General features: G+C 46.1%; 46 protein-coding genes, 1 tRNA gene and 2 pseudogenes (1 of these 49 running past the window's edge). 26 read left to right on the forward strand and 23 right to left on the reverse strand.

All coding sequences use genetic code 11. The annotated features are described in order from the left end of the window. Positions 1-109: 109 nt before the first annotated feature. Complete coding sequence (locus FTU69_RS02955) at positions 110-1,357, reverse strand: O-antigen ligase family protein (RefSeq protein ID WP_180103458.1); 1,248 nt, start codon at positions 1,355-1,357, stop codon at positions 110-112. Positions 1,358-1,574: 217 nt separating this feature from the next. On the opposite strand from FTU69_RS02955, the gene aspS reads away from it, so the two are divergent. From aspS to FTU69_RS02970, 3 genes are all read left to right on the forward strand, one after another. After that, entirely contained in the window at positions 1,575-3,359 is a 1,785-nt protein-coding gene (gene aspS, locus FTU69_RS02960) for an aspartate--tRNA ligase (RefSeq protein WP_104473612.1), read from the forward strand. A 111-nt stretch (positions 3,360-3,470) separates the two neighbouring features. Continuing rightward, a complete protein-coding gene (locus FTU69_RS02965) occupies positions 3,471-3,689 on the forward strand; it encodes a hypothetical protein (RefSeq protein WP_005180031.1) in 219 nt (72 codons plus the stop codon). Positions 3,690-3,712: 23 nt separating this feature from the next. Then, on the forward strand, positions 3,713-4,582 hold the full coding sequence (locus FTU69_RS02970; RefSeq protein ID WP_180103459.1) for a lysophospholipid acyltransferase family protein: 870 nt from the start codon (positions 3,713-3,715) through the stop codon (positions 4,580-4,582). A gap of 108 nt (positions 4,583-4,690) precedes the next feature. On the opposite strand, the gene FTU69_RS02975 is transcribed toward FTU69_RS02970, so the two are convergent. After that, positions 4,691-5,455 carry a glycosyltransferase family 25 protein gene (locus FTU69_RS02975; protein ID WP_180103460.1) on the reverse strand — a complete coding sequence of 255 codons (765 nt, stop codon included), beginning with the start codon at positions 5,453-5,455 and terminating at the stop codon, positions 4,691-4,693. Between the two features lie 140 nt (positions 5,456-5,595). On the opposite strand from FTU69_RS02975, the pseudogene FTU69_RS02980 reads away from it, so the two are divergent. Further along, positions 5,596-6,560, forward strand: a pseudogene (locus tag FTU69_RS02980) (glycosyltransferase family 4 protein). 26 nt (positions 6,561-6,586) lie between these two features. On the opposite strand, the gene FTU69_RS02985 reads toward FTU69_RS02980, so the two are convergent. The 3 genes from FTU69_RS02985 to FTU69_RS02995 are packed head-to-tail and all read right to left on the reverse strand — an operon-like array spanning position 6,587 to position 9,960. Next, on the reverse strand, positions 6,587-7,564 hold the full coding sequence (locus tag FTU69_RS02985) for a glycosyltransferase (protein WP_180103462.1): 978 nt from the start codon (positions 7,562-7,564) through the stop codon (positions 6,587-6,589). 2 nt (positions 7,565-7,566) lie between these two features. Further along, complete coding sequence (locus tag FTU69_RS02990; protein WP_180103526.1) at positions 7,567-9,132, reverse strand: glycosyltransferase family 2 protein; 1,566 nt, start codon at positions 9,130-9,132, stop codon at positions 7,567-7,569. A gap of 57 nt (positions 9,133-9,189) precedes the next feature. Beyond that, positions 9,190-9,960 (reverse strand): glycosyltransferase, encoded by a 771-nt coding sequence (locus FTU69_RS02995; protein ID WP_075174841.1) that lies wholly within the window; start codon positions 9,958-9,960, stop codon positions 9,190-9,192. A gap of 162 nt (positions 9,961-10,122) precedes the next feature. Here FTU69_RS02995 and FTU69_RS03000 point away from each other — a divergent pair, with 162 nt between their 5' ends. Further along, a complete protein-coding gene (locus FTU69_RS03000) occupies positions 10,123-11,292 on the forward strand; it encodes a nucleotide sugar dehydrogenase (protein WP_180103463.1) in 1,170 nt (389 codons plus the stop codon). A 58-nt stretch (positions 11,293-11,350) separates the two neighbouring features. Here the strand turns inward: FTU69_RS03000 and FTU69_RS03005 are convergent, their stop codons facing one another. From FTU69_RS03005 to FTU69_RS03015, 3 genes are all read right to left on the reverse strand, one after another. Beyond that, positions 11,351-12,277 carry a branched-chain amino acid transaminase gene (locus tag FTU69_RS03005; RefSeq protein WP_075174843.1) on the reverse strand — a complete coding sequence of 309 codons (927 nt, stop codon included), beginning with the start codon at positions 12,275-12,277 and terminating at the stop codon, positions 11,351-11,353. Between the two features lie 24 nt (positions 12,278-12,301). Next, a complete protein-coding gene (gene glnE / locus FTU69_RS03010) occupies positions 12,302-15,052 on the reverse strand; it encodes a bifunctional [glutamate--ammonia ligase]-adenylyl-L-tyrosine phosphorylase/[glutamate--ammonia-ligase] adenylyltransferase (protein WP_127800694.1) in 2,751 nt (916 codons plus the stop codon). A 75-nt stretch (positions 15,053-15,127) separates the two neighbouring features. Further along, a complete protein-coding gene (locus FTU69_RS03015; RefSeq protein WP_168383318.1) occupies positions 15,128-16,402 on the reverse strand; it encodes a GAF domain-containing sensor histidine kinase in 1,275 nt (424 codons plus the stop codon). A 781-nt stretch (positions 16,403-17,183) separates the two neighbouring features. Between FTU69_RS03015 and FTU69_RS03020 the strand changes: the two genes are divergently transcribed. Further along, positions 17,184-19,421: an NADP-dependent isocitrate dehydrogenase gene (locus FTU69_RS03020; RefSeq protein ID WP_180103464.1), complete on the forward strand. Its 2,238-nt coding sequence runs from the start codon at positions 17,184-17,186 to the stop codon at positions 19,419-19,421. A gap of 289 nt (positions 19,422-19,710) precedes the next feature. On the opposite strand, the gene FTU69_RS03025 is transcribed toward FTU69_RS03020, so the two are convergent. Next, positions 19,711-19,797, reverse strand: a tRNA-Leu gene (locus tag FTU69_RS03025). Positions 19,798-19,976: 179 nt separating this feature from the next. On the opposite strand from FTU69_RS03025, the gene queA reads away from it, so the two are divergent. From queA to secF, 8 genes are all read left to right on the forward strand, one after another. Beyond that, positions 19,977-21,014: a tRNA preQ1(34) S-adenosylmethionine ribosyltransferase-isomerase QueA gene (queA, locus tag FTU69_RS03030; RefSeq protein ID WP_180103465.1), complete on the forward strand. Its 1,038-nt coding sequence runs from the start codon at positions 19,977-19,979 to the stop codon at positions 21,012-21,014. A gap of 11 nt (positions 21,015-21,025) precedes the next feature. Continuing rightward, positions 21,026-22,051 (forward strand): hypothetical protein, encoded by a 1,026-nt coding sequence (locus FTU69_RS03035; protein WP_180103466.1) that lies wholly within the window; start codon positions 21,026-21,028, stop codon positions 22,049-22,051. A 22-nt stretch (positions 22,052-22,073) separates the two neighbouring features. Further along, positions 22,074-22,640, forward strand: coding sequence for a LemA family protein (locus tag FTU69_RS03040; RefSeq protein ID WP_104500079.1), 567 nt, complete (start codon positions 22,074-22,076; stop codon positions 22,638-22,640). 186 nt (positions 22,641-22,826) lie between these two features. Beyond that, positions 22,827-23,651: a DUF4303 domain-containing protein gene (locus tag FTU69_RS03045; RefSeq protein ID WP_180103467.1), complete on the forward strand. Its 825-nt coding sequence runs from the start codon at positions 22,827-22,829 to the stop codon at positions 23,649-23,651. Between the two features lie 137 nt (positions 23,652-23,788). Beyond that, entirely contained in the window at positions 23,789-24,919 is a 1,131-nt protein-coding gene (gene tgt, locus FTU69_RS03050) for a tRNA guanosine(34) transglycosylase Tgt (protein ID WP_045796613.1), read from the forward strand. Between the two features lie 102 nt (positions 24,920-25,021). Next, entirely contained in the window at positions 25,022-25,351 is a 330-nt protein-coding gene (yajC, locus tag FTU69_RS03055; RefSeq protein WP_005180065.1) for a preprotein translocase subunit YajC, read from the forward strand. Between the two features lie 53 nt (positions 25,352-25,404). Next, positions 25,405-27,306: a protein translocase subunit SecD gene (gene secD, locus FTU69_RS03060; RefSeq protein WP_016658621.1), complete on the forward strand. Its 1,902-nt coding sequence runs from the start codon at positions 25,405-25,407 to the stop codon at positions 27,304-27,306. An 8-nt stretch (positions 27,307-27,314) separates the two neighbouring features. Continuing rightward, the gene (secF, locus tag FTU69_RS03065; protein ID WP_180103468.1) at positions 27,315-28,286 is read left to right on the forward strand and encodes a protein translocase subunit SecF; all 972 of its coding nucleotides are present in this window, start codon (positions 27,315-27,317) and stop codon (positions 28,284-28,286) included. A 48-nt stretch (positions 28,287-28,334) separates the two neighbouring features. Here the strand turns inward: secF and FTU69_RS03070 are convergent, their stop codons facing one another. The 5 genes from FTU69_RS03070 to cysM all read right to left on the reverse strand — a co-directional run bounded on the left by FTU69_RS03070 (position 28,335) and on the right by cysM (position 34,568). Then, on the reverse strand, positions 28,335-28,979 hold the full coding sequence (locus tag FTU69_RS03070; protein ID WP_168383321.1) for a 4'-phosphopantetheinyl transferase superfamily protein: 645 nt from the start codon (positions 28,977-28,979) through the stop codon (positions 28,335-28,337). 75 nt (positions 28,980-29,054) lie between these two features. After that, complete coding sequence (locus FTU69_RS03075) at positions 29,055-31,361, reverse strand: bifunctional (p)ppGpp synthetase/guanosine-3',5'-bis(diphosphate) 3'-pyrophosphohydrolase (protein ID WP_045796610.1); 2,307 nt, start codon at positions 31,359-31,361, stop codon at positions 29,055-29,057. A gap of 31 nt (positions 31,362-31,392) precedes the next feature. Then, a complete protein-coding gene (rlmD, locus tag FTU69_RS03080; RefSeq protein WP_180103469.1) occupies positions 31,393-32,784 on the reverse strand; it encodes a 23S rRNA (uracil(1939)-C(5))-methyltransferase RlmD in 1,392 nt (463 codons plus the stop codon). 6 nt (positions 32,785-32,790) lie between these two features. Next, positions 32,791-33,612: a 3'-5' exonuclease gene (locus FTU69_RS03085; RefSeq protein WP_177156033.1), complete on the reverse strand. Its 822-nt coding sequence runs from the start codon at positions 33,610-33,612 to the stop codon at positions 32,791-32,793. A gap of 26 nt (positions 33,613-33,638) precedes the next feature. After that, the gene (gene cysM, locus FTU69_RS03090) at positions 33,639-34,568 is read right to left on the reverse strand and encodes a cysteine synthase CysM (protein ID WP_160240986.1); all 930 of its coding nucleotides are present in this window, start codon (positions 34,566-34,568) and stop codon (positions 33,639-33,641) included. A gap of 154 nt (positions 34,569-34,722) precedes the next feature. Between cysM and FTU69_RS03095 the strand changes: the two genes are divergently transcribed. The 5 genes from FTU69_RS03095 (at position 34,723) to rsfS (ending at position 40,639) form a co-directional block, all read left to right on the forward strand. After that, positions 34,723-37,533 carry an ATP-binding protein gene (locus FTU69_RS03095; RefSeq protein ID WP_180103470.1) on the forward strand — a complete coding sequence of 937 codons (2,811 nt, stop codon included), beginning with the start codon at positions 34,723-34,725 and terminating at the stop codon, positions 37,531-37,533. 108 nt (positions 37,534-37,641) lie between these two features. After that, positions 37,642-38,427, forward strand: a complete 786-nt coding sequence (locus FTU69_RS03100) for a crotonase/enoyl-CoA hydratase family protein (protein WP_180103471.1) — start codon at positions 37,642-37,644, stop codon at positions 38,425-38,427. Positions 38,428-38,457: 30 nt separating this feature from the next. Further along, positions 38,458-39,330, forward strand: a complete 873-nt coding sequence (locus FTU69_RS03105; protein WP_005180090.1) for an NAD(P)-dependent oxidoreductase — start codon at positions 38,458-38,460, stop codon at positions 39,328-39,330. A 36-nt stretch (positions 39,331-39,366) separates the two neighbouring features. Further along, entirely contained in the window at positions 39,367-40,155 is a 789-nt protein-coding gene (locus FTU69_RS03110) for a hydroxypyruvate isomerase family protein (RefSeq protein WP_180103472.1), read from the forward strand. Between the two features lie 82 nt (positions 40,156-40,237). After that, on the forward strand, positions 40,238-40,639 hold the full coding sequence (gene rsfS, locus FTU69_RS03115) for a ribosome silencing factor (protein ID WP_005180097.1): 402 nt from the start codon (positions 40,238-40,240) through the stop codon (positions 40,637-40,639). Positions 40,640-40,886: 247 nt separating this feature from the next. On the opposite strand, the gene FTU69_RS03120 is transcribed toward rsfS, so the two are convergent. The 3 genes from FTU69_RS03120 to FTU69_RS03130 are packed head-to-tail and all read right to left on the reverse strand — an operon-like array spanning position 40,887 to position 43,798. After that, positions 40,887-42,332 (reverse strand): NAD(P)(+) transhydrogenase (Re/Si-specific) subunit beta, encoded by a 1,446-nt coding sequence (locus FTU69_RS03120; protein ID WP_005180098.1) that lies wholly within the window; start codon positions 42,330-42,332, stop codon positions 40,887-40,889. A 3-nt stretch (positions 42,333-42,335) separates the two neighbouring features. Then, positions 42,336-42,659, reverse strand: coding sequence for a proton-translocating transhydrogenase family protein (locus tag FTU69_RS03125; protein WP_005180100.1), 324 nt, complete (start codon positions 42,657-42,659; stop codon positions 42,336-42,338). An 11-nt stretch (positions 42,660-42,670) separates the two neighbouring features. Next, positions 42,671-43,798 (reverse strand): Re/Si-specific NAD(P)(+) transhydrogenase subunit alpha, encoded by a 1,128-nt coding sequence (locus FTU69_RS03130; protein ID WP_180103473.1) that lies wholly within the window; start codon positions 43,796-43,798, stop codon positions 42,671-42,673. Between the two features lie 845 nt (positions 43,799-44,643). On the opposite strand from FTU69_RS03130, the gene FTU69_RS03135 reads away from it, so the two are divergent. Further along, positions 44,644-45,570 carry a DMT family transporter gene (locus tag FTU69_RS03135; RefSeq protein WP_180103474.1) on the forward strand — a complete coding sequence of 309 codons (927 nt, stop codon included), beginning with the start codon at positions 44,644-44,646 and terminating at the stop codon, positions 45,568-45,570. 147 nt (positions 45,571-45,717) lie between these two features. Further along, positions 45,718-46,905 (forward strand): annotated as a pseudogene (locus FTU69_RS03140) (MFS transporter). A 25-nt stretch (positions 46,906-46,930) separates the two neighbouring features. Here the strand turns inward: FTU69_RS03140 and FTU69_RS03145 are convergent. Beyond that, entirely contained in the window at positions 46,931-47,572 is a 642-nt protein-coding gene (locus tag FTU69_RS03145) for a hypothetical protein (RefSeq protein ID WP_160240983.1), read from the reverse strand. 456 nt (positions 47,573-48,028) lie between these two features. Between FTU69_RS03145 and FTU69_RS03150 the strand changes: the two genes are divergently transcribed. Both FTU69_RS03150 and FTU69_RS03155 read left to right on the forward strand, forming a co-directional pair. Then, positions 48,029-48,406, forward strand: coding sequence for a hypothetical protein (locus tag FTU69_RS03150; RefSeq protein WP_180103475.1), 378 nt, complete (start codon positions 48,029-48,031; stop codon positions 48,404-48,406). Between the two features lie 54 nt (positions 48,407-48,460). After that, positions 48,461-48,745, forward strand: coding sequence for a hypothetical protein (locus FTU69_RS03155; protein WP_005180111.1), 285 nt, complete (start codon positions 48,461-48,463; stop codon positions 48,743-48,745). A 130-nt stretch (positions 48,746-48,875) separates the two neighbouring features. Here the strand turns inward: FTU69_RS03155 and FTU69_RS03160 are convergent, their stop codons facing one another. Next, positions 48,876-49,343, reverse strand: coding sequence for a CinA family protein (locus FTU69_RS03160; RefSeq protein WP_177156039.1), 468 nt, complete (start codon positions 49,341-49,343; stop codon positions 48,876-48,878). A gap of 236 nt (positions 49,344-49,579) precedes the next feature. Here FTU69_RS03160 and FTU69_RS03165 point away from each other — a divergent pair, with 236 nt between their 5' ends. Both FTU69_RS03165 and katE read left to right on the forward strand, forming a co-directional pair. Beyond that, entirely contained in the window at positions 49,580-50,995 is a 1,416-nt protein-coding gene (locus tag FTU69_RS03165; RefSeq protein WP_180103476.1) for a hypothetical protein, read from the forward strand. 18 nt (positions 50,996-51,013) lie between these two features. Further along, complete coding sequence (katE, locus tag FTU69_RS03170) at positions 51,014-53,140, forward strand: catalase HPII (protein WP_180103477.1); 2,127 nt, start codon at positions 51,014-51,016, stop codon at positions 53,138-53,140. 118 nt (positions 53,141-53,258) lie between these two features. On the opposite strand, the gene FTU69_RS03175 is transcribed toward katE, so the two are convergent. Beyond that, positions 53,259-53,702: a hypothetical protein gene (locus tag FTU69_RS03175; RefSeq protein ID WP_257223582.1), complete on the reverse strand. Its 444-nt coding sequence runs from the start codon at positions 53,700-53,702 to the stop codon at positions 53,259-53,261. 536 nt (positions 53,703-54,238) lie between these two features. Between FTU69_RS03175 and dusA the strand changes: the two genes are divergently transcribed. After that, entirely contained in the window at positions 54,239-55,261 is a 1,023-nt protein-coding gene (gene dusA, locus FTU69_RS03180; protein WP_104470083.1) for a tRNA dihydrouridine(20/20a) synthase DusA, read from the forward strand. Between the two features lie 55 nt (positions 55,262-55,316). Here dusA and FTU69_RS03185 read toward each other — a convergent pair whose 3' ends face one another. The 3 genes from FTU69_RS03185 to FTU69_RS03195 form a co-directional block, all read right to left on the reverse strand. After that, a complete protein-coding gene (locus FTU69_RS03185) occupies positions 55,317-56,090 on the reverse strand; it encodes a ThiF family adenylyltransferase (protein ID WP_160240966.1) in 774 nt (257 codons plus the stop codon). Between the two features lie 107 nt (positions 56,091-56,197). Beyond that, entirely contained in the window at positions 56,198-57,016 is an 819-nt protein-coding gene (locus tag FTU69_RS03190; RefSeq protein WP_180103478.1) for a TatD family hydrolase, read from the reverse strand. After that, on the reverse strand, positions 57,016-57,671 hold the 3' portion of the coding sequence (locus tag FTU69_RS03195) for an RsiV family protein (RefSeq protein ID WP_045795893.1). 319 nt of this gene lie beyond the right edge of the window; 656 of the gene's 975 nt are visible here — the last part of the coding sequence; its start codon lies beyond the right edge, outside the window; its stop codon occupies positions 57,016-57,018. Before FTU69_RS03195 ends, FTU69_RS03190 begins: the two co-directional genes overlap by 1 nt.

Below are 57,671 nucleotides of genomic sequence, written 5' to 3' on the forward strand. Positions count from 1 at the left end.
TCTTGACTCAAGCATTAATGCAGTACGATCTTCAAAGTTAAGATGATGGTATGACAATTTTATATACTCCATAAACCCTTTAAATTAATTAGGTGGTTTATGTCGCACTTCAAGTTTTACTCTGCCCTTCTTTTCTAAAGATAAACCCAACAATCAGTAAAATAATAAAGTAGTGAATATAAACAGGTAGAACAAAAAATAAGTAATACTCTGTTAAACCACAAATCAGATAATAAACCACATAAATAATACCTAAAAGAGCATATCCTCTTAACTCAAAATTAGAAAAGTAGCGTAGGAATTTCTTAATAAAGAATAGTAAAATTGATCCATAAATAAGCACCAGACCCAATAACCCTAAGATGCCATGTGCAGCCAATTCATGAAAAAAAATATTATGCATATGTTGAAAGCATGTCGGTAGCTGACCACTTTCTTTTAGCTCACAATTATGCGCTTCAATTCCATAGCCACCAACTCCAATAATTTGGTTATTTTCAAAAATTTCTAAAGACTCTTTCCATAGGAAAATTCTGACACCACTACTTGTTTTATAATTATTCTCAGCCAATTGAACCGTATCCGCAGAAAACTGCTGTAATCTATTTTTGATAGGAGAGCTATCCCACACTATATTTATTAAAATAAATGAGAGACTTAAGCTAAGCATTAGTATAACTTTCTTTATCTTATATTTATAAAAATGCAAAGTATAAGCAATTAATACAAGCGGTAATCCAATCCAAGTTCCTCGTGTACCATGTAAAATCAAAACAAAAATTAACAACAAGCATAAAACTAAATAAAAGTAACTAACAACCCCTTCCTTAAGAAAAGAATAAAACAAAGCAAAAAAAGCTAATGATATAAAAGTTATATCAAAAATAATAATAGGATTAAAAAATTGACTTAATAAACCTCTATTAAAATCTAAAATAAAACTATTATAGAAAGTATAAATAAATATAAAGCTGATAAAGAAAATTAAAGGTTCAAAAATATACTTTTCCCCTTGATTGAAAAAGACAATAAGGTAAGGAAGGAAAAGAAGAGGGATAACCCAAAAATATTGATTTGCTATTTTTGTATAGGTTTCTATCAATCTAACAGGAATTTCATCAAATCGTCCCAACAGCCAATAACTTAAAGTAAGAAAAATAAAACCAGATAAACAAAAAACCAATATATGTAAATCTATCTTAATTTTCTGATACTTAGTTGAAAGAAACCCCAAGATAAGGATAAGAACCGAATAGTAGTAAACATCAGCCCCTTTATCGAATACAGCTTGAATTAATAACGCACAAAATATCAATAGAATAAGATAGAAAGACTTATTCCTTAAAACCAACTCCACATCTACCCCAGATCAAAATTCTAAAAATTATTCATTATTATTTCATATCCTGCTTTTTTTTCTAAGATTCAACTTTAAAAAATCAATGGTTTATGTTTTTTCATAGTGAAGTTCTTGTGACAAAACCTGCAAAGAGGCATAATCCAACATTTACTTCAAGCGGTACGCTGTTTACGTATGCGCTGTCATTAACCCATATAGTTGGATTTTTTACGCTATGATGCGAACTCATTACTGCGGTTCTTTAACCGAAGCTCAAATCGACCAAACCGTAACCTTGTGTGGTTGGGTACATCGTCGCCGTGACCACGGTGGTGTGATCTTCCTGGATATGCGTGACCGTGATGGTCTGGTACAAGTGGTTATCGACCCGGATACCCCAGAAGCGTTTGCCACAGCAGATAAAGCTCGTTCTGAATTCGTATTAAAAATTACAGGCCGTGTACGCCGCCGTTATGCGGGTACTGAAAATGCCAATATGGTCAGTGGCCAGATTGAAGTATTGGGCAAAGAAATTGAAGTGCTGGCTCAATCTGAAACGCCGCCATTCCCACTGAATGATGAAAACACCAATATTTCTGAAGAAATCCGTCTGAAATACCGCTTCCTGGACATCCGTCGTCCAGAAATGTTAGAGCGTTTACGTTTCCGTTCTAAACTGACCAACCTGATTCGTAACTACTTCGAAGACAACGGTTTCCTAGACGTTGAAACTCCAATTTTGACTCGTGCAACGCCTGAAGGTGCACGTGACTATCTGGTTCCAAGTCGTGTATCTAACGGTAGCTTCTACGCACTGCCACAATCACCACAGCTGTTCAAACAGTTATTGATGGTGGGTGGTATTGACCGTTATTACCAAATCGCCAAATGTTTCCGTGACGAAGACTTACGTGCGGACCGTCAGCCAGAATTCACCCAGATCGACGTTGAAACATCGTTCATGAGCGATGATGACATCATGGATCTGATGGAACGTTTGACCGTGAAGATGTTCAAAGAACTTCTAAACGTTGAATTCGACAAATTCCCGCGTATGACCTATGCCGATGCGATGCGTGACTATGCATCCGACAAACCGGACCTGCGTATTCCGTTGAAACTGATTGATGTTGCAGATTTAATGCAAGACGTTGAGTTCAAGGTATTCGCTGGCCCTGCCAAAGATCCAAAAGGCCGTATTGTGGCACTTCGCGTTCCAGGTGCAGGTTCACTGCCACGTAGTGCAATTGATGAATACACCAAATTCGTGGGCATCTACGGTGCCAAAGGTCTGGCGTATATCAAGGTGAACGAACTTGAAAAAGGTATCGAAGGCCTGCAATCACCAATCGTGAAATTTATCGAGCCAATCGTGCTGGATCTCTTAAAACGCGTTGGTGCTGAAAATGGCGACATCGTCTTCTTTGGTGCAGATAAAGCCAAAGTTGTAAATGATGCAATGGGCGCGCTTCGTGTCAAGATTGGTCATGACATGAATCTTTCGACGTGCGAATGGGCTCCGCTTTGGGTGGTTGACTTCCCAATGTTCGAAGAAACTGATGATGGCAAATGGACTTCTGTGCATCACCCATTCACGCTGCCAAAATCAAGCGTTGAAGACGTGAAGAACAACCCGGGTGCTGCGCTGTCTGTCGCTTACGATATGGTATTGAACGGCACTGAAATCGGTGGTGGTTCACTGCGTATTCACAACCTGGAAATGCAAAAAGCCATCTTTGAAGCTTTAGGTATTGGTGAAGAAGAAGCTGAAGAGAAATTCAGCTTCTTACTAAATGCTTTACGTTACGGTGCGCCTCCACACGGTGGTCTAGCATTCGGTCTGGACCGTTTAGTGATGCTGATGACTGGCGGTGCGTCTATTCGTGATGTGATTGCATTCCCGAAAACCAAGACTGCTGAATGTCCATTGACTCAAGCACCAGCACCAGTTGAAGCTACTCAACTGCGTGATTTGGGTATTCGCTTACGTGAAAAACCAAAAGCGGAATCTCAAGAATAATAGCTTGTCATTCTAAAGAAGCCCTGCACTTGCGGGGCTTTTTTATTACATTGAGATCACTGCCGAGCAATGGCATAATAACTGCAGTTTTCATTCTTAGGTGATTCAGCGATGGCAATGCGTCCTGCAGTACGTAACCGTGGCATCATGCTCATTGTCTTTTCGATTGTACAATGGCTGTTCATGCGTTATATCTTGGCGAATAACCTGTTTGCGCTTGATACCAATGACCGTATTGTGTATTTCAGCCTGAGTAGTATTATCGGCGCCTTGCTGATTTTTGTCGGACTGATTTATATGGTCTTAAAAGGCAATGCCGATCGACCATAATTGTGCGGACTCTTGCTTGATTCATGTATTCCCTTCTTAAAAATTTCTCCAGACTCCCTCTGCGCTTGATTCAGGTCACCGCCCGATCTGTAGGCTGGTTGCTGTATGTGAGTAATTCTTCTGCCCGACGCGTGACCGAAATTAATTTAAAGTCGGCTTATCCGGAGTTATCCGAATCGGAACGGGATCAGCTCACGCGGCGCAGCCTAAAAAGCCAATGTATGACCTATGCAGAATCGGTCAAGATTTGGGGTTCTGCACCGGAGTTTGCCCTTGAACAGATCAAGGTCGTGCATGGAGAAGATATTTTTTTAGACGCCCTGCAAAACCCGAATGGGACGTTGGCAGTGGTGCCGCATTTTGGCACCTGGGAATTGATGAATGCCTGGGTGAATTTACATACCGCACCGGTCATTATGTATAAACCGAGCAAAAATCCGGATGTAGACCGGTTTATGCTGGAAGCACGCCAGCGTCTTAATGCCACATTGGTACCCACCGATGAAACGGGGGTACGTGCCTTATTTAAACATTTGAAACAAGGTGGATTTGCCGCGATTTTACCCGATCATGTACCTAAAGAGTCGGGGGGTATTTACTCACCTTTCTTTGGTCAAAATGCGCTTTCCTCTACCCTGCTCTCTAAACTGGCAGCCAAGACCCAGTGTTCAGTGATTGGTTTAAGCTGTTTACGCCGTGAAGATTTAAGTGGCTTTGAGCTGCATGTGCAGACCTTATCTGCAGAGATTAATGCCAAAGATTTGCAGCTTTCAGTCGATACGCTGAATAAAGAAATGGAGCGCATGATTAATGTCGCTCCAGAACAGTATTTGTGGGGATATAAGAGGTTTAGGAAGAGTGAGGGTGGCAGGAATTTATATAATATGCTTTAGCTCAATACTAACTTTTAATTAAAATTTGACCTCACCATTCATTCTCATTGAAATTTTTTACATACATTTTCGACCACTTATTTAAAATTTTAATTTTTTCCTACGCTATCATTTAAAATAAACAATTCTCGAGAAAAACAAACCTTTTACTTGCTTAATTAAGCGTATCAGTTCTCTTTTAATTTTATCGATAAACTTCACCTTAATTTTTGGTGCCTCAAATTGAACTCGGCCCTCTTCCAAAGAACTCTCAAAAGTTATCTCCTTATTTTTTACTTTATCTTGAATACATAAAGCTGGGCTTAGTTGGTAAACTTTAATGCAATTATCATAAATAGGGTTATAAAATAGCACCCAATCAATAGGCAAAATATTTTTCTTCATTTTTATTTCAGCAAGTAAACAATCAATAGCTTTTAAAGATAAAATATATCCCGCTCCGCCAAAATGAAAGTGCTTTAATTGATATAAACTTCTATTATGTATATTACCTGCAGAATCACCTAAAAAAATTTTAGTAAGAAATGTCTCTAATTTAATAGCATCTATATTTTTAGGAATCCAATTACTACAATTTAGAAATAAGTTTGCATTTCCCCCTAAATATATATCATCTTCAAATATTGCTACATATTTCAAACCTAGCTCTTTGGCATGCAACCAAACTGCTATATGACTCATCGCACATGCTAATTCTGCAGCACTAATATTATCTGAGCAACATTCTGGAAAATATTTTTCTTTTAAATCATAAGCTTTCTCTGGTGTTATCGCATCAAAAAATTCAAAATCAATACCTTGTTCATTAAAAACCTGTGTAATGTGATGTCTACGCTCTAATGCTGAAGAGAGACTAATAACAAAATTTTTCAAAATCAATACCAAAAAAAACTTGCCAATTATGATGTCATTATAGCAAAAATATTATTGGAAATTCACAACCTATCCTGCCATTTTAGCAGTTTTGAATAAACCTCTATATTAATAAAATCCTACATATTCTATTAGCCCTTATGCTGCCCTACCAAAATATGGAGGAGCTGAGCGTGACTTATGGGCCTTATATTTAGGACAAAAGCAACTTGGACATGAAGTAAAATTTATGACCAAAAGCTCAAATACCCATCCAGATGCACTGACATTCGCTCCTTCAAAAAAATTAGAAGCGCAAGTTGAAGGCTGGGCTGATATCATTCATTTTCATTTTTTATTTGAAGGTGATATTCAAACTCCTTATGTATGTACAACACATAATCAGCAATTAACACCAAAAACATTCCCGCAAAATACTATTTTCTTAGGAAAAAGACACGCTGAGCGTAGTGGTGCCCAAGCCTTTGTCTATAATGGTTTATATTGGGATGATTACGGACAACCTAACTTAGGCAAACCTAAAAACTATATCCACTTTTTAGCCAATGCAAAATATCGTGACAAAAATCTGAAAGATAGTGTTGAAATTGCACGTAAAGCCAATAAACCCTTACACATACTTGGAAGCAATCGTCTCAGCCTAAAATGGAAACGCAATGGTAAATATCAACCTTACTTTTATACAGGGAAAGATCTTACCTTTCACGGCATGATTGGCGGTGAAGAAAAAAATACTGTGATTCGAGATTCACAAGCTCTGATATTCCCAGTCTTAATCCATGAAGCTTTTGGACTAGCAATGATTGAAAGTCTATACTTAGGCTGTCCTGTTATTGGTAGCCATCACGGTTCTGTACCCGAACTTATTATTCCTGAAGTTGGCCTCAGTACTTCAAGCAAAACTCAAATGATTGAAGCTTTAAAAAATATTGATCAATTCAGTCGAAAAGCTTGTCATGAATATGCAAGAGACCAATTTAACCATCTCGTAATGAGTAAAGAATACATATCCTATTATGAACAAGTTTTAAATGGCTATCCTTTACATGAGCAACCACCATATTGTTCAGGTCATTTAGATAATGCCCTCAGTTTAGAAGAATAGTTCCTCTGTTCTTCTAAACACACGCGTTATTGTTGCCATTCAAGATTTTGGCATTCATTCATTAAATAAGGTAGATGCTGATTTAATACTTTTCCTTGTATCACCTGCGCATATTTTTCTAAATAACCCTGTGCCATTTTTTCAGCATTAAAATTTTCTACAACATGTTGCTGACAATATATTGGGTCAAATTTTTGCGTATTAATTGCTTCAATTAACAGATCAGCATTATTTGACAGTACACCACATTCAAATGGAACTAGTTCAGAAATGGCACCATATGGCGTAGAAAATACTGGGCACCCAAAATACATACTTTCAATAATTGCCAAACCAAAAGGTTCGTGCCAACGCACAGGGAATATTAACCCCTTGGAACCATTTAACAGTGAAAGCTTTTCTTGACCACCCACCATCCCATGAAATTTAATTTGCGGAGAAAATGTTAAACGCAAACCACGCTTAAAATTAAAACGATCCCCCCCTAATACATGTAATTGCTGTTTGGCTTTTTTTGCCACATAAATGGCACCCTTAACATTTTTCAAACGCCAAGCGGCTTTGCCTAAAAAGTGGTAATAGTTTCGTGGCCGCTTCCAATCCACGTCACCATAATTAGACCAATCCAAACCATTTAACACATAAGCGTCTGACTTGTGACGTTGTGCGTGATCACGAGAAACAAAAATAGTGTTTTGATCTAAACGCTCATTCAGTTGCGCATTACCATGCTCTGTCACGACGTAAGGTACATCAATTTTTTCATTCTTAGGCTGAAACTGTAGATGAGCGACATCAATATTATCTGGTATTTGCTGATTTATTGTTAGATTAGTATCTATTTCAATGACTTTAGCAAAATCACAATGTGACCCCTTTGGAACTAGAAACGTAATTTGATGCCCTAATTTAACAAGCTCTTTCGCCAAGTCCCAAATTACTCGCTCTGTCCCCCCATATGCATATACTGGAATAGGTGACATATTGGCAATTAAAATATTCATTATTATTTCTTCTCTTTATTCATCTGCCATAACATTAAATATTTATCTAGTGTATACCCCATAGATGCCATTGCTAATAAATAACCATACGCCCCGCCCAAAAAGTCACCACGGATGATATATTCTCGTATAAAAGAGAAAATGCCACGCAATACAGCTGCAAATAAACCTATTTTTTTACCATGCTTAAATTTATCCGATGCCCAATCATGACTATAGCGAATATTTTTCACTAGAAAATGGTGTAAATCATCGTTGGTTAAGTGCTCTAAATAACCATTTAATTTTACAGCAGGCACATTCTTCTGATCTAAAGATTCATGAACCTCCAAAGATGAGTATTGAAAAGACTTATTGGCATATAACCGTGCTAATCTGTCTGCATACCAAAAACGTTTTTGCACTTCAACACCACAGAACTGATTAACACGCGCCAAGCTAAAAACTTTATCCGTTTGAAGTGGATGCTTTAGCACCTCAACAATCGACTCCCGAAGGGCCTGATCAAGTCGCTCATCTGGATCCAGAACAAGTACATAGTCCTGAGTAGCATAACTTTGTGCTATCTGGCGCTGAATACCAAATCCTTTCCACTCACAGTTAACATACCATTTTACCCCGAATCGCTTGGCAATCTCTTCGGTCTGATCTGTACTGCCAGAATCAAGAATAATAATCTCATCAACAAGGTCATGCACTGTCGCTAAACATGCAGCTAAATGTTTCGACTCATTCTTTGCAATCATCACCAATGAAACAGTCGATTTTTTCTCAGATTGGTCAACTGGCTGAAGCTTTTTAATATTTTCTAGTGACTGATTAAAAGTTGCCAAAGCATGATTATTCTTCAAATCATATAAAATTGCATATTTATTAAAGGTATACTGTGTAAATAACAGAGAGTAAATGAATCCATACTGACCCATTAAGAAGCGGCCATCAATCAGGTATTGTTTAATAAACGCCCAGAACGTATGAAAAAACACCCCCCAAATACCAACTGTTTTCCCTCGTTGCTCACGATCGACAGCCCATGCTTTCGCATAATCTAAACGCTTTTCTAGCCAAAATTTAGGTGTAGGTGCGGTTTGATGCAAAAGAAAACCTTGCAGCTTCTCTGTTTTAGCCCCATTTAAAACAACTGACTCATGAACAAGATTATCATCATACTGATAGTCTTTTGGAAATAAGCGCCAATGCGCCTTCACTGGCCAATAAGCATTATCAATTTGATGACCAAATATGCAATCCAAACGCTTAATTCCAAAAACTGTATCTAAAGGCGGCTGTTGAATTGCTTTTAAAATACTCTGCTGTAGCTGCTGTGTAACCACTTCATCTGCATCCAAAGCAAGAATCCATTCACCTGTAGCATAAGACTGTGCAAGTTGACGCTGTTTTCCAAACCCTGGCCAATTTAGATTTTCAAACCATTGTCCCCCAGCGTCTTCCACCAGTTGTCGACTATGATCTGTGCTTCCAGAATCCAGTACAATTAACTCATCAATCCAGCCTTTTAATGCGGGTAACGATAATTCTAAGTTTTTTGCTTCGTTCTTAACAATCATGACCACACTTAAGCGATATGGTCGCGCTGTATGATTTAATGCAGGATGTTGCTTCAATTACTGCCAAGCCTCTTTAATCCAATCCGATGGCAACACATAGCGATACCATTTTCCTCCACCGCCATGAATTGCATCTGGTGGATTAATTTCCCCATGGAAAATAATAATTTTGGCACCTTCCGGTTTCACTGGCGGCTTAAAATAGGCCATCGGAATCTTTTGCAGACAATGATATTTATAGCTTTTACACCAGCTCTCTGGCCAGTAGCTTAATTTTTTCTCCTGATCGACATACCAGGACAAATACGCCTGCTCATTACGGAATTTCTGACGGATCTCATCAAAATGCTCACGGAAATACGGCAATAATCCTGGGAAAGCCCCCAGTTTAAAACGATAGACCGAACTGTTGCCGGTAATTCGCCATGGACGTTTCCAGTCATGAATAATCAGAAAATCACCCGGATGGGTAAAAAATGCGTCGATATTGTCGACAATGACCACATCTAAATCCAGAAATAGCGCATTGCCTGTCAAGCCATATAAATCTGGCTCAAACGTCGACAGCTTGTTCCAGCCACGCTCAGGCGCACCTTCTGGCAAAGCCAGCGGCGGGATCGGAAAACATTCTACTTCCGGATTAATGCCTTCAGTACGGTCAGTCAGGCAGACCATTTTAAAGTCGACTGTGGTATGGCGTTTGACCATATTGTACAAACGGTTAACGTATTCCGAACCGTATTTGGTTCCCCATTTCATGCACAGAACAACATTCTGTTCCTGCATTAAAGAAGATTGAGAGTTCATCTCTGTTTCATGTAAAGCCATGCCGCATGATCCACCTGAGCAATGGCGCCATCATATCACAGAGTTACAAATTAGCAGAATGGCTGCAAAGAAAAGCCACTGCAAAATAACTGTCAGAAAAGCGTCATCGAACTTGCACATTCAAGATGCAGATTAGAACTCATCGCAGAACAACAATAGATTATGAAAATTAGTATTGTCGGTACCGGCTATGTTGGCCTTTCCAATGCCATGATTTTTGCGCAGCAGCATAAAGTGGTGGCGCTCGATATCATTCCTGAAAAAGTCGAACTGCTGAATTATGGCATTTCTCCCCTACAAGACCCTGAAATTAGCGACTTCCTGAAAAATAAAGACCTGAATTTTAAAGCCACCCTGCATCAGGCCGATGCCTATCAGGATGCTGATTATGTGATTATCGCCACGCCTACCGATTACGACCCGCAGACCAATTATTTTAATACCGACAGTGTTGAAAGCGTGATTCAGGATGTACTGTCAATTAATCCCTGCGCCACCATGATCATCAAATCCACCGTTCCGGTCGGATTTACTGAAAAAATCAAACAGAAATATCGCAGCGGCAACATCATTTTTTCACCGGAGTTTTTACGTGAAGGCAAAGCCCTGCACGACAACCTGTATCCCTCACGGATTATTGTCGGAGAGCAGTCAGAGCGTGCCCGACTCTTTGCCGATATGCTACTCGAAGGTGCCATCAAAAAAGACTGCCCGGTGCTTTTTACCGGTTCCACCGAAGCAGAAGCCATCAAACTGTTTGCCAATACCTACCTGGCCATGCGCGTGGCCTATTTCAATGAACTGGACACCTATGCACAGCTGTTTCAGCTGGATACCCGACAGATTATTGACGGCGTCTGTCTGGATCAGCGGATTGGCAAATATTATAACAATCCGTCCTTTGGCTACGGCGGCTACTGCCTGCCGAAAGACACCAAACAGTTGCTGGCCAACTATCACAATGTACCAAGCAATTTAATTCAGGCCATTGTCGATGCCAATGTCACCCGTAAAGATTTTATTGCCCAGTCCGTCCTGCAACGCAACCCGAAAGTGGTCGGTATTTACCGTCTGGTCATGAAAAGTGGTTCAGACAACTTCAGAGCATCGGCCATTCAGGGGGTGATGAAACGCATCAAAGGCCGTGGCGTGGAAGTGGTGATTTACGAGCCGACCTTGCAGGAAGATGAATTCTTTCACTCCAAAGTTATGCAGGATCTGAATGAATTTAAACACTATAGCGATGTGATTGTTGCCAACCGTCAATCCGATGAGCTGGCGGATGTGCTGGAGAAAGTCTATAGCCGCGATATTTTTGGTATGGATGATTAAGAACATTTTCCCAGCCAATAAAAAAGGACTCAGCTGAGTCCTTTTTTACAGTTTGCACTTATTTTACATAAGTTAACCAGTGTGCATATTTCGGGTCTTTGCCCTGCACTGCATCAAAGTAGGCTTTCTGGATTTGCGTGGTGATTGGACCACGGACACCTTCACCAATCTGACGGTCATCGTATTCACGGATAGGCGTTACTTCTGCAGCCGTACCCGTAAAGAAGGCTTCATCGGCAATATAGAATTCATCACGAGTAATACGGCGCTCAACCACCTCATAACCCAAGTCTTTAGCAATGGTAATAATCGATTGACGGGTAATCCCATCCAGCGCACCACCAGCGATATCCGGTGTATGAATCACACCATCTTTAACCAGGAATACGTTTTCGCCCGAACCTTGACACACATAACCTTGTGGATCCAGCAGCATCGCTTCGTCATAACCTGAATGCGCCACTTCCTGATGGGCCAGAATCGACAGCGTATAGTTACCAGACGCTTTGGCTTTACACATGGTCACGTTTGGATGATGGTGAGTAAATGATGAGGTTTTTACGCGAATACCCTTCGCCATTGCCTCTTCACCCAGGTAAGCACCCCAGCTCCACGCTGCAACCACGGCATGAATAGTGTTGTCTGTTGCCGCAATACCGAGTTTTTCAGAACCAATAAAGATGATTGGACGTAAATAGCAAGATGCCAGTTTATTTTCACGCACCACATCAATTTGTGCTTGCTCTAAAGTTGCCTGATCAAACGGCACTTTCATTTGATAAATTTTCGCAGAATTTAACAAACGCTTTGTGTGCTCTTTTAGACGGAAAATAGCCGTTCCATTCGGGGTTTCATAGGCACGGACACCTTCAAACACACCCATGCTGTAATGCAGGGTATGGGTCAACACGTGAGTTTTGGCCTCACGCCAGTCAACCAGTTGTCCATCTTGCCAAATAAAACCATCACGATCAGCCAAATTCATGCCATAAACTCCAATTTTTCACAATTATTCACTCTCCAGCGCAAATGCTGCAGCTGGATCAATCAGTCTTTGCCATAACTTGCAAACGGTCATTCGGGTATCGTGCCAGTCGCTTGCAGACACTTGCATGGATTGATTTGCAAGGGCTAAGCGGTGGCTCTCTGCGCGTTCACGGAGATAAGCTTGAATCAGAGCAGTCGCATCGTTGCTGGATAAGCAACCTGTCTTTGCGGCATCCTCAAGGATTCGTACATTGTCGGAGTAATGGGCGAGATCTTTATTCGTCCCACTCCACGCTAACACCGCATACTGTGCCATAAATTCGATATCAACGATACCACCTGCATCCTGTTTTAAATGAAAAATTCCATCTTTTTTTTGCTCATTTGATGAACCGAGATGGTCTTTCATCTTCTGGCGCATTTTCAGCACTTCAGCACGCACATGCGCCTGTTCACGTGGCTGGGTCAGAATCCGGCAGCGTAGCTGCTCGAACTTGTCCCGAAGGCAGCGTTCACCGGCAATACTGCGCGCGCGTACCAGCGCCTGATGCTCCCACAGCCAGGCACTTTTTAGCTGATAATGCTCAAAGGCTTTCAGGCTGGTGACCAGTAATCCTGCTTCCCCAGACGGACGTAACCGGGTATCGACTTCATAAACGCGGCCATCTAAAGTCTGAGTGGTCATCAATGACACAAACTTTTGCCCCACCCGCATCGCAAACTCAAAACCGCTGATGGGTTTGAGCCCGTCGGTATCGGCCTGTTCATCCATATAATGAATAAAGACCAGATCCAGATCCGAGCCATAACCGAGTTCAATCCCGCCCACCTTGCCATAACCAATCACGGTAAAAGCCATATGATCCAGCGTACAGCGCTGACCTTCGGCATCGAGCGGGAAACCATGTTTTTTCGCGGTAATCTGATAAGCCAGATGCAAGGCAGCATTGACTGACACTTCGGCAATATCGGTGAGCGCATCAGAAACTTTCATCAGCGGACTTTCGGCCAGCACATCACTGGCTGCCACTGCCAGTACATTGGATTTTTTAAACAGGCGCAGTACCCGCATCTGGTCTTCGACCTGATCGACCTCAATCCGCAGCAATTGCTGACGCAAGGAATCTTCCAGATCCTGACGTTTCGGCAATTCAAAATCCATCGACAGAAATTCATCCAGCAGCACCGGATAATGGGTCAGCTCTTCACAAATCCATGGACTGACGGTGGCCATTTTTACCAGACGTTGCAATGCGCCTTTGCTTTCAATCAGCATCACCAGATACACGGTACGGCGCATTACCGATTCCACCAACGGCATCAACCGTACCAGCGCAACTTGCGGCATATCTGACTGCAACACTGCTTCGACCAGATGCGGCCAGAAGGTTTTCAGACGCTGTACCGCTTTGGCCGGTAATTTTTTCAGCGCATGTCCATACCAGAATTCATGCACCAGATTTTTGGCCTGATCATCCAGCACTTCATTCAGGCGCTGTTCCAGCTGGCTAAAACTTTCGACCAGCGGATCAGGTTCTTTTTCTTTAATTAAATGCTCAAACTGATAGATGACCTTGGCGCGTTTTTCATCTAGAAAAGCCATAAAATCTGGCCAGCTCGCAAAACCTAAAGTGCTGATCAGACGCTGACGCAATTCTGGCTCGGTCGGTAAGGACTGGGTTTGCTGGTCATTCAGCGCCTGAATCGCATGTTCAACCCGGCGCAGAAATAAATAGGCATCTTCCAGCTCGGCCACGGCTTTGCTGTCCAGCAATTCAGCTTCATCCAGATGATTCAGGCTGACCAGACATTGCCGGTCTTGCAGCTCCAGCTTGGACCCGCCATAAATCAGTTGGAACACCTGCACAATAAATTCAACTTCACGAATCCCGCCAGCACCGAGTTTAATATCATCTTCCAGATGACGGCGCTGCACTTCGCGCTCAATCATGGCCTTCATTTCACGCATGGCTTCAAAGGCGGTGTAATCGACATATTTGCGGAACACGAACGGCCGGGTCATCTCCAGCAGTTCATCCCCTTCTTTGCCTCCGGTGACAATGCGTGCCTTGATCCAGGCATAGCGTTCCCATTCACGGCCGTGCTGGCTTAAATATTTTTCCAGCGCCACATGGCTAATCGCCAGTGCCGAACCGTCGCCCCAGGGACGCAGGCGCATATCGACCCGGAACACAAAGCCATCGGCGGTGATATGGTCGAGCAGATAAATCAGTTTCTGTCCCCATAAAATACAGAACTGCTGCACATCAATACATTTACGACCGTTGGTTTCGCCCTGCTCATCGAAGGCAAAAATCAGGTCAATATCGCTGGATAAATTCAGTTCCTGCGCGCCATGTTTACCCATGGCAATCACAATCAGGTCCTGTACTTTACCGTTATAGCCCACCGGCTCGCCATGCTTGGCCACCAAGGGAGCCCGGGCAAAATCTTTGGCTGCTGTTACACAGACATCGGCGAAATCGGACAGTTCACGGGTCAGGGTGACCACATCGGTTAACTGGTTGGCATCTTGCCAGATCCAGCGAAACATCAGCCGGGCACGTAAAATCCGCAGACTACGCATCCACTCGGTTTCATCCTGAATATCCTGCAAGGTCGTTTGCACGGTGTGCTGAATCTGCTGGGTGCTTAAAGGGGTTAAAAACCGGTCAACTGCATAATCTTGTTCTAAGAGGGGTTGGTGCTTGGCCAATACCTGTTCTGCATATTGGCTGGCACCTAAGGTTTTGCGCAATTGTTCCGTATTCATTCACACACCCAAAGCTGACTGTTTTTTCTAGTTATATCAGGAGTCTGGCTAGAGGGGAAAAGAAAATTGCGTTTTCTACATTTTTACTTTTTCGAACTGTATATCCTCCGGCATTAAAGCCTGATGCGCGCTGGTGGCCTGCGGCAAGGTCACAATAAAGGTGGTTCCTTCGCCTTCATTGGATTCCACCACAATTTCACCTTTGTTCAGGTCGACAAAACGTTTACACAGTACCAGGCCCAGACCGGTACCTTTTTCACCCGCCGTACCTTTACTACTGGCCGTGACCGCAGCCTGGAACAGCTGATCCATTTGCGACTGGCTCATGCCCAGGCCGGTATCCTGAATATAGATGTGTACGCCATCGTCTGCCTGTTCGGCGCGTAAAGTCACCTTGCCGGTACCATCTGTCGGGGTGAATTTTAGCGCATTCGACACCAGGTTCTGGATAACCGAAGTAATCATATTAATGTCGGCATAGACTTTAATATCATCATCAATCTGGTTAATCAGCTGAATATTCTTTTTCACCGCCAGACTGTTCAGGACATCGCAGACAATTTTCGACGACTGTTGCAGCTTGAAGTTAATTGGATGATAGATAAAGCGGCCGCCTTCTGCCATAGCCCAGTTCAACAAGCTTTCCAGCAGGTTATAGGTCGATTGCGCAGTATCATATAAATAGTCGGCAATATTTTGCACACTGGAATCATCCAGCGTTTCGCGTTCTTGCGCCAGAACTTCGGAAAAACCGAGCAGGCCATGAAACGGCGCTCTCAAGTCATGCGCAATAATCTGGAAAAACTTGGTTTTACTAAAATTCAGCGCGGCCTGCTGCTCATACATTTCTTTTAGTTCAGCATGCTCGGCTTTTAACTCCAGATAATTCACCAGGTTAGTGGCCAGATCACTGAGAATTTCAATCGCCTGTAGCGAAAAAGGCTGCTCGTTCTGGTCGAAAAACAGGATTTGTCCAATCGAACGACCATCGGACATTTTCAGATCAAAGGCCATAAAGCGTTTTGCTTCTACGCCTAAAGAGCCAATACGCTCAACCAGTTGTATATAGTGAGGATGCTCGGTATGAATGCAGTCCTGACCATCAAACAGTTCGACAATCTGGATATGATCGGGTGCAATAAAGGCTTTAAAACAGTCCTGATGAGCATACCATAAATAGGGTTCGCCCTCGAAGGCCAGTGCGGAACGCTCTACCCCTAAAATTTTACGGGCAGATGATAAAAAACGCTCAATCTGATTGGTGGCAGTAAATACCCCCAATAACAGAGACAACCTGCATGAACTCAGCTGTTCAGTTTCTGAACCTATTTCAAGCAACTGCAACTTCATATCTGCCTCATCCGAGATCCATTCTTATAGAATATTTAGGCCATTTTTAAAGCTGATTGCTCAGCCCGGTTAACAAACTTTAACAGAGAATATAACACCAAACCCAAAAGAATAAACCAAGCTCCTTCATTAATTTGTAACCTGAAAAAATTTTAAAAAAAGGTATATTTTCATTAAATTTATTAAATAAATTCACTACTTTTTGTTTATCTCTTTTTAAACAGCAAGCTACTTTAACTGATTTTGGTTAAAAATAAATTGGCACATTTTCATACACTTTTTCAGTGTTATGTTAGGTATGATTTCTGTAAATTCATCGGATTTTTAAGGGAATTTCCTGGTTAATTTTCACCGGATAATGGGTTCACCACGTTACTTTAGTTTTACATATTCTGTTCATGTTTTTGGACGATAATATATCCGCCTGATCAGTGAATCGTCATCAAATTATCAATCTGTCTTATTGGTATTGAAAAAATCAGGTTAATCATTCAAATCTGATTAACAGATGTGCTGGATGGAATGATCGAGCTTGAGGGAAAAAGACGGTTTTTTTTAGTATTTTTCTTCCCCAAACAGGTAAGTGTGGATTCAAATCAGGCACAAATATCACGAATTAAAATGCATCATTTTTCAGCGAAATGTCGTTATCACGGATATTACGTTGACTGAAAAGGCTTGAGGGTCGATACTCTCAAGGTTTTACTTAAGCAAACCGGTTCGCAGGGGCTGATTCATCACTTTCACCCCCTCAAAACTCAATCAACGCAAGGGGCTATATATGGCTGGTGGAAAGTCAACCATCATTTACACACTGACTGACGAGGCGCCATTACTGGCGACTTATTCGCTGCTGCCGATTATTGAGACCTTTACTAAGCCGGCCGGCGTAGAGATCGTTAAAAGTGACATCTCCGTGGCCGCACGCGTGCTCGCAGAATTTTCTGACTACCTCACCGACGAGCAAAAGGTCACTGACAACCTCGCAGAGCTAGGTCGTCTTACACAAGATCCAGATACGAACATCATTAAACTTCCAAACATCAGTGCTTCTGTTGCTCAGTTGACTGCATGTATCAAAGAACTTCAGTCTAAAGGCTATGCGATTCCTGATTACCCTGAAAATCCGACCACTGAGGAAGAAAAGGTAATCAAGACCCGTTATGGCAAATGCCTGGGCTCTGCAGTAAACCCGGTATTACGTGAAGGTAACTCTGACCGTCGCGCACCAACTGCAGTAAAGAACTACGCGAAGAAAAACCCGCACTCAATGAGCGAGTGGAAACAGTGGTCACAAACTCACGTTTCTCACATGGACGAAGGCGACTTCTACCATGGCGAAAAGTCCATGACTTTAGACCGCGCGCGTAACGTGAAAATGGAACTGATCACCAAGTCAGGTGAAACCATTGTTCTGAAGCCAAAAGTTGCGCTGCAAGACGGTGAAATCATCGACTCGATGTTCATGAGCAAAAAAGCGCTTTGCGACTTCTATGAAAAAGAATTGGATGACTGTAAAGAAGCCGGCATCCTGTTCTCTTTACACGTAAAAGCGACCATGATGAAAGTTTCACACCCGATCGTATTCGGTCACTGTGTGAAAATTTACTACAAAGATGCTTTCGAAAAACATGGCAAACTGTTCGACGAGTTAGGCATTAATGTCAATAATGGTATGGCCGGTCTTTACGAGAAGATCGAAACCCTGCCAACTTCTTTACGTGAAGAAATCATCGAAGACCTGCACGCGTGTCAAGAACACCGTCCTGCACTGGCGATGGTGGATTCTGCAAAAGGCATCACTAACTTCCACTCTCCGAACGACGTAATTGTTGACGCATCTATGCCAGCAATGATCCGTTCTGGCGGTAAAATGTGGGGTGCTGACGGCAAGCCTTACGACTGTAAAGCAGTAATGCCAGAATCGACTTTCGCGCGTATTTACCAGGAAATGATCAACTTCTGTAAATGGAATGGTAACTTCGACCCACGTACCATGGGTACTGTGCCTAACGTTGGTCTGATGGCGCAAAAAGCGGAAGAATACGGTTCACACGACAAGACTTTCGAAATTCCTGAAGCGGGTGTTGCCAACATCACGGATCTGGAAACAGGTGAAGTGTTGATGTCTCAAAACGTGGAAGAAGGCGACATCTGGCGTATGTGTCAGGTGAAAGACGCACCAATCCGCGACTGGGTGAAACTGGCTGTTACACGTGCACGTAACTCTGGTATGCCAGCCATCTTCTGGTTAGACCCGTACCGTCCACACGAAAATGAACTGATCAAGAAAGTACAAAAATACCTGAAAGATCACGATACAGACGGTTTAGACATCCAGATCATGTCACAAGTCCGTGCAATGCGTTATACGCTTGAGCGCGTTGCTCGTGGCCTGGATACCATTTCTGTAACTGGTAACATCTTACGTGACTACCTGACTGACCTGTTCCCGATTATGGAACTGGGTACATCTGCGAAGATGCTGTCAATCGTGCCGTTAATGGCTGGTGGCGGTATGTACGAAACAGGTGCCGGTGGTTCTGCACCAAAACACGTACAACAGCTAGTTGAAGAAAACCACTTACGTTGGGATTCTTTAGGTGAGTTCCTGGCATTGGCTGTTTCTCTGGAAGAAATGGGCATTAAAGAAAACAATGCACGTGCGAAACTGCTTGCAAAAACACTGGATGCTGCGACTGGTAAATTGCTTGACAATGATAAGTCTCCATCACGTCGTACTGGCGAGTTAGACAACCGTGGCAGCCACTTCTACCTGGCTAAATTCTGGGCTGAAGAGCTTGTAGCGCAAGACGAAGATACAGAATTGAAAGCGAAATTTGCACCGATCGCTCAATCTCTTGCTGAAAATGAAGAGAAAATCGTAAGCGAATTGAATGCAGTTCAAGGCCAATCTGTAGATATCGGTGGTTACTATGCAGTTGATCCTGCGAAAGTAAATGCTGTAATGCGTCCAAGTGTTACATTGAACCAAATCATTGAATCACTAAACGCTTAATCAGGCTGTACTAGCTTTAAAGCTTGTAAAGTGAATAAAACCGGTGCTTAGGCGCCGGTTTTTTGATATTTAATACCATTAGATTAACAAGCGATCAGGGATGAATTTAACCATTCAGTGATGCCGTAAAAGGTGGAGCTGCTTACTTATATCTTGATAGGTATCTTGATTATTCATCCTTTCTATTCCACGACATCCAATCATTTTTTTAGAATAATCTGATTCTTCTTATTTTTCAGGCAATAAAAAAACCCCAAGTCTGAATATGCTTGGGGTTCTTTAGAATCTGTGGTCCCGAGGGTCGGACTCGAACCGACACGTCATCTCTGACAGCGGATTTTGAGTCCGCCGCGTCTACCAATTTCACCACCTCGGGAAGGTGTTGATGCGTATAATAAACTGTTTCACCCGCTTGTCAACGCTCGCCTCCCATATTTGTTTAAAAATAAATCAACGGGATTTTTTTTGTCTTATAATTAGGCAATTTCAGCGATAAAACCGAAAAACGCATATACTACGCCCAATCCTGTTATTGTTTTGCGCATTTATTTAACCATGCAACTTTCTGATTTTAATTTCGATCTCCCTGATGAACTGATTGCCCGTTACCCGCTGGAACAGCGCAGCGCCTCGCGTCTGCTGCATGTCAATGCCGAAGGTCAGTATCAAGACCATCAATTTACCGATATTGTCAATTTACTTGAAGCTGGCGATGTGCTGGTCTTAAATGACACCAAAGTCATGAAAGCCCGCCTGAAAGGTAAACGTGCTACCGGCGGCGCTGTGGAAGTGCTGGTTGAACGCATGCAAGATCAGTTTATTGCGCATTGCCATATTAAAGCCAGCAATTCACCAAAAGCCGGTGCTGAACTCTTCATTGGTCCAGATGAAGTGAAAGTCACGGTACAAGGCCGGCATGAGAACCTGTTTATTGTCGAGTTTTCCCAGCCCATTCTAGAGGTGCTGGATCGCTACGGCGCCCTGCCCATTCCGCCGTACTTTAACCGTGAAGCAGAAGCGATTGATACCGAACGCTATCAAACTGTATTTAATGATCCAACCAAACTGGCCAGTGTTGCCGCCCCGACTGCCAGCCTGCATTTTGATGCCGAACTGCTGGCCAAGCTTGAAGCCAAAGGCATTCAAAAAACCTTTGTAACCTTGCACGTCGGTGCTGGAACCTTCCTGCCGGTACGTACTACTGATATTGAAAACCATATCATGCACAGCGAATGGTGTGATGTACCAGCCGCCGCTGTGGAGATGATCCAGCAGGCCAAAGCACGTGGCAATAAAGTCATTTCAGTTGGAACCACGGCCACCCGTGCAGTCGAAAGTGCAGCACAGGCACACGGTGGCACACTGGCCTCCTGGACCGGTGATACCCAGATTTTCATTTATCCGGGCTATAAATTTAAAGTGGTAGACCGTCTAATCACCAACTTCCACCTGCCTGAATCAACCCTGCTGATGCTGGTGTCAGCCCTGTCGAGTCGTGAAAATATCATGCGTGCCTATCAACATGCGGTGGCTCAGCGTTACCGCTTTTTCAGTTATGGCGATGCCATGCTGATTGATCAGGCCCACAGCTAGAGCACTGTCCCATGCCAATCGAGAATATTCAGCACAGCATCCATATTCGCCGCAAGAAGAATCAGCTGGTGTGGAATAATCTCGCCCGGCTCTGGGAAATTGGTGCACAAGCCAAATCTCAGCAGGAACTGCTTGACCGGCTGCATCCCTGGAATGCCCCGATCAGCCTGCGTTTTGAAAACAAGCTGCCAATTTTGCTTGGCATCATCGGCCTGATACTGATCCTGCTGTTCTGGCTGGCCCCGGCGCACTGGGCCTTGCAGCTGTGTCTGCTGCTGGGTGGTCTGCTGATCTTTGGTGCGTTTCTCTGTTATGAATCCAGCCGCCCAATCACCAATGCCATTCAGGAACTGGAGCAACAGGCACTGGCGCTCAAGTATCAGTTGGCCTTTAACAGCATTCCCCGGCATGAACAGATCATTTTCCAGCCGGTCCGTTTTATAGCGCAAATCAAGCAGCTGTTTCCGCTGTTCCAGCAAGGCAATCTCAGCAATGACATTCGCCGCTACGCCCTGACCCACTGGCAGGATGAACAGGGCCAGACCCATCAGGTGATGCTGTTTGAATATCGCTATGTCTCTGAAATTCAGGCCCAAGACCAGAATGGCAACAAGATACGGCTTAAAGAAATTGAAAAATTCCTGTGGGGTGCCATTGTCTTTGGGGTCGAGTTACAGGGACTGGCCCTCAGCTCGCAGCGCAAAAGCTTTGCCTACCCCTATACCCAGTCGTGGCATACCAGTGATATTCAGATTAACCGGCAGTTAAACATCTATGGCACCGATACCCACCAGATGGCCCGGCAGCTGACCCCGGCGGTGGTACTGAAACTGGCCAATTTCCTGAACGCGCAGCCCGGCGATCTGCTGTTTCATCCTGAACAGAAAATCCTGTGCTATGTAGGTAGCCAGAACCTGTTTCAGGCCAGCAGCAACTATAAAACCATTCAGGATATTTCGGCTTTACGTGGACATCTGCGTACATTTAAATTACCGTATCTAGAACAATTACAACGCCATTTGCTGCAGCTTTTATAAATTTGGACGTGGGGAGATTTCTATGGGATTGATGATTTTTCTGGCTATTATTCTGGCCGTGCTGATTATCGGGATTCTGATTCGCAACAATATTGTGCGTTATCACAATGCCAGTATTCGTGCCTGGGCCGATGTCACCAGTTACGAACGCCAGAAAGTCAAAATTCTGGAACAACTGATTCCAGTGGTAGAACAATATTCCAGTTTTGAACAGGGCACGCTGGCCAAAGTGACCGAACTACGCCAGAACGTATTAAACCTGAAACTGGACAGTACCGACAGCGCCCAGCTGCAACATATTGAGCGTTTGAGTAAAGAGCTGCTGCACAGCCTGAACGTGGTGGTCGAGAATTATCCTGAGCTGAAAGCCAATGACATCTATTTAAAAATGATGCACGAAATTGAAGAACAGAATGAAAATGTCGGTGCCGCAATTACTATTTTTAACCGCAATGTCGAGCTGTTTAACAACCAGATTCAGATTTTCCCGAACAACATCATTAACACCTTAACTTTGGGCAAAAAAGCCATTCGCCCGTTCCGTGATCCAAGCATGCAGCAAGGCTTTGAGTATCGCCCGAATTTTTAAAACCAAGATGACCTCTTGATTCAATGTCAAACCGCCTGTCATGATTACAGCGAGATTTCTCCCACGCAGATGACATCCGGTTGACATTTGGCTGTGCTTTGTCACAATCAGAACACTGAGCAAAATATCAATAACAGCTCAGGCATTACCACAGCATGATTAAAAATAAAAAAGTTAGTCCCGACCATGTTAGAACATCTGCAGAGCTTTCAAGCGGCGCTCATTCACGAGTTTTTTCAACTCTATGAGCAGTATGAACAGGACCATATTTATGCCTGCGCCCTGGTGCTGAATGAATATCTGGGTTTTGAATATCTGGCCATTTCCACCCGGCGCAGCCTGTTTAGCGAGCAGGAAGATCCGGCCCAGTATCTGTCAGACCATGACAAATGGTCAGTCCAGAAATGGCGCTATCGCAGCCAGCCACATCAGCAGCATTTGAATCAGTTTAAACGCCTGTTCACAGACTATTTCCAGAAGCGCCATATCTTTGGGCATCCACTGGCCCAGCAGCGTGACTCCGAGCAACAGAACCATCTACAGGTTTTGCTGAATGTGTTTCAGCAAGCCCGACACGCCTTGTCGAATGCCTATGGATTGGACCTGAGTTCAATGGTGTTTTTTATGCAGGTGGCCAAACAGCCACAAATGACAGCGGACTCTGCACGGCTGCTGAATACGCAGAGCCCCTTACTGGCAGAATTTCTGGCCCATCAACAGCGCCCTGCTCTGCTGGATGCTTCATCCCATCCACCAGCGATAAAATTACAGCAGATTGATAAAGACCTGCTGATTGATCTGGCGCAGCTGCTGGAAATTGAACCTTATAATTATCTGGAAATAGCCCACGCCGCCTATTTGCTGACGCTAGAACCGGGCTTTATTGACAGCAATCTGTATATCCAGCGTCTGATTCACTCGATTGCTGCCATGGACAGTAATGAACAGGGCCTGTTTGCCCTCCCGAAAGATGAAATCCAGCAACGGATTCAGCAGTTTTATGCCATGTAATTGCCATGATTTTCCTCCACAATATTTACCCAAGAAAACGCATCAAAACTAGCAATTCACGGCAGAATCTAGGAAAATGATGAACTTTTAGCGCAAACAATCAGCGAACTGTTTTTTCGCCTTGATTTGGAACCTGTATGAAGTTTGAAAAATTAGGCCAATCGGGTCGCGCCCGTCGTGGTCGTTTAACTCTTGAACATGGTGTGGTGGAAACCCCTGTGTTTATGCCTGTCGGAACCTATGGCACCGTTAAGGGCATGCTCCCGCGTGATATTGAAGACATTCAAGCACAAATTATTTTAGGCAACACCTTCCATCTGTATTTGCGTCCGGGTCTGGATGTCATTAAAGAACATGGTGGCCTGCACGAATTCATGAAATGGGACAAGCCGATTCTGACCGATTCTGGCGGTTTCCAGGTCTTTAGTCTGGGCGCCATGCGCAAGATTAAAGAAGAAGGCGTGACTTTCCGTTCACCGATTGACGGCTCCAAAGTATTCCTTTCTCCAGAAATTTCCATGGAAATCCAGAAGGTCCTGAACTCGGACATCGTCATGATTTTTGATGAATGTACGCCGTATCCAGCGACCCATGAAGAAGCACAAAAGTCCTTACAGCTGTCATTACGCTGGGCCAAACGCTGTAAAGAACATCATCACAATGTCCTTGAAAATAAAAATGCCCTGTTCGGGATTATTCAGGGCGGGATGTATGAAGATTTACGTGATGAGTCTTTAAATGGTCTGCTAGAAGTCGGTTTTGATGGTTATGCCATTGGCGGTCTGTCAGTCGGTGAACCAAAAGAAGAAATGATCAAGGTACTGGATTATCTGCCGAACAAAATGCCGGAAGATAAACCGCGTTACCTGATGGGTGTCGGCAAACCGGAAGATATCGTGGAAGGTATTCGCCGCGGGGTGGATATGTTTGACTGCGTAATGCCAACCCGGAATGCCCGTAATGGTCATTATTTCGTGACCGATGGTCTGGTACGGATTCGTAACAGCAAATACCGTCATGACCAGAGCCCGCTCGATCCGCACTGTGACTGTTATACCTGCAAGAACTTTACCCGCGCCTACCTGTTCCATCTGGAAAAATGCGGCGAGATGCTCGGTTCAATGCTCGGTACCATCCACAACCTGCGCTATTACCAACGCTTTACCCAAGATATCCGTAATGCCTTGGACAATGGCACTTTTGATGACTTTGTACAGGACTTTTACGCCCGTCGCGGTCTGGATGTGCCGCCTTGTCCGCAAGATTAATCTTTTCAGTATTTGCGCTGAAGAAAAAGACAGGGTAAATTGCAGAACAAGTCAATTTATTATCAATGTTATTGATTCCAGTTTTTAGTTTAGGAAAATGAAATGAGCCTTTTTATTTCTACTGCTCACGCAGCAGGTGAAGCTGCACAACAACCAAGCATGGTTGCTAACCTTTTGATGATTGCAGTATTTATTGCAATTTTCTACTTCCTGATTTGGCGCCCGCAATCAAAACGTGCCAAAGAACACCGCGCTCTGATCGACAGCCTGGGCGTAGGCAGTGAAGTGGTGTTTGCTGGTGGCCTGATGGGTAAAATCACCAAACTTGAAGGTGATTTTGCAGTGGTTGAACTGAACCGCGGCGTAGAAGTAAAAATTCAGCGTGCCAGTGTGATTTCAGTTCTGCCTGAAGGCACATTAAACAACCTTTAATCAAAAATTAGTCGTGCGCCCGCACGACTTTTTCATTTTAAGAAGAAAATTAAATGCGTTACCCAGCATGGAAATATCTACTCATCCTTGTGGTTCTGGTGGTGAGTACATTATATGCCCTGCCAAGTTTGTATCCAGATGAACCTGCGGTTCAGATTTCTGGGGCCAAAGCCGGTACCCAAATTGACCAAAGCATCGTACAAAAAGCAGAGCAAATTCTAAAATCAGAAAATATTGCCAGCCATGACAACAGCTTTACCAATAACGCAGCCCTGTTGCGTCTGGACTCAAGCGAAGCACAGCTTAAAGCCAAAGATGCATTACGTCAGGGCTTGGGTGATGATTATGTCGTGGCCCTCAACCTGGCGCCAACCACTCCTGAATGGCTACAGAAAATTGGCGCCAAGCCAATGAAACTGGGTCTGGACTTGCGTGGTGGTGTTCACTTCCTGCTGGAAGTGGATATGGACAAGGCCATCAGCCAGCGCATGGAAACCTCTGCGACTGACCTGCGTCGCCAACTGCGCGACAACAAGCTGAAATTCAACAGCCTGTCTTTGAATAACAACACCATTACCGTGCAGTTCGCCAACAATGACGACCGCTCAGCCGTAATGGACTTCTTGCGCCGTAACGGCAACGAGTTTAACCAGCAGGCACTGGCCACCACAGATGGTGCCATGTTGCGCCTGACCTATACCGACACGCGCAAGCAGGAAATTGAATCCTATGCCGTGAACCAGAACTTGACCACGCTGCGTAACCGTATTAACGAGTTAGGTGTGGCCGAAGCACTGGTCCAAACCCAAGGCAGCAACCGTATTGTGGTGGAATTGCCGGGTGTACAGGATACCGCTGAAGCCAAGCGTGTTCTGGGTCGTACTGCGAACCTGGAATTCCGTCTGGTCTCTGATCTGAATGATCAGCATATTGACCCGTATACCGGTCAGCTCAGCAGTCAGACCTTACCACCGGGCACTGAAGCCTTTGCCTTTGAATCACTCGACAGTGGCCGTCAGTTGCTGCTGAACCGTAGCCGTATTTTAACCGGTGAGCGCGTACAGAATGCATCGAGTGGCTTTAGTCAGGATACTGGCGGCGCCGAGGTAAACATTACCCTCGACTCTGCAGGCGGCAAGCTGATGGCAGACGCGACCCGTAATGCGGTCGGTAAACGTATGGCGGTACTGTTCATTGAGAACAAGCAGCGCATCAGCTATGTAACTGATCCGGAAACCGGCGTCCAGACTGAAGTGCGTACCCCATACACCGAATCAGTCGTGATTAACGCCGCAACCATTCAGGCGGTATTAGGTTCACAGTTCCGGATTACCGGTCTAGATTCACCGCAAGAAGCGGCTGAACTGGCATTAATGCTACGTGCGGGTGCTTTAGCTGCGCCAATGTACTTCGTTGAAGAACGTGTGATTGGTCCAAGTCTGGGTCAGGAAAATATCGACAAGGGTGTAACCTCGACCCAGATCGGTTTTATTCTGGTTGCGATCTGGATGGTGGTGTTCTTCCGTCTGTTTGGCGTGATTGCCAACTTCGCGCTGGTATTTAACCTGGCGATGATCCTGACAGTGATGTCATGGATTGGTGCTTCTTTAACCTTACCGGGTATTGCCGGTATCGTGATTACCATTGGTATGGCGGTCGATGCCAACGTCCTGATCTGTGAGCGAATACGGGAAGAGATCAAATGGGGGGCCTCACCAAAACAGGCCATTGTGGCCGGTTATGACCGGGCCTATAACACCATTTTCGACTCGAACTTAACCACATTCCTGGTGGCGTTCATTCTGTTCGCAATTGGTACCGGTCCGATTAAAGGCTTCGCCGTGACCCTAATGATTGGTATTGTCTGCTCGATGTTTACGGCCATTACCGTAACCCGTGCGATTGTACAGATCATTTATGGCAAACGCCGTAACCTGAAAAAGTTGAGCATTTAAGGAGATCGATGATGACTGAGAATACTCAACTGAATCCGAAAAAATACGGCCGGCCGGATGATGAGCGCGTCATTCCGTTTATGAAGATTGCGTTGCCGGCGGCATTGCTTTCGATCATTTTAACCGTGGCCAGCATCTTCTTTATTGCCACCAAAGGCTTAAATCTGGGTCTGGACTTTACCGGCGGTATTGCCGCAGAGCTGAATTACAGCAATCCAGTGAGAGCCAGCGATGTCTCTTCTGCCCTGACACAGGCCGGTTTCCGTGATCCGGTGGTACAGACCCTGGGTTCTGAACGTGACCTGATGGTGCGTATGCCGGTGCAGGACGAGATTGAAGTCGAAGACCTGACCCAGACCATTACCGCCGCGGCACAATTGCCGGGCAACAGCGCTGATGTAACCAAGGTTGATGTGGTCGGCGGTCAGGTCGGTAACGAGCTGTATGTACGTTCTGCAGGTGCCGTAGCACTGGCACTGATCCTGATGCTGATTTATGTCACCATCCGCTTCGAGTTCAAACTGGCGATGGGTGCGGTGTTATCCCTGTTCCACGATATTATCGTGACTGTGGGTATTTTTGCGATGATGCAATGGCCGTTTGACCTGACCGTATTGGCAGCCATGCTGGCAATTATCGGCTTCTCGCTTAACGATAACATTGTAGTTTCGGACCGTATTCGGGAAAACTTCCGTAAAATTCGGGGCGCTTCGCCGCTGGAAGTGGTCAATATTGCCTTAACCGAAACCTTACGTCGTACCATCCACACCTCGATGACGCTGTTACTGGTGGTGGTGGCGATGATGCTGATGGGCGGTGATGGCCTGAAATGGTTCTCGATTGCCATGTTTGTCGGTGTCTTTGTCGGGACTTATTCTTCGATTTATATTGGTACCGCCTTTGCACTGTGGCGCGGTCTGAACCGTCAAGACTTTATTGTGCAGGTAAAACCGGAATTTGAAGAGGAAGAAATTCCTTAATTATTTTCCTTCCTGTACCCATAAAAGCCCATCTCCGGATGGGCTTTTTTAATGGCGAATCAGTTGCAGCTTAGGAAACTGAAATCCCCTGCAGGAACGTTCAGAACGCCAGGCCACGGTCAGCATACAGCCACCAATCTTCAGATGCTGATAGGCAAATGTACCCAGGCCCTCATGATGACAAAACCCACCTTGCTGATGCGGATGAACCCCGCTATTCAGCTGATTCAGACTCATGCGAATACCCAGCCCTGATGCTTTCAGGACGGCTTCCTTGGTGGTCCAGACCTTAAACCAGTAATCTGTCTCCTGGTCATAAGCCTGCCACAATTCCCATTCAGCCGGATGAAACATGTGCCTGGCCAGACTCTCAAAGCGCACCTTGCGATCCAGATCTTCAACATCCACCCCAACATCTTGAAGCTGCTCGCTATAGGCCAGTGCATAGTGCTGACGGCTGTGACTATGATTCAGGGCCAGCTGCGGATACGCGGGTAAAAATGGCTTGCCATATGCAGTACGGGTAAAATCTTCCGAGCAGATTGGCGCGTTTAAATAGGCCGATAGGCGCTGGTTACGAAAAGCATAAATGGCCTGCTTTTGCTGCTGGATGTGCGCTTTACGCTCCAGCGCCGGCTGCTGCGGTGCAATCTGTGCCAGATGGGCCAATTCTAGAATGATCTGTGCGCTCATGTGTGGACGCATTCCTTGCCTAAACAAAAACCAGCGATCAAGATCACTGGTTTTTTCAAAGATAAGAAAGAAAGTTTAATTGCCCTGTACCAAACGACGTGCGCTGATAATCCCCGGCTGCTGCTCCAAACGTGCCAGCAGACGCGACAGTTGCGCCAGACCTTTGACTTCAATTAACAGCTTCATATTGGCAATACCATCATTTTCGGAAATGGTATTCACCTGACGAATATTAATCTGATCGGAGAAAATCACCTGAGTCAGATCTTTCAGCAGACCACGGCGATCATAGGCTTCCACTACAATCTGCACGCTTTGACCACGGGTTGGCTGCATTTCCCAGTCGGCTTCGACCGCACGTTCTGGCTCCTGGCTGATCATGCGTACATAATCCGGACAAGCCACCTTATGAATGCTGACGCCGCGATTCAGGGTAATATAACCAGCAATGGATTCACCATGTACCGGCTGGCAGCACTGGGCAATATGCAGCTCGACGTTATCCAGGCCATCAATCAGAATGCCATGCGCCGACAAGGTATGGCTGGCTCGCGGATTCAGGGTTGGTTTTAATACCAGTTCCGGTTCATCCTGATCCAGATGCATATGCCGGTTAACCTGGTTAATCAGCGCATGCAGGCTGATTTCACCATTGACCAGACCAATCAGAATGTCTTCACCGAGTTTGACATTAAAGTGATTGCAGTAATCATTCAAGTCGATACTTTTCGGGTGAATCGCCAGACGCGACAATTCCTTATTCAGAATATCACGGCCAATTTCCAGATTCTTGCTGCGGTCCTGCTGTCTGAACCAGTGGCGTAACTTGTCACGCGCCCGCGCAGTCTTGATATAACCGAGTGAGTTCACCAGCCAGTCGCGGTTTGGTTCACGGTCTTTCTTGGTCAGAATTTCGACCTGTTCACCGGTTTTTAAGGTATAGGTCAGCGGCACATAACGCTGATTGACCCGCGCGGCATAACACTTGTTACCGACTTCGGTATGTACATGGTAGGCAAAGTCCAGCACGGTCGAGCCACGCGGTAATTCTTTAATATCCCCATCGCGGCTAAACACATAAATCTTTTCAAAATCTTCAAACTCTTGCAGCTGCTCGAAGTTTTCAGTTTCATCATCGGACTTATGCGCACTGGCGTCGTTACGTTCCTGATAATGCTCCAGCACCGCACGCAAAGAATGCAAACGATGATTGAAGGAATGATCGGTGGTTTTGCTGCCTTCTTTATAGTTAAAGTGCGAACACACGCCAAGTTCCGCCTCTTCATGCATTTCCATGGTACGGATTTGCACTTCCAGCGACTTGTTTTCAGCAATCACTGCAGTATGCAGCGAGCGATAACCATTGGCTTTCGGATTGGTAATGTAGTCATCAAACTGATGCGGAATATGCCGCCACAGCTGATGTACGATACCGAGCGAGTGATAACATTCCGGAATGGTTTTGACCAGTACCCGCACTGCACGAATGTCATAAAGCTGGTCGAAACTCAGGTCTTTGCTCTTCATTTTCCGATAAATCGAATAAATGTGTTTAACCCGGCCGGTAATTTCCGACTCAATGCCATGCGCAGCCAATTCACTCTTGAGCTTATCAATTACAAACTGGATATATTGCTCACGCTCCAGCCGCTTTTCATTCAGTAAAGACGCAATTTCTTTATAACGGTCCGGCGCCAGATAACGAAAAGCCAGATCTTCCAGCTCCCATTTTAACTGGGCAATGCCCAGACGGTGCGCCAGCGGCGAGTAAATGGTCAGAATTTCACGCGCCACCCGCTCCTGACGCTCTTTGGACGCTGTGGTCAGTTCACGTAAGGCATAAGTACGTTCAGCCAGCTTGATCAGCACCACACGCACATCTTCAGTGACCGAAATCAGCATTTTGTAGATACCGGTCAGATGCTCGCGCTGGTTGTTATTGAAGTGATCTTCCAGCCGTTTATTCTTTTCAATCAGCTCGGACAGCTTACCCATCGACAGGGTGCCTTTGACCAGGGTATGTACGCTGTCACCGAAATGCTCACGCACTTCTTCCAGGGTCATCACCCCTTCACGCACACTGCGGTACAGCATGGCAGCCGACAAAGTATCTTCATCGACATGCAAATGCGCCAGAATATCGGCCATTTCAATTCCGGTATACAAGGTATTGGACCGGTGCTTGACTGTCGTTTCCAGCTCTTTTTGTAACGTATAGGTGGCAACTTCTTCGAGTTTTGCTAATGCTGCCCCATCTAAGATGTCACGAACCCGGTCCAGCCATTCTGCCAGATCCTGTCGTGCTTGCTCGGCATGTTCTACAGTCGTTTCCTCAGACAATTCGTTTAATCGTCCAGGAAGTTGTTCACGTACTGTGACCATACCCTACTCCTACCTCTATATACTTCATTTTCTATAAATCGTTTATTGATTTTTCTTGCTCAAATAAGGCAATCGATTCTACATGACCGGTATGGCTAAACATATCCATCACCCCGGCTTTGCTTAAACGATAGCCCTGTTGCACCAGCATCCCCGCATCCCTTGCAAGTGTAGCCGGATTACATGACACATAAACGATTCTTGCCGCACCAAATTTGGGCACATAATGCATGACTTCCTCGGCACCGGAGCGCGGAGGGTCAATCAATAATGCATCAAATCCTTGATTTGCCCAAGAATGATGCGAAAAATCTTTTGTTAAATCTTGTGAAAAGAATTTCACCTGAGTTAACCCGTTCAGCTGGGCATTTTCCGCACCACGATGCACCATTTCATCTGAACCTTCCACGCCAACCACCGTACCACTTTCGCCGACACAGCGCGCCAAAGGTAAAGAGAAATTGCCTAATCCACAAAACAGATCCAGCACACGCTCACCTGCCTGCAACTGAAGCAAATCACATGCCAGCTTGACCATTTGCGGATTCACGGTGGAATTTACCTGGGTAAAATCCAGCGGATGGAAAGCAAATTTCAGCTCAAATGCCGGCAGTGCATAATGCAGACGCATGGCCTGATCAGGTTGATCTACACGTTGCACACTGTCTGGTCCCGCAGGCTGCAGATACAGTTGCCATTGTTTCTGTAACGCAAATTTGAGCAGTTGGTTGACATCTGACTCAGATAATTTTTCCGTATGCCGGACCAACAGGGCAATTTCCGTGTCACCCATTGCCAATTCTACATGACCAATGTCGGCTTTGCCTTTTAGACTTTGGAGTAGTTGTTTCAAGCGGGTGATTGAACCGAGTTCATGGTCCAGAATCAGACAGCGGTCAATTGAGGTCAGCCGGTTGCTCTGGCGTTCCCGGAAACCGACCACCAGTTTGTCTTTATTCGGGAAATAACGCACCCCGATCCGGGCACGGCGGCGATAATCCTCCCGGGTTGAACGTAACGGTGTCAGCCATTCATCCGGTTGAATGCCGGCAAAATGCTGCAGGTGCGACTTGAGTACATCCTGTTTTAAACGAATCTGCTCATCTAGCTGGATATGCTGCATATTGCAGCCGCCACAGACACCAAAATACGGACACGGCGGCTCGACCCGCATCTCGGCAGGTGCAGATAACAGTTCGATACAGTCGGCTTCTTCTAACCGTTTGGTGACATGATGAATCCGTGCTTTGACTGTTTCACCCGGCAAGGCACCCTGAATAAACACCTTCTTGCCGTGTTTATCCTGCGGATGTTCAGGCTGTGAACCATAGTGTGCAATCCCGCGCCCTTCATGGGACAGCGACTCAACCTGAAAGGTATGGATCAGGGGTTGAGCTGGACGAGCGGATGGACGATGTTTCATGAGCACCTAAAGTGTGGAAGATGGGAAATCTGCAGCAGTAAAGTCTGTGGCTTGTGCATTCTGACGCCAGGCAGCAAGGAACTCGCCATGCTGTGGCAGGCTGGATAAATACTGGATGGTGGTCTGAACCCACAGGCGATGATCATCTAGCTGCAACTGCCCTTTCAGCAAGAGCCAGCGCAGATAGATCAGCCAGGTATTCAGCACATCGCCTTCACAATAGCTGGTGAGTTTGAGCCATTCACCTGCGCGGATATATTCCGGCACATGATAACCGGCTTCGCCGCGTTTACCCGGAAAACCGAGCAGATACGCCATATCATCCAGTTTCTGGAAATTCCGGCCATTAAACATGGCCATCACATCCATCAAGTCAATATGCCGCTGATGATAGCGGTTCTGGTAGTTATTATAGCGCTTTTGCGTGTCAATTTCGCCCTGATCAAACAGACTTGGCGCAGACAGGCCATGATACATGGCACGATATAAAATTACCGGCAAATCAAACTGCGAACCGTTCCAGCTCACCAGAGTCGGATGACGCTTGTCAAAAATCGACAGAAATTTTTTCAGGATTTCGGCTTCGGTATACTGTTCCCGGCTAAAAGAAAACAGGGTCATTAAGCCGGTTTCATCAATCCACAGGCCGGAAATACAGACAATTTCATGCAGCGGCAAACGCTGAAAATCCATACCTGATTCCTGACGGCGCAGCTTCATCAGTGCCTGCTCCAGATCTGCCTCAGGCAAATCCAGGCCATACAGATGCGCCCCCGACTTCAGGTCAGTCCATGTTTCAATATCAAATACCAACACCGGTAGACGCATAATTTTCTCTACAGCTTGACAGTGGTTTATTCAGGATCTTGAACTGAAAATAAACCGGTCGATAAATAACGGTCACCCCGGTCGCAGATAATACAGACAATCACCGCACCCGGGTTTTCTTCTGCCAGTTTCAGCGAAGCCCAGACCGCACCACCCGATGACGTTCCGGCACTGATACCTTCTTTTTGTGCCAGTTTACGCATGGTCCGCTCGGCTTCAATTTGTGGAATATCAATAATCCGGTCGACACGACTACGATCAAAAATAGTCGGTAAATATTCTTCCGGCCAACGGCGAATCCCGGCAATGCTGGAACCATCTGAAGGCTGTAAACCAACAATCTGAATATCCGGATTCATTTCTTTCAGGTATTTGGATACCCCCATAATGGTGCCGGTGGTCCCCATCGAGCTGACAAAGTGGGTAATTTTACCGCCAGTTTGCTGCCAGATTTCCGGCCCGGTGGTCAGGTAATGCGCTTCGACATTGTCCGGATTACCAAACTGGTTCAGTACCAATCCTTTGCCTTCGGCCTGCATTTGCAGGGCCAGATCACGCGCTCCTTCCATGCCCTGTTCTTTGGTCACTTCAATCAGTTCGGCACCATAGGCACGCATGGCATCTTTACGTTCCTGACTCATGTTGTTCGGCATGATCAGCTTCATCTGATAACCACGCATGGCAGCCACCATGGCCAGTGCAATCCCCGTATTTCCGCTGGTGGCTTCAATCAAGGTATCACCCGGTTTGATCTGACCGCGCTTTTCCGCCTGCATAATCATGTTATACGCTGGGCGGTCTTTGACTGAACCTGCCGGATTGTTGCCTTCCAATTTGGCCAACACCGTGGCTTGGGTATGACTTGCAAGACGCTGCAAGCGTACCAATGGCGTTTTGCCCACATAATGATCTAATAGAAATTCATCGGCTTGGAAATCAGGGGTGGTATTACTCATTATTTGCACCTTTCTCTAGGTGCGCATATTGTATGAAAAAAACCACCCGCCTGCACTCTTTTCACCAGCTTTTTCGTGAAAGTGCTTAAAGCACAGTCAGTTTTAAAATAAAGCATGCTAAACTGCTCGGCAGAACGAATAAACTGCTTTAACCATGTCAAATATCAATAAAAAGTTATTTAAGCGCCTACATTTAAATCATGCTTATGGGCAACTGATTGCCCTGATATTTGTGCCCATTATGGTGCTGGCGGCAGTCGGTGCAGGGCTGGTTCTGACCGAAACCTCGAATGCAGCGCGCGCCCAGCAAAAGCAGATGGCGATTGCGATTTTAACCCGCTATGAAATGCTGTCTGAAGTGGCCTTGCAGCAGCTCAACACCTTTCCCTGGCAATATGAGCAGGCACGCAGCTATATGCAGAATCTGCTCAATGAAAAGCATTTACTTCGGACTGCCATTATTGATTCCCAAGGCCGTAGCCGCCTGAGTATGGGCTATCAGGATCAGGCTGGCTGGCCCAGTTTTCCGCGCGATGCCGCCTTCTTTGGCCCGATCCAGCATAAAGACAGCCATGTCTATGGTTTACGCATTGATGAAAGCCAGAGCCAGTATGCCTGGCTGCTAATCGAGCTGGACAATCAGCCTTTGGAAATTGCCCGTTATCGGGTCATGACCGTGCTGATTGCCACCGGCCTGCTGACCCTGATGCTTCTGTTGCTGTGTCTAAATTTCTATTCGCGCCGCTGGATTGCGCCAATGTACGAAATCCGTATGCAACTGCAACGCCTGAATGCCGACACGCTAGATCAGCACATGGTAATTAACAGTACCGGCGAGCTGCGTTTATTGCAGCGTGATATTGCCAATGTGGTCAAGCGTCTGCATTTCAGCTTTCTGGAACTAAAAGAACATACCGAACAGACCGAAGATGACTTGCGCCGCACCCTAGATACCTTGGAAGTCCAGAACATTACTTACCGTCAGGCACGTGACCAGGCGATTTCAGCCAACCAGTCCAAATCGGTCTTCCTGGCCAATATCAGCCATGAATTACGTACTCCGCTGAACAGTATTGATGGCTTTATCCATTTATTACTGCGCCAGGGTAATCTCAGCAATGAGCAGAACCTGTATCTGCAAACCATTCGCAAATCCTCGGCGCATCTGCTGGCGCTGATTAACGATGTACTGGATTTCTCGAAAATTGATGCCGGCAAACTGGAACTGGAAACCGCACCTTTTGATCTGGAAGAAGCCATTTATGATGTAATGGACATGCTGTCGCCGCTGGCCGCGCAGAAGCAGATTGCGATGGCCTTTTATTATGCCGACAACGTGCCAAAGCATGTGATTGGCGATGCCCTGCGCTTTAAGCAGGTGCTGACCAACCTGATTTCCAATGCCATTAAATTCACCCCGGATGGTGAAATTATTGTACGTGCGCGCATTGAACATGAAGATATCGGTCAGAGCATGATTCATTTTAGCGTGCAGGACAGCGGTATTGGTTTAAGCGGCACCGACCGGAAAAAACTGTTTGAATCCTTCTCGCAAGGCGATGCTTCTGTGACCCGTCAGTTTGGCGGGACCGGTCTGGGTCTGGCGATTTCCAAGCAGCTGGTACATTTAATGCAGGGCCAGATTGGCTTTGAAGACAACCAGGAACGCGCACCGACTGAAAAAGGCTCGACCTTCTGGTTTACTGCCGTATTCAGCATTGATGAGGATGAAATTATTGTGCACCCACGCTTTGCCAACAAGCATGTGGTATCCTATCTGGCGCATCCGGCAACCGCCAATGTGCTGCGTCACTATCTGGAAAATTATCAGGTCCAGCATACCGAAACCACTTCGATTCTGGACTTATTCAGCCGACTCAATCACCTGTCTACACCGGAAGAAGACACCTGGTTAATTGTCGATCATAGCGGTGACACCGAAGCCTTACTGAAAGAAATTCGCAGCCGCTATCAGGGCAATCTGGCCATTTACGGCTACCAGATGGCGCTTGATCCAAGCATGCTGAATGAATATCGCACCCGCCCGCTGTATCAGCCTTTAAGCCGTGGCGCGCTGATTCAGTTACTGAACAATGAAAATCCGTTTGAAGATACAGGCACCGAAGTCTTTGATGGACAGGGGCTGCATGTGCTGGCGGTAGATGACCACTTGCCAAACCTGATTGTTTTAGAAGCCTTGTTAGGTGAACTGAATGTCACCACCACCAAAGCGCTGAGCGGTCAGGAAGCCCTGAATATCCTGCAAGAGCGGATTGAACAGGATGCCAAACCGTTTGATCTGGTGTTTATGGATATTCAGATGCCGGTGATGTCCGGGATTGATACCACCCGCGCCATCCGCTCGCTGGAGTCCACCCTCGACAAGCATAAACGCCTGCCAATTATCGCCCTGACCGCGCATGCGCTGGCCGATGAAAAACAGAACCTGCTGAAAGTCGGCATGGATGATTACGTCACCAAGCCAATCCAGATTGAACAGATCATCCAGATTCTGACCCACTGGACCACTGAAAACTTTAACAAGGTGCCGGCAGTGGAAAAAGCCGTGGTGATTGAAGCGCTTGATCCGCTGGTTCTTGACTGGCAGCAAAGCCTGATGCTGGCCGCCAACAAGGAAGATCTGGCACTGGATCTGCTGCGTATGCTGCTCGACAGCTTTGCCACCGAACTGCATGAAATGCAGCAGCTAGTTGAACTGGAAGATTTCCCGCAACTGGAGCATGTGCTGCATCGCCTGTATGGCGCCACCCGTTATGTCGGCACCCCAAGCCTGCAGGAAGCCACCGGTTCTTTTGAGCAGTTTGTTTCGACCTTACGTAAAGAACGCCGTAAAGCCGATGATGCCTTTATTCAGGAAGTGCTAAGACGCTTTGATGAATTACAAGCCGTGATTGCTCAGGTTGAACATGCCGCCGAGCAGATTCTAAACAAGCACACGCAGTAGTCTGACTCGACTAAAGTCAGGGTCTTGAAAGATGGATGTGACTGCCCTGTCATGTATCATGCGTATCTGCATGCTATGCTCAACAGAGGAAAAATAAGAGTTTAGACCATGACCATACAGGTAGAAAAAAATAACGGCATTGCCATTGTGCGGCTGAATCGCCCGGAAAAACGCAATGCCATGAGCTTTGCATTATTAAAACAGCTGGTCAAAACTGCCCGGCAGCTAAAAAAAGACCGCAGCTTGCGCTGCGTCATTCTGACCGGTGAAGCCGAAGTGTTTAGTGCCGGTATTGATCTGGCCGATTTAAACAATCCGCAAAATCGTGCCTTTGCCGCCAGGGAATTACTCAAACCCGGCCAGAGCCTGTTTCAAAAAGCCTTTCTGATCTGGCAGGAATTGCCCGTCCCTGTGATTGCTGCGATTGAAGGTTACTGTTTTGGAGCCGGGATGCAACTGGCACTGGCAGCAGATATTCGTATTGCCCATCCTAAAACCCAGATGTCAATTATGGAAAGCCGCTGGGGGCTGGTACCGGATATGGGTCTGAGCCGCTCTTTAAAAGGCCTGATTGGCCTGGACCTGGCCAAAGAACTGACCCTCACCGCCCGTATTTTTGAAGCGCAATATGCCAAAGAAATTGGCTTAGTCACCCACTTAAGTGACACCCCACTGGATCATGCCCAGATTCTGGCGCAGGAACTGGCGCAGCGTTCTCCGGATGCGCTGGCTGCGGCCAAACAGGTGCTAGATGCCATGGAACATAATCCACAAAAATCCTTACGTCTGGAAAAAATCTGGCAGCTGAAATTACTGCTTGGCAAAAACAGTCAACTGGCGCGTAAAAAAGACAAGCAACCTGACACCAGTTTTTTACCGCGTCAATTTAACTAAGCACAGAGCATCAAGATCGGGAAGAGAAGCATGAGTTTTGATCGCAATACGCCCATCGCCTTTCTGGGTATGGGCTTAATGGGCACACGCATGGCAGCACGTCTGATTCATGCCGGTTTTCGGGTCGCGGTCTGGAACCGCACTGCTGCTGCCTGTGAGGAACTGCTGGACATGGGTGCTGAAGCACTGGCCCTAGAAAAGATTGGTCAATATCCGGTAATTTTAAGCTGCCTGGCCGATGACAATGCAGTCCAAGCCGTTTTTGAGCAGATTCAGCCGCATTTACAGGCCAAGCAAGTGATTGTGGATTTCTCCAGCCTGTCTGTGGATAAAACCCTGACACTGGCTGAACAGGCAGCCCGTCAGCAGGTGAAGTGGATTGATTCACCAGTGTCGGGCGGCACAGCGGGCGCAGAACAAGGCACCCTGGTTATCTTTGCCGGCGGTGATGCCGCCACCATTGAAAAACTGACCCTGATTTATAATGTGCTCTCACAGCGCGTGACCCGTATGGGCGCCAGTGGCACCGGACAGGCCACCAAAATCTGTAATCAGCTGATTGTCGCGGCCAACAGTACCCTGATTGCCGAAGCTGTCGCGCTTGCAGCTCAAGCCGGGGTAGACACCACTTTACTGGCACCCGCACTGGCCGGCGGATTTGCCGACTCCAAACCGTTTCAGATTCTAACCCCGCGCATGGCCAGTCATAGCTTTGAACCGGTGCAGTGGAAAGTCCAGACCCTGTCCAAAGACCTGAACAATGCCCTGACCCTGGCCGCGCATTATCAGCTGAATATTCCGGTGGCACAGCAGGCTTTGCAACAACTGCAAGCGCATCAGGCCAAAGGCTTTGCGGAAGCAGATTTATCCACGGTCATTCAACAGGTGGAACAGACCACTTAATTTCACCCTTTGCACAGGGAATGCAGGACATTGTTTATGACGAAACTTGCCGTAAATCTTTCTATGATTTTTACTGAAGTGCCGCTACTTGAGCGCTTTGCACTGGCCAGACAACACGGCTTCCAGCATGTTGAAATCCAGTTTCCGTATGAACTGAGCATTGCGCAGATTCAAAGCCAGCTGACCTTGCATGAACTGACGCTGTGCCTGATTAATGTTCCGGCCGGAGATTTAATGCAGGGTGGCAACGGGCTGGCAGGCGTACCGGGCAAGGAAATCGAGTTTCGTCATGCCGTTGAGCAGGCCATTGAATACGCGGTTGCACTCAAAGTGGCAAGTGTCAATATTCTGGCCGGCAAACAGCCTCAGGATGCCGATCTGCTGCCTTGCCTCAGGACACTGGCCGAGAACCTGAAAATGGCCAGCCATATGCTTAGCAGCCAGCAGATCCTGCCGGTGATGGAAATGATTAATGGCACCGACATGCCGCGCTTTTTAGTACAGAACATTGCCCAGGCCCAAGAGATGCTTGAAGCGGTGCAACATCCGGCGCTAAAAATGCAGTATGACTGCTATCACATGGCCATGATGGGTGAAAACGTATTGGAAGGACTGATCGAGAATATCCAACAGATTGGCCATATCCAGTTTGCCGACTGCCCGGGTCGTCATGAACCGGATACCGGCGATATTGCCTTTGCGGAAGTGTTTGACTGGCTCAAACACAGTGGCTATGCAGGCTATGTGGCGGCGGAATATCGACCGAGCAAAGATTCAGCAAATTCCTTTGCGTGGAAAAACAAATACTTTGCCGAATATCAATAATTCGGCACTGTCATAGATTTGAAATTTAGGCTCAAAGCCGCTATATTAGACAATGAATAATTGTCAGGAAATTATACCCTTTATGAATTTAGAACCATCGCCCGGCGCTTCTAATTCTCACGATCTCGCAATGACTTCCCCAAACAATGACGTACACGCTTGCCTGCAAGTTGTGCGCGATGCCCTTGAAGATGTAAAAGCCAAAGAAATTGTTGAGCTTGATGTTAGCAGCATCAGCAATGTTGCAGATGCTATTGTGATTGCTAGCGGCACCTCAACCCGTCATGTTAAATCTCTTGCTGATAACGTTGCTGAAGAAGCACGTAAAGCAGGCTTCCGCCCGATTGGTATGGAAGGTGAACGCGATGCTGAATGGATCTTGATTGATCTGGGTATCGTGGTGGTACATGTCATGCTTCCAACTGCCCGTAAGTTCTACGACCTAGAAAGCTTATGGCGTACAGCACCTGAATCTGTAAACTAAGATTTCCCAAAAAGCGACCTGAAGGTCGCTTTTTTATTGGGTCAAAATAAGAGCTGGTCACAGCTGAATCCAGACACCGACTGATTTTTCCACTTCCCAATAGCTGAACTTAAACCTCTCGGCAGTGCTTCTCGATCTCCCCCCAACCCAAAGATTGAATCGTATGTAATAAAAGATTCTATTTAGTCACAGATATTAAAAAATCCCCCTCAATCGAGGGGGATTTTGAACGCGGGTATCGGACGTCTTAGTGACCCGTACCGTTAATCGCTTTGGTCATGTCTTCAACCACTTTCTTGGCATCACCGAAGACCATCATAGTCTTGTCGTTATAGAACAGGTCATTGTCCAGACCTGCATAACCAGTCGCCATTGAGCGCTTGATCACCATAATGGTACGTGCTTTATGTGCTTCCAGAATTGGCATACCGTAAATTGGCGAGTTTGGATCGTCTTTGGCTGCCGGGTTGACTACGTCGTTGGCACCTATCACCAATACCACATCCGTTGCCGGGAAGTCCGAGTTAATCTCGTCCATTTCCAGAATGTCTTCATACGGCACGTCGGCTTCAGCAAGCAAGACGTTCATGTGACCTGGCATACGACCCGCCACCGGGTGAATCGCAAAACGCACCGTTACACCCTGCTCTTTCAGCAAGTTGGCCAGTTCTTTCACCGCATTTTGCGCACGGCCTTGTGCCATACCATAACCCGGCACAATCACCACGCTGTCCGCATTGGACATTAAGAAGCCAGCATCATCTGCAGAACCTGAACGGTAGTTACGCTGTACCTGCTCACCCGCACCTGCGGTAGGCGCTGCCGCCCCACCCATCGCACCACCAAACAAAACGTTGATGATTGAACGGTTCATGGCTTTACACATGATGTACGACAGAATTGCACCTGATGAACCAACCAGTGAACCCGCCACAATCAGCATGTTGTTTTCCAAGGTAAAACCAATCCCTGCTGCCGCCCAGCCCGAGAAGGAGTTGAGCAGTGATACCACCACCGGCATGTCGCCACCACCGACTGGGGCAATCCAGACCCAGCCAAAGGCTAAAGCCAGTGCGGTCATGGCCCAGAACGAGGTCATGCTACCGCTTAAGAAGAAGTGAATCCCAAAGCCCAGCATGGCAATGAAAATCAGTGCCTGAACCGGTTTAACCCAGCCACCCGAAATGGTCTTGGCCCATTTTTTCGCTGCCAGTTTACCGTAAGCAAATACCGATGCAGTAAAGGTAATCGCACCAACAAAACAGCCCACGAACAATTCAAACAAATGCACTTTGCTCATTTCATGGAAGCTGACGCCATTGGCTGCCAACAGCTCTGGACCCAGTTCAACCAGCTTGTTGTTATGAATAATCGCTGCAATTGCAATTAACACCGCTGCCAGACCGACCAGTGAGTGCATCAGTGCTACGGTTTCTGGCATTTGCGTCATCGGTACGGTACGCGCACGGGCAATCCCGACAATGGCACCCAGAATCATCGCCCCCACAATCATCCAGATAACTGGATGATCTGCCACAAAGAAGGTAGTCAATACGGCAATCGCCATGGCGATCATGCCGTAACGGTTACCAGCAATCGCCGTTTTTGGCCCAGACAGGCCTCGTAAAGTTAAAATAAAGAGGACAGCCCCAATCAGGTAGAACCAATCCGCATAGTCTCGAATAAATTCCATCAATTAGCCCTCTTTTTTCTTTTGTTTTGGTTTAAACATTTCCAGCATACGCGCAGTCACTGCGAAGCCACCGAAAATATTAATACTGGCCAGGAATACTGCAATCGCACCAAGTACGCTCACCACGTTAATGCTCTGGAACTGCACATTGGCATCCACACCTAACACAGGCAAGCCGACCGTTTGAATCATCGCCCCCACGATAATGATCGAAGACAGCGCATTGGTTACCGCCATCAGTGGCGTATGCAATGCAGGTGTAACTCCCCAAACCACGTAGTAACCTACGAAAATGGCCAGGACAAAAATTGTAATTGTTTCAACCATGACTGTTCTCCTTAACCTCGTTTCAACAGCACTTGGCCGCCGTGCGTAACCAGTAGGGCTTTTTGAATTTCATCGTCCTGACTGATGGCAAAATTCTTTTCACTATCAAAAAGGGTTTCCACAAAATTCAGCACATTACGTGCATACAGCGCCGATGCTTCAGTAGAGACCGTTGATGGAATATTCGGTACACCGAGAATTTTCACGCCGTTGTCGGTCACCACGGTTTCACCGCATTGAGAACCTTCAACGTTACCACCCGTTTCTACCGCCATATCCAGAATGACTGAACCCGGTTTCATCTTGGCCACAGTTTCCGCCTTGATTAAACGCGGTGCATCACGACCTGGTAACAGCGCTGTGGTAATCACGATGTCAGCATTGGAAACGGCTTTATCGACAATAATGGCCTGATCTTTGATGTACTGTTCGCCCGGCATCCAGCCATAGCCGTTTTTGGCGGCATCAGCAGCTTTTTGCTGTTCTTCTTCAGACATCGGCACGTCTAGCCATTTCCCGCCCAGAGATTCAACCTGATCTTTGGCAGTTGGACGCAGGTCAGTGGCTTCCACCACCGCACCCAGACGTTTTGCGGTCGCAATCGCTTGCAAGCCGGCAACACCCACCCCCATGATCACGACACGGGCAGGTTTGACCGTCCCTGCTGCGGTCATCAGCATCGGGAACATACGCTGGTATTCAGCTGCAGCCAGCAATACCGATTTATAACCGGCCAGGTTGGCTTGTGAGGACAGCACATCCATGTTTTGCGCACGGGACAAGGTTCGTGGCAATAATTCCAGGGCAAATGCAGACACCTGCTGTGCAGCAAATTGGTCAAGTTCAGTATTGCGGTATGGGTCAAACATTGCCACTACGGTAGAGTTAGGAGCAAGTTTTTGAATTTCTTTACCTTTCGGCGCGCGAACTTTCAAAATAATCTGACTGCCGGTATAGGCATCATCTGTAATTTTGGCACCCACGTGCTCATAGGCGCTATCGATATAGGCAGCTTTTAAGCCTGCACCACGTTCAATAACCACGCTATGACCCGCGTTGATCAACTTCTTTACTGTCTCTGGCGTTGCAGCGACACGATTTTCACCGACGACAGTTTCGGTTGGGATTCCGATCTGCATGAGCGTTCCTCAAGCTAATTTTTCTTAAGTAAACATCGCCGAAACGATGCTTCCCCTCAGGTTATGTCCTTGTTGAATTTTTGGATTCTAATTGAACTTTTTTAAATTACCACCCAATATTTATTTAATAAATACCCATATTTTGAACTGATGATTCATAAAAAGAAGGGTGGCAGATATAATTGATCAGTTTGGCTTTCTATTCTTCATGGCGACGCTCTGGAAATAAGGTGTATAAATTTTCAGCACAGCTCCTGACTTTTTACAGCGAATTGCGTCCTGTTTTGTTTTTTCTTTCCTTAAAATTGATTGTTTTGACAAATCTTATCGTGTAGTGCCGGCTTACAACAGGCTGATAAATACCAATAATGAACGGCTTTTTCGCAGCAAAAAATGAATATCCAGTTCATGATTGACTAAAATGACATCTTAATCACAGAAGAATCCGGGAGAAATTGGTCAAAACTGCCCAATGTTCGGGCAGAAAAGTAAATCCTTCGTCAAATGCATCAATTGGCTAAATGATTTCCTGCCTGATGATCTGGCCTTAACCCATACATCTGGCTGTGAAAATGCAATAAAAAATTAAAAGTTTTTTTATTGATCATTTTGCCTGATGATGAATAAAGCAGCGCAACTGCTTAAATTTGCGTATTTTGCACTATTTTTGTGCAACAATTACCTATAAGGAATCAACAGGTATTTAACTTAAAAAAATCACCTTGAAATTTTCATAAAATGAGAATAAAGCCTATCTTTACACATTCATTTCTTCGAGCAGACAGCTTATACTCAACCTATGAAAATCTGGTGACACCTACCCTATTGATTAAATTGCTCTGAATATGTCCATTTCCTTGACCAGAACGCAGTTAGGTTCACTGTTTGCACTGTGCGCGGCCTTTTTATTTAGCACCAAGGCTATTTTTATCAAGCAGGCTTATGCGCTTTCACCCTTAGTGGATGCCACCACCTTAATGACCCTACGGATGGCCAGCGCACTGCCGTTTTTCCTGCTGATCTGCTGGTTTAACCGGCATCGCAATACCCAGATTCAGCTGCGCGAATGGATACTGCTCGTGGCTGCCGGGCTGCTCGGCTATTATTTTGCCAGCTGGCTCGACTTTCTGGGGCTCATGTTTATTAGCGCCTCACTGGAACGGATTATCCTGTTTCTGTATCCCACCTTAACCGTTCTAGCCAGCAGCCTGATCTACAAGCAGCGCTTAAGCCTGAAAACGATACTAGCCTTGCTGCTCAGTTATGGTGGAACGGTACTGGTGATGTTACAAGAACAGCAAAACATGCCAGATGGCTATTCCTTCTGGCTTGGTGCCAGTCTGGTATTTGCCAGTGCGGTGGCTTTTGCCGCCTATTTGCTGGTGACGCCACGGCTGATCCAGAAATTTGGCAGCTGGAATTTTACTGGCCTGGCGCTAAGTGTGGCCTGTTTCGGCACCCTGCTGCATTATCTGCTGGCCGTACCGGAGCCGCTGCAACGGCTGAGTCAGTTACCGGGCAGCGTCTATGCCTATGGCATTGGACTGGGCATTCTGGTCACGGTGTTGCCAACCATTTTATTAATGCAAAGTATCGAACGCCTGGGAGCGGCCCATTCGGCCATGATCGCCTCTATCGGCCCGATTCTGACCATTGTGCTGGCCACCCTGTTTTTAGATGAATATTTAAATGCCTGGCAATGGCTGGGTTGCGCCCTCAATATCATTGGGGTAATGATGATTAGCCTGTCCAAGAAAAAGCTGATGGCCTGATCCATGATCAGTCAGCTCAGCCTGTTCCGGACTGCTACGCATGTATCTCGCACGTGCAAAAAGAATGTTGCAAATGGTGATCTTTGGCCGTCATGCTGAATATTACCGAAGATGCGATTGAATGAATTAACCTGAACTGGACCTTGTATGAATACCTCTCCCGATATTAGTCAGGATAAAACCCTGCTCTGGCTTATGGCGCTGGCTTGTGGTCTATGTGCAGGGGCCAACTATTATTGCCAGCCGCTGATTAACTAGATTCATACTTATTTTCAGGTGCCGGAATCCCAAGTCGCACTCACGGTGACGTTTGCCCAGGTGTCCTATGCACTGGGGCTGTTATTTATTGTGCCAGTTGGCGATACTGTCAATAAAACCAAATTCATTCCACTGCTGATGTTTCTGGCCGCGTTTGGCCTGTTTCTATGTGCCTTTTCAGTGAATCTGCCAATGCTCTGGATTGGCACCATCATGACCGGGCTATTTTCAGTGGCCGCACAGATTCTGATTCCGTTTGCCACCATGTCGGTCAAGCCGGAGAAAATGGGCGAAGTGGTCGGACTACTGATGAGTGGTTTACTGGTCGGGATTTTACTGTCGACCAGTCTGGCCGGACTGTTGTCCAATTTATATGGCTGGCAGCTGATTTATATCATCAGTGGCGTGTTGATGATGGGACTGGCGATTATTCTGAAAAAACGCTTGCCACATATTCCGACGGCGCGCATGGCCTATGGCAAAATCCTGCATTCGATGCTGCAACTGATCCGCCAGGAAAAACGGCTGGTCTATCGCGCCCTGATTGGTGCCAGTGCCTTTGCCGCCATGAGCGTGCTGTTTTCCACCATTGCGGTGTTACTTGGCTCCTCTTTTGGTCTGCCCGATGTCGCAGTCGGTTTAGTCACTTTAATTGGGGTATTCGGCGCACTCTCCACCAAAAAAATTGGCAAAATTGCCGACCGGGGTCATGGCAAACTGATCACCTGGGCCGGACTCTCTTTATTGGCGGTCAGCTGGAGTTTCCTGTATTTCGGCGTGCAGTATTTATGGAGCTATATTATTGGTTTTGGCCTAATTAACCTGGGACTGGCCAGTGTGCATACCAGTAACCAGAACGTGATTTTCCATTTACGCCCCGATGCCAAATCACGCCTGAATGCAGTCTATATGACCAGCTATTTTATTGGCGGCGCCTGCGGTTCTGCACTGGGCATTTACGCCTGGCATCATGGCGGCTGGAGCATGAGCTGTCTGGTTGGTTTAACCCTGGTGCTCTGCTCGGCCTGTTTTGCCTGGTTAGATCAGCAACATCTGCGCCGCCAGCAACTGGCTTAAAACTGTATAAATTGTGCAGGCAGGTTTAAGACACCTGCACCATCGGATAATGCGGCTGGGCCGAATCAATACTGGCCGGATATTCCAGCAGAATCTGAATAAAGGATGGAATTAAGGCAGCAAAAATACTGGTTGCCCCAGCCAGAATGTCACGGTTTAGCAGGCTGTTATAGTTGGCACCGCCACTGGCAAACTGGTGACGCAGACTGTCAAAGCGTTTAAATACCGCCATCAGCAAAGCGACTGACTGTTTATTTTGCAAGGTCTGTTGCAGATCAATCTGCTCTTGTGCGGCACGCTGCTGCCATTCATCGCGCGTGAGCTGTAAATGCTGATAGGCCCAGAATTCCGGATGGGTATAGGGATGTGCCAACAGGGCCTGAATCTGCTGCTGGTATTTTTCCCATAACACATAATCAATTTTTCGGGTTTCATCCTGCTGGTGCAGAAGCTGAAAAAACTGCTGTAACTGCGCAGCGGGTGGACTGGCCGCATCTTCACGGTAAATGGCCTGAAAGGCAATCCATAAACTCATAAATTTAAAATCCAGCTCCTGATCCAGACTCAGGGCTTTTTTAAACCAGCTCAGGCTACGCTGTATTTTCAGATTAAAATGCACCGAATTTTCATTCTTTTTACTGCGGTAAATTTCCTCAACCACCAGCATCTTTGTTATCCTTTTTCTTGTCTTACCGCATCAATGTAATGGTTTTTTAATTTTCTCTCAACCTTTTGATCCTTCAATTTATTTATTACCCTTCCATTTTCCAGCATAAATAAATCCGAGTATTTTCCTTTTATTTAAATAAAATAAATAAAAAATCTGAAAGCTTAAAATATATTTAAAACACATTTTATCTAGCAGCTACTTAAAATAAAGAAATGTAAAGTTATATATAAAATCACGAAAAATGTAATTACACAAAAGATTACATTCTTAAAAATCCTATGTAGGACAGCCAATTAAAAATGCCGGCTTAAAATCACCGCTTACAACTAAATAAGATGTAACAGAGCCAGGGTTTTTCATGAGATGTTTCATGTTAAAAAGAAGCTATCTGTTTTTCTCAGATGATTTCAGCGCGCTAGCGATAGCGTCGATATCTATAAAAGAGGTGTTCAAATGCAAAATCAAAACAATGGTTCAAACCAACAGCAACAGCAGCCTCAACAGCAAGGCAATCAGCAGCGGCAACAAGACCGTCTGCAGCAACAGCAACCTCAACAACAGCAAAATAACCAGCAACAAGGCAATCAGCAACGCCAGCAAGATCAACAGCAGCAACAGCCTCAACATCAGGGCAACCAGCAGCAACAACAAAACCAGCAACAGCGCCAGCAAAATGATCAGCAACAGGATCAGCTGCGCCAACAACAGCAACAGCCTGGCCAGCAACAAAACCGCCAGCAGCAACAGCAACAACCGCAGCAATATGGTCAACAACGCCATAACCAGAATGCGCAGCAGCAAAACAATCTCTTAGATGATGAAGATATGTAAAACCATTTTTTGTTTTTCACTTATTTTTATTATAAATAATCGAAGGAGATGATCATGGTCAACAATGCAAATGATCCACATGGGTACTGGCGTGACAACCATGCAGACCGTCCTTACTACAATGATTTTAAAAGAGATATCCCAGATATTGATTATGATCGGGACTTATCTTCTGCTTATGATCTCGGTACGCGCGCCCGTAGTGAATATGGCACAGATCGCGACTTTGAAAGTTCTGAAGGCGACCTGAAACAGCGCTGGGAAGAGTTTAAAGCAGATTCTCGCTTAAAATGGGAACAGGCCAAGCATGCGATTAAAGATGCCTGGGATAGAAACTAGATTGCCCTCAGTCTGGTTCTAATACGGTTCAGAGTTATAGGTCATTATGACCTATAACTTTTTTATATCTGTCAGTTTTATCTCTGCAGATTTTCTATTTTGTGTTCTCTATTTGATTTATATATTCCTATTATTTTTGCTTGACCACATCAATAATACTCTGACTAATTGCTCGCGACAGCTGTTCCAGTTTTTTCTTTTTGGTGCCATTAAATACACAGCGATAATGATGCAGTTTATTCTGATACGAAATACAGTAAAAAAATGTTCCGACCGGTTTTTCCCTGGTTTCAGAGCCACCGCGTTTTAATAAACCGGTACAGCCAATAAAAATATCAGAATCAATGATCTGTTTAGCCTTTAAAACCAGCTTCTCCGTCACTTCAGCAGATTCAGGAGAGTATTTTTCCAGGAATTTCTTTGAGATTTTTAAGATACTGACTTTTAAATTGGCGTCATAACAGACCAGGCTACCATTTAAAATATCACCTGAATTTTTATTCAATGAAAAACGATAGGCCAAATAACCTGCCGAAGCACTTTCAATAAAAGTAACTTTTAATTTCTTTTTGGCAAGTAACTGGCAGCATTTATTCATTTATACCCATCCTGAATATAATTATTCATTCCGATTTAAACATAGCTCTTTTTCAGTGCTTTTTTCTGAAAAGTAACATTTCATTTATTTTTTAAAACTAAAAATATAACCCTCTGATTTTTATATCTATAGATTAATTCCTCATATACATACTTTACATGAAGTCACACAACTCAGGCTTAAGTTTCCAGCTAACTAGATTACTGTTTTCTAGGGTTAAATCATGGAGCAGAATAATGCCAACGGTCGTCAAACAAAGATTATTAGACATACTCAATGATGTGCCTGAAACCTATTTTGATCTGGTGTCCTTTTATTTAGATGCCGATATTGCTCCCACCGCCAAACAACAAAAAGCCCTGTTCAGTTTAAAAAATGAAATTGAAACCCTGCCGTTGGCCCTACCCGATTTCCCTCGCCAGCTGGATCAGCTGGAGCACTGGATGATCCAGCATGAACAGCAAGCCCAGCTCGAATTTGAATATTATTTAAAGCGCCGTGCCTGGGGACAGCCACGCGAATATTTTCACTGCCTGTCCGATGCTTATGAGTTTCTGATCAAGATTGCCCCGACCCAGCGTGCGCAGGCAGCCTGGCTCTACAGTTTTAGCCAGCACTGGGATGACCGGCGCTATACCGAGCTGATTCAGCTGTATCTGCAAGCTCTGGCCTATGGTCACACGCAGCAGCATCAGCTGTATCAGTTCAATGCACTGCTTGAAACCCTGCAGCTAGATAACTTTATACTCGGTCTGGAAGATGGCTATTTTCATCAGGCTGCAATTCAGCTGGCACTGGCGTACTGCCCTACCGATTTCATGCCTTTGACCTTAGGGTTTCATATTGGCAAACACCTGTGCTCGCTGCATCAGCTGATCATTGCGCATGAACTAAAAGAACTCGGTATTCACACCCGCTGTTTTCAGCCACAGCAGCGTTCAACATCACGGCATACGCCTGTGCTACATGCCATTGCCAGTCTGGCCCCGGACGAAAAACAGCAGGCTCAATATCTGCGCCTGATTCAGCTGGGCTATGCCTTAAGCCAGCAAGGCATGAACGAAGAAAAAATCCTGCAGCGGCTGCATCTGCACGACATTATCCAGAAAATTTTCCAGCATAAAGCCCTGATGGGCAAATTCATTCATGACAATAAATGTATTTTTACCAACCGCAGCATCAACCAATGGCTGGAAACCGTCGAAGGCGTGGATGGTTTTATCCAGCAGCTGCTGGAAACCGACTGGATCCGTTTAGGTCAGGACCCGGAGCAGAGTAAATTCTGGCGTCTGATTCATCAGCAGGAAAGCCAGATGTTCGGGCTGTTTAACCGTACCGAACAGCAGTTTATTTATGACTGGATTCTGGGAGATGCCGCAGTACAGCATCCTGCCCCATCTGCGCTGCAAAGCACGTCGGACCATTTTAAAACCAGCGACCACTTTAATTATATGGCCGAGCTGGAGCTGGAAGAAATTCAGCTCAAATACGCCCAGGCCTCATCTTTTGACGACAAAATCCGGCAGCTATTGCCTTATTTGGCCCCGCATAAATCTGCCAGCGATGCCGGACGCTGGTGTACCCAGCAATACAGCCAGGCCCTTTTCCCGGCGCTGTCGCAGGCGCTCGACCCAATGCATCATAAAAGTTAATTACGGAGAACAGCAACAATGAAAAAAGATCAACAACCGAGTGAAATGGCCGGCGCAGATGCGGCAAACCGACAGAACAGTAATGATAAATCCGTTCAATTAGACCCGTATCGCAGTGATGCGACACAACAGGCGCTCACCACCAATCAGGGCGTTAAAATTGCCGATAACCAGAACAGCCTCAGAGCTGGCATTCGCGGGGCCACCCTGCTCGAAAATTTTATTTTTCATGAAAAAATGACCCACTTTGACCATGAACGGATTCCGGAGCGTATTGTGCATGCGCGTGGCACCGGTGCGCATGGTTATTTTGAAGCCTATCCGGGCAATGAAAAATATACCAAAGCCCATTTTCTAACTACCCCAGAACATAAAACGCCAGTCTTTGTACGCTTCTCGACCGTACAAGGGCCGCGCGGCTCGGCAGATACGGTACGCGATATTCGCGGCTTTGCCATCAAGTTCTATACCCAGGAAGGCATTTATGACATGGTCTGCAACAATGCCCCGGTGTTCTTTATTCAGGATGGCATGAAATTCCCGGATTTTGTGCATGCCTTAAAACCGGAACCGGATACCGAAATTCCAACCGGTGCCAGTGCACATGACACCTTCTGGGACTTTGTTTCACTGGTGCCAGAAAGCTCACATGCGGTGATCTGGGCCATTTCCGACCGTGGCATTCCAAAAAACTTCCGTAGTATGCAGGGCTTTGGCGTACATACCTACCGCTTTATTAATGCCGAAAACAAATCGGTGTTTGTGAAATTCCACTGGACCCCGAAACAGGGTATGGCCGCCTTGGTCTGGGATGAAGCACAGAAAATTGCCGGGAAAGACCCGGATTATCATCGCCGCGATTTGTATCAGGCCATCGAGAACGGTTTCTATCCGGAATGGGAACTGGGTGTGCAGATTGTGGAGCAGGAAGATGAAATGAGCTTTGACTTCGACCTGCTTGATCCGACCAAGCTGATTCCGGAAGAACTGGTGCCGGTCATTCCGATTGGCCGGATGGTGCTCAACCGCAATATTGACAATTTCTTTGATGAAACCGAACAGGTCGCCTTCTGTCCGGCGCATATTGTGCCGGGAATCGACTTCACCAATGACCCACTGCTGCAGGCGCGGATTTTCTCCTATACCGATACCCAGCTCAGCCGTTTAGGGGGTCCGAACTTCCATCAGCTGCCGATTAACCAGGCGGTGTGTCCGTTTCACAATAACCAGCGCGATGGCATCCATCAGAGCCGGGTTCATCGCGGTCAGGCGGCGTATCAGCCCAACTCGATTGACAATGACTGGCCACGAGAAACCCCACCCGCAGCCAAAGGTGGCGGTTTTGAAAGCTATCAGGAACGCATTGACGGGCATAAAATCCGTCAGCGCAGTCCATCCTTTAGCGATCACTTTTCGCAGGTGCGTCTATATTTCAAAAGCCTGAGCCTGCCTGAACAGAAACACGTGGTCGATGCCTATGTCTTTGAGCTGAGTAAAGTGCAGCGCAAACCTATCCGTGAGCGTGTGGTGCACAATATGCTGGCCAATATTGATGCCAATCTGGCCAAAATGGTCGCCGATAAACTCGGCATTGCACTAGATGAAAGCCAGCTGCCGCCTGATCTACCCGAGGAAAAAACCTCAGCCAAGTTATCCATGACGGCATTTTTACCGCCGAATATTGAAGGCCGTAAAATCGCGGTACTGGTGCATCCTCATGCCGCCACCGACAATATTGAGCCGATTCATCAATGGGCCTTAAAAGAAAATGTGATGCTGGATTTTCTGACGCCCACCCCTGCCCCAACCACCACCATTGAAGATGACATGATTCCATCTGATGGGATGCAGCAGGCCGAACCCTCAGTGCTGTATGATGCAGTGATTGTGCTGGATGGCAACAATCTGGATGCCTTTAAGCGCGATGGTGTGGCCTGCCATTATGTGATTGAAGCCTATAAGCATTTAAAACCGGTGGTGTTGTTAGGGGATAAAGCCGAGCTGCTGGAACATCTGCGTCTACCGCCAGATGAAGGCGTATTTAGCGATGCCAGTTTCCAGAATGTGGCGGAAGGCTTTAAAGAAGCGATTCGTCACAACCGGGTCTGGGCACGTGAAGCCATTGCAGAATCTATTCCGGCTTAATTGTCCTGCACTCATACAAGCTGAATCAACAAAAGGGAAGCCAATGGCTTCCCTTTTGTTTGAATAGATGGATGAGATTCAGATTAAAACTTGATGTACATAGTGCTTTCCTCTCACCTTAATCTGCAATCTGCGCCGTTTGATACCGCTCCAGCTCCTTGTCACTCGAGATCTGTGGAGGGGCTGCAATATCCAGCGGTTCTAAGCTCATTAAGGGCACTTTGATCTTCTTTCCCTTTGGGGTCTTCGGCTCATCTTCATCAACGGTAATTTTCTGAATAAATGTCGCCAACCAGAGTATAAACTCTTCTTTATTGCTGCTTTTCGGCACAATGCTCAAGTCCAGTTTCAGCTCGTTGGCATATAAAGGGTTGACCATCAGCACATTAAAGTCGATGCAATTGACCAATAATTTAAGACGTGTTTTTTTGATTTCAGCACGCAGCTCAATCATTAACATATTTAAATCATTGATAATATCTCCTCTAAAGTCCTTATTTTGCTCGACATTTCTATAGATTATTTCAGCAAGTTTAATATACTGGGGCATACGATCATCCATTTATTATTCTGAATATAGTGATATTGAAGGATTTTGCGTAATTTTATGTAGTATTTAATAGGTATTTTGCAAGAAAAATACTTCTTGTTACATTGGAATTACATATTTTTTTAAACAAATCAAAGAATAACTATAATTTGCGAACTGATTGTCAATTTTTCCAGTGAATTAATTTTATTATTTTTATTTTGCTTAAGAGGATTATATATGTATTTTGATTATATATTCTAATTGAATTTAAAGATCATTTTCGGGAGTATTCATTTAATTTATAAAATAACTTAAACTTAATATCAATAATTATAATTTATATTTTAACAATATAACAGTTAAAATAGCAGCAAGCTAAAATATGGATATTCACCCTCCCACCTTCGGACAGCCAACAACAATCTTTTTTCGTCAGCCGGATTTTGTGCTACTATCTCGCCCCTGCACGCCCGGTGGATGTGAGTAAAACCCTCTGCCTTGTGCTGCCCGATCTGTGCGAATAGCGCCTCAGTTTTGTTTCCCGTCGTTGCAAGGTTTGCTGTTGAATGTCAAATGTAAATACGCTTGAAAATATCCAACTGCCAAGAATTTCCGTGGCCCCCATGATGGACTGGACCACCCGGGATTATCGTTTCTTTGCGCGCCTGTTTAACCCAAACGTGATTTTATACACAGAAATGGTCACCACTGGTGCCATTATTCATGGTGATGCCAAACGCCATCTGGACTTTAATCAGGAAGAACATCCAATTGTGCTGCAATTGGGCGGTTCCAATCCTCAAGATCTGGCCACTTGTAGCAAAATGGCGCAAGACTGGGGCTATGATGAAGTTAACCTGAATGTCGGCTGCCCAAGTGACCGCGTGCAGAACAATAAAATTGGTGCCTGCCTGATGGCCGAGCCTGATCTGGTGGCAGAATGTATTGCAGAAATGCGCCATGCGGTGGATATTCCAGTGACGGTTAAACACCGGATCGGGATTGATGACATGCATTCGTATGAAGAAATGCTGCATTTTGTCGATACCGTTGCCAAAACCGGCTGCAATAATTTTATCGTGCATGCCCGGATTGCACTGTTACAAGGCCTATCACCCAAAGAAAACCGTGAAGTGCCGCCTTTACGCTATGAAGATGTTTACCGTTTAAAGCAGGATCGCCCGGAGCTGATCATTGAAATTAACGGCGGCATTAAAACCCTGGCAGAAACACAGGCACATTTACAGCATGTCGATGGGGTGATGATTGGCCGCGAAGCCTATCACAATCCGTATTTACTGGCCGAGCTGGGACATTTCTGGAATCTGCCCCTCCCGGACCGTTTCGAGATTATGCAGCAGATGATGCCATATATCGCACAGCGCGTGGCTGAAGGTGCACCGCTGTCGATTATCACCCGTCATATTCTGGGCCTGTTCCAGAACTTGCCAGGCGCACGCAAATGGCGTCAGGCCTTAAGTGGCGGCAATGCCAAAACCTTAAAAGATGTGGAAGTGGCCATTCAGAATATTCAGGCCGCGATGCAGCGTACTGAAAACTATCTGCAGGAACACGCTGTTCAGCCTTAAAAGATCAACAAAAAGCCCTCAATTGAGCTTTTTTTAGAATCAGATCGTAACCGGATTATGCCTGTTTGGCTTTTAGCTGATCGAGTTTTTTCAGAACTTCGGCCACGGCCACCATCGCAAAACTGGAAGTAACCACCACCGCCGAACCATAGCCACCACAGCGCAGCCCGGCACTGGCACAGACATCGGCACTGGAAAATGGATTATCAATTGAATAGACGCAGGTAATCCCGAACTTCTCTTTCGGCTTTTTACAAATGCCTTTGCTACGCAACTGGGCACGCAGTTTGGCCAGCATCGGGTCCTGTTCGGTTTTAGATAAATCGGCCACACGAATTTTCAGCGGATCGAGTTTGCCGCCGGCACCACCAGACACAATCAGCGGCACTTTATTAAAGCGGCAATGCAGCATCAGCGCCAGCTTGGCTTTGACATCATCAATACAGTCCAGCACTACATCGGGCGTATGCGCCAGCAGGTCTTTGACATTGTCCGGGGTCAGGTAATCATCAATCAGGTTGATCTTGATGCGTGGATTAATAGCACGGCAACGCTCGGCCATAATTTCAATTTTTTCATGGCCCAAAGTGCTGCTCATGGCCGGTAATTGCCGGTTGATGTTGGAGGCAGCCACCACATCCATATCCACCAGGGTCAGCTCACCAATACCGGTTCGCGCCAAGGCTTCAACCGCCCAGGAACCGACCCCGCCGATACCAATCACCATGACATGACTGTTGGCATAATACTGAAAGCTGTCCTCACCATAAATTTTGGCAACACCGGCAAAACGGCGATCATATTCATCATCTTGGAGCAGTTCAGTCATTGCACAATCAAATCTTATACAGGAGGGCTTATTTTAACGGTTTTTTCACATGGCGTGTGAGATTGGAGGATTTTTGCACGGCGCAACATCAGCGAGAGATTTAAATTTTAGGCCAGATGTAAAGCCTGTAACGAATTCTGCCAGATCATCTCAGCCAGTGCTGTCTGCTCCATCTGCAGGCTTTGCGCCAGCCCTTCAAGTACATAAGGCAAATTGGCCGGCGTATTGCGGGTGCGCTGCTCGGTCGAGGACTGGCAGCACAGCGGTGTCATATCCGGACAATCGGTTTCAAGCACCAGATGTTCTGGGCCTAATTCCTGCACCACCCGATGCAGTTTCTTGGCATTCGGATTGGTAATTTGTCCGGTCACGCCAATTTTAAAACCCAGTTTGATAAAGGCTTTGGCTTCTTCAACACCGCCACTAAAGGCATGGGCAATTCCGCCATAGCTAAAATTCTGCTGTTTTAGCAGCGCCAGCACATCGGCATGGGCTTTACGAATATGCAGCAATACCGGACGCTGAAACTGGTGTGCCAGCTCCAGCTGGGCGGTAAAATACTTTTGCTGTTTCTGATACAGCTCGGGCTGTTTATGCTGCTTTAAAAAGGTATCCAGGCCAATTTCACCAACCGCAACGCAGTCCTGTTCACGCAATAACTGTTCTAAATCCAGCAGATGTTGCGGCTGATGCTGCTCGATATAAAACGGATGCAAACCCGGTGCCAGATGGCTTCGCGGCGCCTGGCTTAACCGGTTCAGCCATTGATGGGTATCCAGCAACTGCTGAAAACGCGACTGCACAAAGCCAATTAAAATCAGCTGTTCGACACCCGCCTGCTTCGCCTGATAGGCCAGTTGCTCCCGATCAGCATCAAAATCCGCCACATCAAAGTGGGTATGGGTATCAAACAGCACCAGTGTCATTAGATGGTTTTCGCGTCAGCGCTGGACGCAGCTGCTGTAGTGGCTTCGCTGGCTGGCGCTTCAGGTGCCGGCAAATATGGTTTTTTCAGCACCTGCTGCAGCTCTGCATAAGGAATCATCAGCCGTGGCAAACCGACCACATACGGTCCAATTTCATATTCGGCATATTGCAGAATCAGGCCTTGCTGCCCCAGATAGAAATTATCCGACAGCTTGAATTTCCAGGCCTGCTCATATTCGGCAACATTATTGGCCAGTTTGCTGTCTACCACCCATTGTTTAAAGGCGTCATAGGCGGCAGCTTCCAATGCAGCTCGTTGCTGCGGCTGCAAGATGTCAGCCAGTTTGACCTGCTTTTTCTGCTCCAGATCAAAATTAAAATAGGTTTGTGCGGTAGCGCCATGTGCGCCGCCCAGATAGCTGCTGCTATTTACCACCACGGTGGCCAGCGGCCCTTCCGAGTTTAAAATTTTTGGTTTAATCATCAGGCTAATCTGATGATTGGCACTCAGCGCCTTGATTTCCTGATCCAGACTCAAGAAGGCCGCAATAAAGGGCTGCACCTGCTGTTCCAGTTTCTGTTTTGGCGTTGGAATTTGCGTTAGTGCCTGTGCCGAGGAAGCTGGCTCTGCCGCAGAGGCCGGCGCTTCAACAT

It is taken from the genome of Acinetobacter sp. YH12134 (assembly GCF_013418555.1).
Lineage (GTDB): Bacteria > Pseudomonadota > Gammaproteobacteria > Pseudomonadales > Moraxellaceae > Acinetobacter > Acinetobacter indicus.

What these genes read in the sequence shown, in the direction of transcription:
- aspS (WP_104473612.1), top strand. Translation starts at nt 1,575, where the DNA reads ATGATGCGAACTCATTACTGCGGTTCTTTAACCGAAGCTCAAATCGAC.
- FTU69_RS02965 (WP_005180031.1), top strand. Translation starts at nt 3,471, where the DNA reads ATGGCAATGCGTCCTGCAGTACGTAACCGTGGCATCATGCTCATTGTC.
- FTU69_RS02970 (WP_180103459.1), top strand. Translation starts at nt 3,713, where the DNA reads ATGTATTCCCTTCTTAAAAATTTCTCCAGACTCCCTCTGCGCTTGATT.
- FTU69_RS02985 (WP_180103462.1), bottom strand. Translation starts at nt 7,564, where the DNA reads ATGAATATTTTAATTGCCAATATGTCACCTATTCCAGTATATGCATAT.
- FTU69_RS02990 (WP_180103526.1), bottom strand. Translation starts at nt 9,132, where the DNA reads ATGATTGTTAAGAACGAAGCAAAAAACTTAGAATTATCGTTACCCGCA.
- FTU69_RS02995 (WP_075174841.1), bottom strand. Translation starts at nt 9,960, where the DNA reads ATGGCTTTACATGAAACAGAGATGAACTCTCAATCTTCTTTAATGCAG.
- FTU69_RS03000 (WP_180103463.1), top strand. Translation starts at nt 10,123, where the DNA reads ATGAAAATTAGTATTGTCGGTACCGGCTATGTTGGCCTTTCCAATGCC.
- FTU69_RS03005 (WP_075174843.1), bottom strand. Translation starts at nt 12,277, where the DNA reads ATGAATTTGGCTGATCGTGATGGTTTTATTTGGCAAGATGGACAACTG.
- glnE (WP_127800694.1), bottom strand. Translation starts at nt 15,052, where the DNA reads ATGAATACGGAACAATTGCGCAAAACCTTAGGTGCCAGCCAATATGCA.
- FTU69_RS03015 (WP_168383318.1), bottom strand. Translation starts at nt 16,402, where the DNA reads ATGAAGTTGCAGTTGCTTGAAATAGGTTCAGAAACTGAACAGCTGAGT.
- FTU69_RS03020 (WP_180103464.1), top strand. Translation starts at nt 17,184, where the DNA reads ATGGCTGGTGGAAAGTCAACCATCATTTACACACTGACTGACGAGGCG.
- queA (WP_180103465.1), top strand. Translation starts at nt 19,977, where the DNA reads ATGCAACTTTCTGATTTTAATTTCGATCTCCCTGATGAACTGATTGCC.
- FTU69_RS03035 (WP_180103466.1), top strand. Translation starts at nt 21,026, where the DNA reads ATGCCAATCGAGAATATTCAGCACAGCATCCATATTCGCCGCAAGAAG.
- FTU69_RS03040 (WP_104500079.1), top strand. Translation starts at nt 22,074, where the DNA reads ATGGGATTGATGATTTTTCTGGCTATTATTCTGGCCGTGCTGATTATC.
- FTU69_RS03045 (WP_180103467.1), top strand. Translation starts at nt 22,827, where the DNA reads ATGTTAGAACATCTGCAGAGCTTTCAAGCGGCGCTCATTCACGAGTTT.
- tgt (WP_045796613.1), top strand. Translation starts at nt 23,789, where the DNA reads ATGAAGTTTGAAAAATTAGGCCAATCGGGTCGCGCCCGTCGTGGTCGT.
- yajC (WP_005180065.1), top strand. Translation starts at nt 25,022, where the DNA reads ATGAGCCTTTTTATTTCTACTGCTCACGCAGCAGGTGAAGCTGCACAA.
- secD (WP_016658621.1), top strand. Translation starts at nt 25,405, where the DNA reads ATGCGTTACCCAGCATGGAAATATCTACTCATCCTTGTGGTTCTGGTG.
- secF (WP_180103468.1), top strand. Translation starts at nt 27,315, where the DNA reads ATGATGACTGAGAATACTCAACTGAATCCGAAAAAATACGGCCGGCCG.
- FTU69_RS03070 (WP_168383321.1), bottom strand. Translation starts at nt 28,979, where the DNA reads ATGAGCGCACAGATCATTCTAGAATTGGCCCATCTGGCACAGATTGCA.
- FTU69_RS03075 (WP_045796610.1), bottom strand. Translation starts at nt 31,361, where the DNA reads ATGGTCACAGTACGTGAACAACTTCCTGGACGATTAAACGAATTGTCT.
- rlmD (WP_180103469.1), bottom strand. Translation starts at nt 32,784, where the DNA reads ATGAAACATCGTCCATCCGCTCGTCCAGCTCAACCCCTGATCCATACC.
- FTU69_RS03085 (WP_177156033.1), bottom strand. Translation starts at nt 33,612, where the DNA reads ATGCGTCTACCGGTGTTGGTATTTGATATTGAAACATGGACTGACCTG.
- cysM (WP_160240986.1), bottom strand. Translation starts at nt 34,568, where the DNA reads ATGAGTAATACCACCCCTGATTTCCAAGCCGATGAATTTCTATTAGAT.
- FTU69_RS03095 (WP_180103470.1), top strand. Translation starts at nt 34,723, where the DNA reads ATGTCAAATATCAATAAAAAGTTATTTAAGCGCCTACATTTAAATCAT.
- FTU69_RS03100 (WP_180103471.1), top strand. Translation starts at nt 37,642, where the DNA reads ATGACCATACAGGTAGAAAAAAATAACGGCATTGCCATTGTGCGGCTG.
- FTU69_RS03105 (WP_005180090.1), top strand. Translation starts at nt 38,458, where the DNA reads ATGAGTTTTGATCGCAATACGCCCATCGCCTTTCTGGGTATGGGCTTA.
- FTU69_RS03110 (WP_180103472.1), top strand. Translation starts at nt 39,367, where the DNA reads ATGACGAAACTTGCCGTAAATCTTTCTATGATTTTTACTGAAGTGCCG.
- rsfS (WP_005180097.1), top strand. Translation starts at nt 40,238, where the DNA reads ATGAATTTAGAACCATCGCCCGGCGCTTCTAATTCTCACGATCTCGCA.
- FTU69_RS03120 (WP_005180098.1), bottom strand. Translation starts at nt 42,332, where the DNA reads ATGGAATTTATTCGAGACTATGCGGATTGGTTCTACCTGATTGGGGCT.
- FTU69_RS03125 (WP_005180100.1), bottom strand. Translation starts at nt 42,659, where the DNA reads ATGGTTGAAACAATTACAATTTTTGTCCTGGCCATTTTCGTAGGTTAC.
- FTU69_RS03130 (WP_180103473.1), bottom strand. Translation starts at nt 43,798, where the DNA reads ATGCAGATCGGAATCCCAACCGAAACTGTCGTCGGTGAAAATCGTGTC.
- FTU69_RS03135 (WP_180103474.1), top strand. Translation starts at nt 44,644, where the DNA reads ATGTCCATTTCCTTGACCAGAACGCAGTTAGGTTCACTGTTTGCACTG.
- FTU69_RS03145 (WP_160240983.1), bottom strand. Translation starts at nt 47,572, where the DNA reads ATGCTGGTGGTTGAGGAAATTTACCGCAGTAAAAAGAATGAAAATTCG.
- FTU69_RS03150 (WP_180103475.1), top strand. Translation starts at nt 48,029, where the DNA reads ATGCAAAATCAAAACAATGGTTCAAACCAACAGCAACAGCAGCCTCAA.
- FTU69_RS03155 (WP_005180111.1), top strand. Translation starts at nt 48,461, where the DNA reads ATGGTCAACAATGCAAATGATCCACATGGGTACTGGCGTGACAACCAT.
- FTU69_RS03160 (WP_177156039.1), bottom strand. Translation starts at nt 49,343, where the DNA reads ATGAATAAATGCTGCCAGTTACTTGCCAAAAAGAAATTAAAAGTTACT.
- FTU69_RS03165 (WP_180103476.1), top strand. Translation starts at nt 49,580, where the DNA reads ATGCCAACGGTCGTCAAACAAAGATTATTAGACATACTCAATGATGTG.
- katE (WP_180103477.1), top strand. Translation starts at nt 51,014, where the DNA reads ATGAAAAAAGATCAACAACCGAGTGAAATGGCCGGCGCAGATGCGGCA.
- FTU69_RS03175 (WP_257223582.1), bottom strand. Translation starts at nt 53,702, where the DNA reads ATGGATGATCGTATGCCCCAGTATATTAAACTTGCTGAAATAATCTAT.
- dusA (WP_104470083.1), top strand. Translation starts at nt 54,239, where the DNA reads ATGTCAAATGTAAATACGCTTGAAAATATCCAACTGCCAAGAATTTCC.
- FTU69_RS03185 (WP_160240966.1), bottom strand. Translation starts at nt 56,090, where the DNA reads ATGACTGAACTGCTCCAAGATGATGAATATGATCGCCGTTTTGCCGGT.
- FTU69_RS03190 (WP_180103478.1), bottom strand. Translation starts at nt 57,016, where the DNA reads ATGACACTGGTGCTGTTTGATACCCATACCCACTTTGATGTGGCGGAT.